We start from the raw sequence: 55,603 nt of genomic DNA on the forward strand, positions 1-55,603 counted from the left end.
GGTGGCCGCCTATCCGCCTTGGCGGCGGATCGGTTTTTCCCTGCCCTGCTCCGCAGGCGTTCCGTTTCCTCCCCTGCCTGAAGGCCGGGGTATCCACGGAAGGGATCCGATGACAAGCACGTCGGGGTCGTCGGCGATCTGAGACGCCGCCCGCAGCACGTGCTCCAACTGTTCGCGCCTCACGCAGCGTGCTCTTCCCGCCAGCGGGCGACGAAAGCAGCGAGCACGGCGCGGCGTTCCGTTTCAGGTAGTACGCCGGCGAATGGCGAGTTCTGCCGCAGCTCCACTGCATGGGGTACTCGCGAGGTCAGCGCGTCAAGGACCGCCTCCACCCCGTCATCGAGCGTGGCCTGCCATCGGTCCAGCCACATCGCAGCCATCCCGTCGCGGTGGACTTGGCGCAGCCGGTCGAGGTTGGCCCGGACCTTCGACAGCACGCCGTCGGGATCGGTCACCAGCCGGCCCGCCACCGCACGATGTAGCCACAACGCCTTGAGCTGGTCACGGGTCAGTTCGGGACGCAGCACCGCCTCGACATCCGCGCGTCGCAGCCGCCGATGGGTTCCCGCCTTCACATACGGCAACAATCCACGCTTGCACAGATCCACCACATGCTGGCGTGACGACCCGAGCAGCACCGCTGCCTCGCCGGTCGTCAGGAGCTCACCAGTACGTACTGTCACATCTCAAGCATGCGTTGCAAACGCCAAAAACGCAACAGACGGCGTCGCGATCATGTCGCCGACATACGGCAAGCACCGGTTCGCCTGGAAGATCAAAGTGGGGCGGGTGGACTCGAACCCACGACCGGAGGATTATGAGTCCCCCGACTCTGAACGCTGCGCGACGCCAGCCTGAGCGCTCACCAACCAGCAGCGCTGTGCGCCGAATCCTCTGCTCTCGCAGAACACCAGAGGTACGCGACGACCGTGAAATCACCGTTGAACTACGGCACGCCGACCTTACGGAAGCTCGCGGCAACGTCAGCCACGTCGAACTCGCCAGTGGCTGCCCTGATCACCATGTCGTAGGCCTCGTCGTCACCGAATCGCGGGTAGTGGCCGTTGAGGGCACAGAACAGGATGGCAGCGGCGAAGGCGAGCCGCTTGTTGCCATCGATAAGGGCGTGGTTTCGCACAATGGAGTGCAGCAACGCCGCAGCCTTGTCCGCCAGAGTCGGGTAGGCGTCCTCGCCGAAGACGGTGGTCTGCGGACGGGCCACAGCCGCACCCAGCAGACCGGGATCGCGGATCTTGACTTCCCCGTCGACCACGGCGTGGGCGAGCTCAGTGAGCTCTTCGAGGGTCAGGAAGATCATTCGCCGAGCCGCCGCAGCACCTCGGCGTAGTCGGTTTTGATCTTCTGTGTGTAGTGCGCAATGGCGTCGGCGCGCGAGTGCCGCTCGATGTACTCGGTGACGGCACGCAGAGCCACATCCTGCATCGAGGTGCCCTCGAACTCGGCCCGCTGGCGCAGCGCCTCGGTCTGCTCGTCGTCAAGCCTGAGTGTCATCGCCATGGGGCGATGATACCGCTTTTGATACCTTGCACCAGGGCCTCGGCGCACTCAATACGGCGGAGACCGAGCGCAGGGGCACTTGCTGCAATTGGCCAGACCGCCGTAGTGAGCAGCGCGGCGTCGACAGCAGGGAATGCCTCACGTTGGGCAGTTGTCACTTGGTGGGGCGGGTGGGACTCGAACCCACGACCGGTACGTCCCATGTAGCTGGAGCCGAGGAGCACCCGTCGGCACCATCAATGCGCGGATATCACCCTGATCTCGCAGCGCAGACCGCCGGCCTTAGCGAGCCTGCCGTCGCCGGTAACCAGCGGACATTCGAGGGCTTCCGCCGCGGCTACATAGCCGACGTCATATGCGGTGAGGTTGCCGCGTAGCTGCCAGATCCGATCAACCAGTTGAAAGATGTCCACCTGATCGATCACAAGTTCCGCAAGCGCGGCGACCGCCTCATTTGCGCGGTCAAGTCCAAGCTTGCCGCCGAGGACCTTGCCCCGGATCACCGAAACGACCTCGACGAGCAAATGGGCCGGCGCCGCCCAGTGAGGATCAACTGCGAGAGCGGCACGTGCCGCTGCGCCCATCGGCCCGTCGTCGAGGAGTGCATCCGCGAGCGCGGAGGCGTCCACAACGATCACGCGACGTTCCCCAGCCCACGCTGGGCACGCTGCTCGGCCAGATCTGCCGCCGTCTCACCCGGCAGAGACTGGCTTCCATCGGAGCGACCGGCAAACCGATCGAGCACAGCGGTGTTGCGCAGTCGACGAGCCTGCGTCTCGACCAACTCCAATAGATACGCCTGCAGCGACTGGCCCCGCGCCTTCGCCTGGATCACCAGCGCGTCACGAACGTCCTCTGGCACATCACGGATCTGGATAGCCACCATGCATGCATTATGCATGCACAGACATTTGAACGCTACCTTGCCAGCCAAAGACGGTTCACATGGCGGCAGAATGTGGGGCGGGTGGGACTCGAACCCACGACCGGAGGATTATGAGTCCTCTGCTCTAACCGGCTGAGCTACCGCCCCGGCGCGCTCAGCTTACCCAGCCCTGGCACCAGTTCGCGTACCCTCTGCGTTCGCCACGCGGCAACGCCCCCAGCAACGACAAACGCCCGCCTGTCCGGCGGGCGTCGATCTGATGGCTCCCCCGTTTGGACTCGAACCAAAAACCTGCCGGTTAACAGCCGGCTGCTCTGCCAATTGAGCTACGGGGGATCGCAGTCGACCTTGTCGGTGCGACGCGACAAGAGTACACAACAATTCGGCGCCGTGCGCCACTGGGTTAGCGAAACACGCCGACAGGATGCCAGGCGACCCCAAGAACTGACAAAACTTCCAATTGCCCCACGAGCGCGCCTCACGTGTAGACAGACGACGAGACGGGTACGGGAGGACACACGCAGGCAGGCGCGAGCGGTCCCAGCCGCGGACCCCGACATGTGCTTCGCGTAGAAGAAGGAGGTCGCTGATGCGCGGCAAGCTGATGTTTCTCGCTGGTCTCGGGGCCGGGTTCGTGCTCGGTAGCCGGGCAGGGCGGGAGAAGTACGAAGAGCTGGTCCAGACCGCCCGCAAGGTTCGGGAGAACCCCACGGTCCAGGAGGCCGCCGGGGTCGTCCAGGAGCAGGCAAACAAGATCGTTTCGGGCGGCAAGGAGAAGCTGAGCAACAGCAAGCTGGCCGACACCAAGGTCGGCGAGCGGTTGATCAACGCGATGGACACCGAGCCTGACACCGGCTCGGCGGAGCGCACGCAGCCGCTCGCCCCGACCGGCGGCAGGGCCGGGTCAACGGATCGGACGACGGGTCTGATCGACACCAGGGGCACGACGGGTGGTGGCCTCGGCACGACGGGCACCACCACTGGCACCACGACAACCGGTGGCGCCACCAGCACCTCAACCAGCCGCTGACGCTCGCCGACGTGCAACGGGCGGCCGCCGCACCCGCGGAAGGCCGCCCGTGAGCATGAGCGCCTCGCGGCCGAACCTAAGGGGGCAGCACATCGCTGCCCCCTTGCTGCGATCAGCTCACTTGTAGAGCAGGACACCCATCCGGCGGCCGGCGATCACCAGACCGACCGACGCCAGCGCGATCAGGTACGCGACATGACCGAGCAGCCCCCAGCCCAGGGCGCCGGTCGCGAGGCCGCGCAGCAACTGCACCCCGTGATAGAGCGGCGTCACCTCCACCACGATCCGCATGAACCACGCGTACGAGTCAACCGGCGCGAAGGTGCCGGAGAACAGGAACATCGCGAACTGCACCACCATGATGTAGTCGAAGTCCTGCCAGCTCCGGACGTACGTGGCGATGGCCATTCCCATGCCGCCGAAGGCGAAGCCGACGATCACCGTCGCCGGGAACGCCGCGATGGCCCACCCGGTCGACGTCAGGCCCATGCCGACCATGATCCCGAGGAAGGCGACCGAGTAGATCGAGCCGCGCACGAGGGCCCACATCAGCTCACCGAGCGCCACCTCGAACGGCTGGACGGGAGTGGCCAGCACCCCGTCGTACAGCCGCATGTACTTCATCTTCCCGAACATGTTCATCGTGGTCTCTGCCAGCGCGCCGTTCATGGCTGAGGCGGCGAGCATCGCGGGCGCCACGAACGCCGCATAGGAGACGGTGCGCCCGTCCGGCAGCGTGAAGCCCTTGATCAGCGCGCCGACGCCGAGGCCGATGGACAGCAGGTAGAGCACCGGCTCGAAGAAGCCGGAGACCAGGACCCACCAGTACCCGACGTGACGGGCAGCCGCGACGTTGCGCCCGGCGACGGCGGCGGCGCGTTGGAACCGCCGCTCGGCACGGGCGGCCAGGCGCGGTAGCACGAGAGTGACCATCGATGATCCTTCCTGGCGTCACTCCGCCAGCCGGCGGCCGAAGCGGTAGGTCGCGAGCAGGTAGCCGGCCACGCACCAGGCCACCAGGTAACCGACGTGCGCCCACGCTCCCCACGCGCTCGCGGTCCCGAGCGTCGCCGCCCGGGTCAACTCGACGCCGTGCCACAGCGGCGACACGTAGGCGAGCGCGCGAGCCGCCAGCGGCAGCGAGTCGACCGGAAAAAACACGCCGGCGAAGAGGGTCATCGGGACGACGGCGAACCGGAACAGCACCGCGAACATGCCCTCCGTCTTGACCAACGCGCTGAAGGCGAAGATCGGCGCGGCGGTGGCGAGGCCGACCAGGAGCGACACCGGCAGCGCGAGGGGCGCCCACCAGGAGTGCAGCGTGCCGAAGAGCGCCATGACGATCAGGAAGCCCAGGGCCGACAGCGCGACGCGCAGCAGCACGTACGCGATGTGCCCGCGCACCATGTCGGCGACGCGGACCGGGGTCGCCCGCATCGAGTGGTACATCCGGTGCCAGTGGAAGCCGGAGTACACCGGCCAGGTCGACTCACTGGCCGCGACCTGCAGGGCGGTCGAGGCCAGCAGCCCGGGCGCGATGAAGTCCAGGTACCGCACGCCGAGCCCGCCCGTACGGTCGACGTATCCACCGACACTGAGGCCCATCGCGAGCAGGAACAGCACCGGCAACAGGAACGAGCTGAGCACGCTGCCGCGCCAGACCCGCCGGTAACTGACGAGCTGATGTTCGAAGACCGCGTACGCCGGATGGGCCATCGTCAGTCCACCAGCGTCCGGCCGGTCAGGTGCAGGAACACGTCTTCAAGGGTGCTGCGCCGCACGAGGACGCTGGACGGCCGGAGGTCGCGGTTGCCGACGGCGGCGACCGCGGCGTCACCGTCGTCGGCGTAGAGCAGGATCCGGTCGGGCAGCAGTTCGAGCCGCTCGCCGATGCTCTCCAGCTTGCCGACGTACGAGTCGAGCGTGGCCTCGGAGAAGCGCAGCTCGACGACCTCTCGGGTGGAGTAACGGTCGATCAGCTGGCGCGGCGAGCCCTCAGCCACGATCTTGCCGCCGTCCATCACGACGAGCCGATCGCACAACTGCTCCGCCTCGTCCATGTAGTGGGTGGTGAGCACGAGCGTCACGCCGCGCTGCTTGAGCTGGAACAGCCGCTCCCACACCAGGTGCCGGGCCTGCGGGTCGAGGCCGGTCGTGGGCTCGTCGAGCAGGACGATGGCCGGGTCGTTGACCAGCGCCCGGGCGATCGTCAGGCGCCGCTTCATGCCGCCCGACAGCGGCTCCACCGTGTCGCCCGCCCGCTCGGTGAGCTGGACGAACTCGATCAACTCGTCGGCGCGCTGCCGGGCCACCTTCCGCGAGATGCCGAAGTACCGGGCGTACACGGTCAGGTTTTCCCGGACCGTCAGCTCGGGGTCGAGCGAGTCCTGCTGCGGACAGACGCCCAGCCGGGCGCGGATGGCCGACCCGTCGCGCACCGGATCCATCCCGAGGATCCGCAGCGTGCCCCCACTGGGCGCGGACACGCATCCAATCATGCGCATGGTCGAGGACTTGCCGGCGCCGTTGGGGCCGAGGAACCCGAACGCCTCGCCGGCGTGGACGTCGACATCGATTCCCGCGACAGCGGTGAAGTCGCCGAAGCGCTTCACCAGGTCGCGTGCGGTGATGAGTGGCTCAGCGGCAGACACCTTCGGACCCTAACCCGCGCGTACGACACGTCCGCCACCGATTTACGCAAGCCGGTTAAGGAACGATGCCCTCGATGCCGGACCTGCCGTGCTCGACCAGTTCGGCGGTTGCCGCCGCGACCTCGGCCGAACTCGCGTCGACGCCCTCGTCGTACCGGACGGTCCAGCGCAGCCCGTTCACTCCCGGCACCCGCCGGGCCACCACCCGCGCTCCCCCGCCGCCCGCGAGGGCGTGATGGCTGGTGTACGCGATCGACTTCGTCACCCGGGTGCGCACCTGCACCGGAACGTTCTCCGGGTCGAGCAGCGTGTACACCACCGCCGGCCGGTCGGCGACGACGACGTATCCGTCCCGCGCGTCCACCTCCTGCGAGGCGATGAGCGCAAGTTGACGCCCCGACCAGGTGGCCTTGTGGATCTCATGCCAGCCCAGCCGCGCATCGGCGCCGGGCAGCCAGATCCCGCGGTTGGTCAGCACGACGTACTCGTCGTCACCAACGCCCGCCCACGCGACGATCCGCTCGTCGGCTTCGAGCGTGGGGCGCCGGCCAGCCGGCAACTTGCGGCGTCGGAACAGCGCCACCTACAGACCTCCCGCCGCCTGGTTACGCAGTGCGCGCGCGTGCTGCTCCAGCGAAACCAGTTCGCCGAACAACCGCAGATGTTCGTCCACATTGGTCACCGGATTGAGCCGCTGCAGCTTTGACTTGAGGTCGGCGATCCGGCGGTTCACCGAGGGCAGCTGCAGCCGGGCGAGCGTCACCGTCACGTACCCCGGGTCCGGCTCCCCGCCCAGATGCAGCGGCTCGACGGCGAGCTCGGCGACGAGGGCCTTGGCGGCAAGGTCGTCGCAGCAGTCCCGAACCCGGTCGACCCAGCTCACGCCGTCGGTCGCGGCAGCCGCGCCACCGGCCTCCGCGATCGCCGCGCGTAGCGCCGCGTGCACCGGATGGAGGTACGCGCCGCTGTCGACCGAGTCGAACATCGGCCCGGCCAGCACCGGGTGCTGCAGCGCCAACTTCAGCCCCTCCCGCTCGACGGTCCGTTGCGGGCTGTCGATGTCCGGATCGGCCGCGACCCGCCTCGACGCCGCGAGGGGGGTCGCCCCCGCACCGCGCGCGGCCTGGGCGACGAACCGCTGTACGGTGTCGATCTCCATACCGAGGTCACCGGCGAGCTTGCGGGTGTACTCGGGCTGCAGCGCCCTGTCCTTGATCTTCGCGACCAGGGGCGCGGTCGCACGCAGCGCCGCGACGCGACCCTCCGCGGTATCCAGGTCATAGCGCGACATCACCGACCGCAGCGCGAACGCGAGCAGCGGCTGCCGGCGCGCCACCAGATCGCGTACCGCGACGTCGCCCTTTGCCAGGCGCAGCTCGCACGGGTCCATGTTGTCCGGGCTGACCGCGATGAACGTCTGCGCCACGAAGCGCTGCTCGTCCTCGAACGCCCGGAGCGCCGCCTTCTGACCGGCCGCGTCGCCGTCGAAGGTGAAGATGATCTCCCCGCGGTACGCGTCGGTATCCATCAGCAGGCGGCGAAGTACGCCGATGTGGTCACCGCCGAAGGCGGTGCCGCAGGTGGCGACGGCGGTGGGCACACCCGCGAGGTGGCACGCCATCACGTCGGTGTACCCCTCGACGATCACCGCGCGGCCCTGCTTGGCGATCTCCCGCTTGGCCATGTCGACGCCGTACAGCACGTGGGACTTCTTGTAGATCGGAGTCTCGGGGGTGTTGAGGTACTTCGGGCCGTCATCGTCGTCGAACAGCTTGCGCGCACCGAACCCGATGACGTCGCCGGACAGTTCCTTGATCGGCCACAACAGGCGGCGGCGGAACCGGTCGATCAGGCTGCCCGAACGGGCTTCCCGGGCGAGCCCGGCCGTCACCAGCTCCTCGCTGGTGAAGCCTTTCTGCCGCAGGTGCTTGGTCAACAGGTCCCAGGCGTCCGGCGCGAACCCGCAGCCGTAGCGCTCCGCCGCGGCGCGGTCGAACCCGCGCTGGGCCAGAAACTCGCGGGCCGGCCGGGCGCCGCGGGTGCCCAACTGTTCGGCGTAGAAGCGGGCCGCCTCGGCGTGGGCGGCGACCAACCGCTGCCGCTGGCCGGTCTGGCGGGTCGGCGCCGGGCCCGCCTCCTCGTACCGCAACTGCACGCCGGCCCGGCCGGCAAGCCGCTCGATCGCCTCGGCGAACGTCAGGTGGTCGATCTCCATGACGAAGTTGATCGCGTCGCCGCCGGCGCCGCAGCCGAAGCAGTGGTAAAAGCCCCGGGTCGGGGTGACGTTGAACGACGGGGACTTCTCGTCGTGGAACGGGCACAGACCCTTGAGATTGCCACCTCCAGCGGGCTTGAGCGTCACCTGCTCGGAGATCACATCAACGATCGAGGTGCGCTCGCGCACCAGCGCGATGTCCTCGTCCCGAATTCGCCCTGCCACCGTGCGCGTCACTCCCTCGTCCGGATACATCCTGCCTGACGCCCGGGCGGTGACCGTCGACGCCCACCGGATGCGCCGCGCAATTGTCGCCGCCCGCGGGGCGCGCGGGGCAATTAGAGTCAGCGCTGATGAGACGGTGGAGGCCGACGGGGCGGCTGGTCAGGTGGCTGGCAGTAACCGGACTGATTATCGCGCTCGCGCTGCTCGCGCCGACCGCATGGCTGGGCGTCACGGCCGCCGGTCACGTCTACGACCCGGACGGGTCCCCGCGGGCTCCCGTGGTCATCGTGTTCGGCGCCCAACTGGCGCCCGGCGGCACCGAGCCGAAGCCGTTCCTGCGCGGCCGGCTCGACACCGCGGCGGAGCTCGTCCGAGCCGGGCGAGCCAAAGCGGTTCTGGTCTCCGGCGACGCCCACGGCAGCTCCGGCAACGAGGTGAGCGTGATGAGCCGGTACCTGGCCGCGCACGGGGTGCCCTCGCGGCGGATCGTGGCCGACGGGTACGGGCGGGACAGCTTCGACACCTGCCGGCGGGCCCATGACGTGTACGGCGTCCGCCGGGCGCTGCTGGTCAGTCAGGGCTTCCACCTGCCGCGCGCGGTTGCGCTCTGCCGTGGGCTGGGCATCGACGCCGACGGGGTGGCGGCGCGATGCGACGGCTGCCAGTCGTGGACGCTGGGCTTCAACACGGCCCGCGAAGTCCCGGCGGGGTGGAAGGCCGTGTACGACCGGGCCAGCGACCGGCCGCCGGCTGTTTCGTCGCCCGCAAACCTTGAGGTCGCCGCCGCTCTTCGCGACTAGGACCGCTCCAGGAGCGGGGCGCCACATCCGGCGCCCCGCTCGCCAACGTCAGTTTTCGCGCAGCGGGCGTCCCTGGGCGTCGGTGCCGCCCTTGACGAGGATCATGATCCCGTCGACCAGCGGCCAGATCGCACCGATACCGCAGGTCAGCCAGGTCGCTGCGATCTGCCCGATCGCCAAACCGGTGTGGCCGGTGTAGAACCGCCCGGCGCCGAACCCACCCAGCACGATCTGCAGGATGCCAGCGACGATCTTCGACTTGTCGGATATGCCGTTCGCGGGGGTGTATTCCCCGGACATGGGATTAGTCATGGCGGGGATACTAGGTTTTCAGCGCCGTGGACATTGGCATATTTTTGTCATCTTTTCGGGCAATTTTGCATTTGTGGCGTTTGATGCGCTTCGCCGCCGGGTAGCCCGCACCTCTTCCCGCGGTCAGCCCACGAATTCCCAGCGGTCAGCCCACGAACCGGCGGTGCCAGTCGACGGCGGCCGGATCGGTCAGGCTGGCCACCTGATCGATGACGACCCGCAGCCGCGCGGCGTCATCGGCCGCTGCCCGCCACCGCGGAGCGAAGACCGGGTCGAGCGCGTCGGGCGCGCGTACGGTCAGCGCGGCCACCAGTTCCCGCAGGATCTCCTGCTGGCGATCCCGCCAGGCCGCGACCGGACCGCGACGCATCACGTACCGGAACGCAAGGCCTTTGAGCAGCGCGCACTGGGCGCGGATCCGCCGGGGCACCACGAGGTCGCCGGCATAGCGGCCCAGCGGGCCGCCACCGTACCGCTCCCGGGTGGCTGACACGGCTCCGGCGATGAACCGCCCGGTGAGCACGCTGGTGACCCGCTTGAGCCCGACCTGGGCGGTGTGGCTGCCGTCGTAGTGACTCAAGGGGTCGAACAGCGGATCGGCGATAAGCTCCTCGAGGACGGCGGCGAGGTCTGCCGTCGACTCCGTGGAGTAGGTCGCCGCGACGTCGGCGCAGAGAGCCGCCCGCTCGTCCGGATCCTTGCGCAGCCGCGCGAACGGAACGTACCCGCCGTAGACGCCGTCCTCGACGTCGTGCACGGAGTAGGCCACGTCGTCGGCCCAGTCCATGACCTGCGCCTCCAGGCAGCGGCGATGGTCCGGCGTGCCGTCTCGCAGCCAGTCGAACACCGCCGCGTCCTCGGCGTAGGCGCCGAACTTGCGCTTGCCGGGCTCGCGGAACCAGGGGTACTTGGCAACGGCGTCCAGGCTCGCCCGGGTGAGGTTGAGGCCGGCGGACTCGCCCCGGTCGTCGACGATCTTCGCTTCCAGGCTGGTGAGGACCCGCAGCGTCTGCGCGTTGCCCTCGAACCCGCCACACGCCTGGGCGACCGCGTCGAGCACCTCCTCGCCGGTGTGGCCGAACGGCGGGTGCCCGAGATCGTGGGCGAGGCCGGCGGTGTCGACGATGTCGGGATCGCAGCCGAGCCGCTCGCCCATTTCCCGGGCGATCTGGGCGACCTCCAGCGAGTGGGTTAGCCGGGTGCGGAGAAACTCGTCGCCGCCGGCCGTGTGCACCTGGGTCTTGGTCGCCAACCGCCGGAAGGCCGCCGAGTGCAGCACCCGCGCCCGGTCGCGCTGGAACGGGCTGCGCCAACCGGCGTCGACCGGGCGTAGCGGATCCTTGGCCGTCTCCCGCACGTACCGCTCGGCGTCGTGGTCATTCACCCGCTGAGACTAACCGCGGCGTATGACGCCGGGTTTGATCAACTCGCCGCCGGGGCCCTGGACCGGGCCTCGGCCGGCGGGGGCGGCTCGTGCATGCTGGCGATCGTGGGCGTGATGACGACCTTCACGGCCGCCGCGATCGGGATCGACATCAGCGCGCCGACGACCCCGAGGACGCTGCCACCGATCAGCGCGACCAGCAGCACCGCCACCGATGACAGGTCGACACTGTTGCGCAGGACGCGCGGCGCGATCAGGTAGTTCTCCACCTGCTGGTACACGATGAAGAACACCAGCACGACCACGCCCGCCGGCCAGAGGTCGACGGTGAAGAACGTGACCAGGACACACAGCGCCGCGCCCAGCGTCGCCCCGACGAGCGGGATCAGGTCGGCGATCGCCACGGCGATCGCGAGCGGCAGCGCGAACGGCACCTTCAGCAGCGCGAGACACAGGAACGACGAGACGCCGGCGAACAGCGAGATGATCAGGTTTCCGATCATGTACGCGCCGACCTTGTCGACGACCACGTTCACGATCTCGGCGACCTGAGGGCGCCGCCGGTGCGGGAACAGGCGCACCAGCCCGCGCCGCATCCGCGGCATGTCCGCCATGAAGTAGATCGTCAGCACCAGCACGGTGACCGTCGACAGCACCGCGCCGAAGAACTGCTGCACGAAGCCGACGGCGCTGCTCGCGACCCGCGTAGGCAGGTCAGCGGCGAGCGCGCTGAGCCGGTTGGTCAGGTTGTACCGGTCGCTCAGCTCCTGGAACGTCCTCGACTGCTCCGGCAGCTTGCGCAGGTAGCCGGGCAGGTTTCCGACCAGCTTGCCGCCCTGCTCGATCAGCGGCGGCACGATCGACCAGATGAAGACTCCGAATAAGCCGAGCATCAACAGGATGACCAGGGTGACCGCGGCCGGCCGGGCCAGACCCTTGCGGACCAGCCACCGCACCGCCGGGTCGAGGCTGACCGCGACGAACAGCGCGATCAGCACGAGGACGAGAATGCCGCGCACGGTGTAGAGCGCGTACCCGCTGAGGAGAACCAGGAGTACGCCGAGCGTGGCCGCGGCCGCCCACCGGAGCACCAGGCCCGGCGGTACCCGATCGGCGATCGAGCGGGATTCGGCGGTCTCGTCGATCCCGGCGGAGCCGACTGGCTCGCCCCGCCCACCCTGCGGTTTCTCCTCCACGGCCGTCATAACCACACGATGCCAGCCGGAAACACCGAAGTCCAAGCGTCACGGAGCGACGTCGAGCACTCCGTTGTCGTCGCGCCGCCACCGGCGACCGAGAATGTCCGCGAAGCGGATCTCCACCCGCATCTCCGCCGAGGGTACGAGCTTGACCGAGCCGTCCTTGTTGATGCGCTCGGGAAGGGGCGTGCCGGTGCTGAACTCCTCGTCGAAGCCGGCAATGATCTGCGGCTCGTCGGAGGGCGGCACGATGTGCAGCCGCCGGACGGCGCCCCACGCCGCGCCCTCGTCCCGGAAGATGATTTCCACGTTGTAGATCGGCATCGGCGACGAGTTGCGGACGGCCGCACCGACGACGCCGCGCTCGATCGCCTTCTGGAAGGTCTCACGCTCGCTGATCGGCCAGGCCGCGACGTACGTGGCCTGCTGGCGTTCACGGGCCTCCGCGCGAGCCGCGTCGGCCCGCTCCGCGGCGGTGAACGAAACTGCGAACGCGCTGTACGACCACCGCGCCGCGAGCGCCGCGAGCGCGAGCGCGCCTAGCGACACCACTACCAAAGCCCATGAGGGCACATCACCCCAGTTCACGTGGGTGAAAATAGCAAAATGTCCTAATCGGTGAGGCGCTTTCGCACTTCAAGGACAACGAAACCGCCAACGCGTTGTAGCCCCACCGCGCCGAGAGCCTGCGCCACGCCGGACACCGCACTTGCTCGATGCCCACCCGGCATCACAGCTATCGTCTTCGGTGCCTCCCCCCGCCACCACGCCAGGCGGTCCAGGCCATGGTCGCACCGTGGGGTACGACATCATCATCACCTCCGCGGCACGGCACAAGACCGGCGCCGACAAGGAGGCGGTGGCCAGGGACTTCGCCGCCGCGTGGCAGCCGGCGGCCGCCCGAGGCACCAAGATCATCGTGGTCGCCGACAACCCCGGCGTCTCCGGGTCCGCCCTCCAGTGCGTCACCCGCCTCGGGTTCTCCGTGAAGAAGGACAACTGCGCAACCCCGGTGCGGGAGGCATTCGCCGTGGTGGATCCCCTGCTCAAGGCATCCACCCTGGTCAAAGGTGCGTCGCTGGTCGACCTTCGGTCGTTCTACTGCGACGCCTCCAGTTGCCCCATGGTCATCGGGAACGTCATCGCGTACCAGGACACCGTCGGCCACATCACCGGGACGTTCAGCCAGACCCTCGGCCCGTACCTCGCCGACGCCATCAAGCGGGCGGCCAGGCTGCGATGACGCAGGCCCGGTCATCACCCTACGCCGTGGAATCGACCGGGGTCACCGGCTGCGGTCACCGGCTGTCGGAGCCGCCCGACGCCACCGCGGCCCGGCCCGCCTCGAGCCGGGCCACGGGGACCCGGAACGGCGAGCAGGAGACGTAGTCGAGGCCGGCCTCGTGGAAGAAGTGCACCGAGTCGGGGTCGCCACCGTGCTCGCCACAGACGCCCAACTGAAGGTCGGGACGGGCGGCCCGGCCCTCCTTGACCGCGATCTGCACAAGCCGCCCAACCCCGTCGCGGTCGATCGACTCGAACGGCGAGACCCCAAAGATGCCCAACTCCAGGTACCGGGAGAAGAATGCGGCCTCGACGTCGTCGCGGGAGAAGCCCCACGTCATCTGGGTCAGGTCGTTGGTGCCGAACGAGAAGAACTCGGCTGCCTGGGCGATCTGGCCGGCATTCAGGGCTGCGCGCGGCAACTCGATCATGGTGCCGATCATCACGGGCACCTCGACCCCGGCCTTGTCGAAGACGTCGCGCAGGACCTTCTCGGCCTCCGCGCGTACGGTCTCCAACTCCTGCACGGCCCCGACCAGCGGCACCATGATCTCGGGGCGCGGGTCGCAGCCCTCCTGGCGGCACTGCGCGGCGGCTTCCGCGATCGCGCGAATCTGCATCGCGAACAGGCCGGGGATGACCAGACCGAGCCGTACGCCGCGCAGGCCCAGCATCGGGTTCTGCTCGTGCATCCGGCGGACGGCGACCAGCATCACCCCGTCCTTGCCCGGGTCCTTGTGGAGCGCCTCGGCCACCGCAACCTTGGCGGCCAGGTCCTCCAGGCCGGGCAGGAACTCGTGCAGCGGCGGGTCGATCAGGCGCACGACCACGGGCTGCCCCTTCATCGCCCGGAAGATCTCCAGGAAGTCGGCGCGCTGCAGCGGCAGCAGCGCGTCCAGCGCCGCCTGCCGGTCGGCCTCGGTCTCGGCGAGGATCAGCCGCTCGACCAGTTCCCGCCGGTCCCCCAGGAACATGTGCTCGGTGCGACACAGGCCGATGCCCTGGGCGCCGAAGCGGCGAGCCCGCGCGGCGTCCTCGCCGGTGTCGGCGTTGGTCCAGACACCGAGGCGGCGCACCGAGTCGGCGTGGGTGATGATCCGGTGCACGGCCGATACGAGAGGGTCGGACTCCGGCCCGGTCTCGCCTTCGAAGTACCTCACGACCGGCGAGTCCTGCACCGGTACCTCACCGAGGTAGATCTTGCCGCTCGTGCCGTCGATCGAGATGACGTCCCCTTCGGAGATCGTCTGGCCATTCACCGTGAACTTCCGGCCCTCGAGGTCCACCTCCAGCGCCTCAGCCCCGCACACGCAGGTCTTGCCCATGCCGCGGGCCACCACGGCGGCGTGCGAGGTCTTGCCACCCCGGCTGGTCAGGACACCCTGCGCGGCGATCATGCCGGGCAGGTCGTCCGGGTTGGTCTCCCGGCGTACCAGGATGACCTTCTCGCCCTGCTCCCCGAGCTCAGCGGCGTAGTGCGAGTCGAAGACGGCCTTGCCGACCGCGGCGCCCGGCGAGGCGGCGACGCCCCTGGCGACCGGCTTGTGGTCGCCGTCCGTGGCGAACGTCGGGAACATCAACTGAGCGAGCTGGGCGCCGTTGACCCGGTTGAGGGCCTCGTCGAGGTCGATGACACCCTCGTCGACCAGCTGGGTGGCGATGACAAACGCGGCGGCCGCCGTCCGCTTGCCGACCCGGGTCTGCAGCATCCACAGCTTGCCGCGCTCGATGGTGAACTCGATGTCGCACAGGTCCTGGTAATGACCTTCGAGCGTGGCCATGATCTGTATGAGCTGCTCGAAGCTGGCCTTGTCGATCCGTTCGAGCTCCTGCAGCGGGACCGTGTTGCGGATGCCGGCGACGACGTCCTCGCCCTGCGCGTTGGCCAGGTAGTCGCCGTACACGCCCTGCTCGCCCGTTGCGGGGTCGCGGGTGAAGGCGACGCCGGTGCCGGAGTCGGCGCCGAGGTTGCCGAAGACCATCGCGACCACGTTGACCGCGGTGCCGAGGTCGGCGGGGATGCGCTCCTGGCGGCGGTAGAGCACGGCCCGGTCGGCGTTCCACGAGTCGAAGACCGCATGGACGGCCAGGTCGAGCTGCTCGCGCGGGTCCTGCGGGAAGTCGCGCCCGGTGTGCTGAGAGAAGATCTTCTTGTACTCGTCGACCAGCGCCCGCAGGTCGTTGCCGTCCAGGTCGAGGTCGTTGTGGGTGTTCTTGGCGCGCTTGGCCGCCTCCAGGGCGCTTTCGAACGCCTCGCCCGGCACCTCGCACACGGTCTTGCCGAACATCTGGATCAGGCGGCGGTAGGAGTCCCAGGCGAAGCGCTCATTGCCTCCGGCCTGGTTGGCGAGGCCGTGCACGCTGGCGTCGGTGAGCCCGACGTTCAGGACGGTCTCCATCATGCCGGGCATCGAGAACTTGGCGCCCGAGCGGACCGAGACCAGCAGGGGGTCCTCGCTGTCGCCCAGGCGCTTGCCCATCTTGGCCTCGAGTGCCCGCAGGTGCTCGCCGACCTCGTCGGCCAGGCCGTCCGGCTCGGTGCCATCGGCCAGGTAGGCGCGGCACGCCTCGGTGGTGATGGTGAAGCCCGGGGGCACCGGCAGCCCGAGGTTGGTCATCTCGGCGAGGTTCGCACCCTTGCCGCCGAGCAGATCCTTGAGGTCCTTGTTGCCTTCTTCGAAGTCGTACACGTACTTCGCCGTCTGCTGCTGTGCCACGACTACCTCCAAGGACCCACCGACGTCAGGGCAATGCGCAAGCTGCGTACTACCCAGTAGGGCGTCAGGCTAAATCGGCTGTGACGATCTTGGTTAGGCCAAGTGACCCTTCACATATCCGTTGTTTTCCAAGCGTGCGAACACGCTCTCGGAAGCGCTCCCACACGCACGAATACGCACGAAATCAGCGAGGAACTTCAGGATCGCCGCCACCGTGCCGATTCCGGCATACGTGGGCAATAGGCAGACCGTACGGCTGCGGCGGCGGTGGCGCTCGGGCGTCTGGTGCGCCGGTCTCATCACCGTCCTCGGCGTGTCCGCCTCCCTGATCGGTGCCGCCGCCCTCGCCGAGGCCGACCGGGACGCCAACCGCCAGGCGGCGCAGCGCCGCGTCGCGCTCGCCCAGCGCGCGTTCACCGACGAGATGCAGCGCTACATGGACACGATCGGCCTCGTCGCCGCAGCGGTCGGTACCCAGCCCCACCTCACCCGGGACGACTACCAGACGCTGACCCAGCCACTGATAAACGCCAAGCTCGTCGGCTCGACCGGAGTCGCGTTCGCGGTCGCGGCAACCGACGACCAGGTCCCCGCCGTGCAGGAACGGTGGCGCGGCCGAGGCGCGCCCGCCCTGGAGTTGCGCCCGGAGGGCAGCGGCCGGGAGCACTTCTTCACCATCTTCAACCGGTCGCTCGACGGCACCCTTCCACCGCCGGCCGGGGTCGACATGTCGCAGGCGGCCGAGCCCGCCGCAGCCCTGGCCGAGGCGCGGCGCAGCGGGGTCACCACCCTGTCCCGGCCGTACCTGCTGCTGCGCGACCGCAACCTACCCGCGGAAAAGCGGCAGTGGTCGTTCGTCCTGGCCGCTCCGGTGCTCGGCCCGCCCGACGCCACCGGCAACCGGCCGTTCATCGGCTGGATCGTCACCGGCCTGCGCGGTCAGAACTTCACCGCCGCCATCCTGCGCGACTACACCGACGGACTGCGCGAGGCGACGCTCTACGCCCCCACCACCGACGGCAGCAAGCTCCGCGTCGCCGGGCTTCGCCGCGGCTCGGTCTCCAGTTCCGACCTCCACGAAGAGGTCGTCATCCCGGTCGCGCAGCAGACCTGGACCCTGCACGCCACCGCCCCCTCCCGCGGCAGCAGCCACCTCCCGCTGTGGGTCGCCGCCGGCGGCAGCCTGGTCACCCTGGCCCTGGCCGTACTCATCCTGGTCCTGATGACCGCCCGGGACCGGGCGCGCCTCCAGGTGATCCGCGCGACCCGGCGCCTCGAATCCGACCTCGCCAGCCGGAAGATCATGGAGGCGCAGCTACGGCACGCCCGCGACGCTCTCGAAGCATCGCAGTCGTACCTGACCGGGCTGCTGGACTCGATCGACGTCGCCGTGATCGCCTGCGACAACTCCGGCCGGGTGACGTTGCGAAACGCGTACGCGCGCCGCCACGGCCCCTCCGTGTCACTCACGAAGCTGGACGGCAGCCCACTGGCCGAGGACGAAATGCCGTTGGACCGCACCCTGCGGGAGGGCTCGATCGACGAGCTGGAACTGCGCTGGCACGGCTCCGGACGCCGGCCGCCGATCATGCTCACCCACGGCCATACGCTGCACGCCCCTGACGGCAGCCGCATCGGCGCCGTCATCACCGGGTACGACATCACCGAACTGCGCGACCACGAGCGGGAACTCGCCGGCTTCGCCGCCGTCGCCGCGCACGACCTCAGGGCGCCGCTCGCCGTCATCGCCTCCTACGCCGAGTTGCTGGCCGCCGACAGCACCGGCGAAGCCGCCGAAGTGCTCAGCCGCATCACGGCCGGCGTCGAGCGGATGCGCGCCCTCATCAACGACCTGCTCGCCTACGCGAGCGCCCGCAACGCCACCGTCGACTCGGTCAACGTGGACCTCTGCGAGATGGTGTCCGACGTCGTCACCGCCCGGACCGAGCACCTGAAGCTGACCGCCGGCGATCAGCTCCCGGACGTCTACGTCGGGCCGCTGCCGGCGGTCCACGCGGACGCGGCGATGGTGCGCCAGCTCGTCGACAACCTGGTGGGGAACGCGTTGAAGTACGTCCGCCCCGGCCAGGCCGCCCGCGTGGACATCACCGCCAGCGAAGACGACGGATGGGTACGGGTGGAGCTCGCCGACCGGGGTATCGGCATCCCGGCCGCAGAGCGGGACACGATCTTCGCCCCGTTCCACCGGGCACACCCCGAGCACCGCTACCGCGGAACCGGCCTGGGCCTGGCGATCTGCCGGCGAATCGTGGACCGGCACGGTGGGCAGATCGGCGTGACCGCCAACGCGGGCGGCGGCAGTCGCTTCTTCTTCACGCTGCCGGCCGCCGTCACCCGCCCCGACACCCCGACCGCAGCCCCGGCTCCGGCTGCGGATCCACTGACGTCAGCCGCCTGAGTCGGCCAGCTCGGCGCCGTCGGGGACGCCGTCGGCGTCCGGGTCGGCCAGCCACCCGTCCGGCAGCGCAACCTTGCCCGGCGAGTTGGTACGCCCGCGCGGCTGCCCCAGCGTCTCGACCGGGTACGGCGTCGCCGGGTCGAGCTTGCCCAGCAGGTCGTCCAGCTCGACGAGGCTGCTGATCATCGCTAACCGCCGGCGCAGTTCGCTGCCGACCGGGAAGCCCTTCAGGTACCACGCGACGTGCTTGCGGAAGTCGGCGCAGCCGTGCGGCTCGTCCCCTAACCACTCCACGAGCAGTTCGGCGTGGCGGCGCATGGTCGCGGCGACTTCGCCGAGGTTGGGCAGCACCCGTTCGGTCCGCCCGGCGAACGCGGCGGCGAGGTCGGCGAACAGCCACGGCCGGCCCAGACACCCACGCCCGACCACCACGCCGTCCGCGCCGGTCTGCTCGACCATCCGCAGCGCGTCGTCGGCCTCCCAGATGTCGCCGTTGCCGAGCACCGGGATGTCCAGGTGGGCCTTGAGATCGGCGATCGCCTCCCAGTCGGCCTGTCCGGAGTACCGCTGCGCCGCCGTCCGCCCGTGCAGGGCCACCCAGGCCACCCCGGCGTCCTGCGCGATCTCGCCCGCGCGCCGGTACGTCAGATGGTCGTCGTCGATGCCCTTGCGCATCTTGACCGTCACCGGCACGTGCTCTGCCGCCTCGACCGCGCGTCTCACGATCCGCTCGAACAGGCGGTGCCGCCACGGCAGCGCCGAGCCGCCGCCCTTGCGGGTCACCTTAGGCACGGGACACCCGAAGTTGAGGTCGATATGGTCGGCTAAGTCCTCTTCGACGACCATCCGCACCGCCTGGCCGACGATCTCCGGGTCGATGCCGTACAGCTGTAAGCTGCGAGGACGCTCATCCTCGGAGAACGCGAGCATCCGCATCGTCTTGGGGTTGCGCTCGACCAGCGCCCGGGTGGTCACCATCTCGCAGACGTACAGGCCGGCCCCGTGCTCGCGGCACAGCTTGCGGAAGGCGATGTTGGTAATGCCGGCCATCGGGGCCAACACGACGGGCGGCTCCACCTCATAGGGGCCCAGGCGCAGGGATTTCACGTCGTCAAGCTTGCCATGATCATCACAGTTCCCGGCGCGGCGCGGTGAGCTCCCCACCGGCATCGCCCGTGTTGATCACCTCGCGGGGCTCGAAGAGCAGGATCTCCGTCTCCACCGCGGCGTACGGCTGGTGCTCGACCCCGGCGGGGACGACGTAGACCTCCCCTTTCCTGAGCACCACGTCGCCGGCGTCCATCCGGATCGTGAGCTCTCCGTCCAGTACGAGAAAGAACTCATCGGTGTCGGCGTGCTGGTGGCGGACGAACTCGCCGAGCACCTTGACCAGACGCACGTCGTAGTCGTTGACCGTGGCGACCGTGCGCGGCGACCAGTGCTCGCCGATCAGGGCGAGCTTCGCAGCGAGATTGATCTCCTTGGACATGCCCTTACGCTAGCCGTATGTCGACCGCGCTGCCCGACCCCGCATGCGAGATGGCCCATGGCGCCCCGCCTCCTTTCGCGGAGACACGCACCCTGGTGGCGGTCTTCGCCTCACCGGTCGCGTCCTACCTGCTGCACTTCGCCCGCGACCTCGGGTACGCGACGGTACTGGTCGACCCGGCCGACGCTCAGGCTGTTCCCGCCCTCGACCCGTCGTTCGTCGACCCGACGACCGACATCGTCGTCACCGACCACGACCGTCCCGAACTGGGTTCGGTGCTGCATTTGGCGCTCCGCCTGCCGGCGCGCTGGATCGGCGTGATGGGCAGCCCCCGGCACCCCGCTCCCCACGTCGCGGCGCTGCGTGACCTCGGCGTCGCCGACACCGACATCGCCCGGATCCACCGGCCGATCGGGCTCAACATCGGCTCACGCACCCCGCCCGAGATCGCCGTGGCGACCCTCGCCGGCCTGATCGCCGACCGAAACGCCCGCCCCGGCGGGTTCACCTGGTAGCCGGAGCCCGCCCACTCCACCCACTCCGCCCACTCCACACCCCGCTCCGCCCACTCCACACCCCGCTGCCAAAAGGGGCACCTTCTTGCCGCCCCCGCGCCAGAAAGGTGCCCCTCTTAGCGCCTGGCCGCTAAGAGGGTTCCCCTCCCGACCAACGGGGTGCCATACCAGATCAACCGCATGCAGGAGCGCTTTTCCACATCCACCCTTGCTACCCACAGCTCGCGGGATAGGGATGGCGACGAACGGGCGACTGCCGGAATTCTGTCGGCCATGACGATTGCTGTGCCGGGAGCGGCCGCCCCGAAAGTGGATCTCGACCAACTGGTGACAAGACAGCGCGGGATAGTAAGCCGACCGCAAGCGCTCGCGGCGGGGCTTGACGACGGGGTGATCCGGCGGGAGCTACGAAACGGCCATTGGCAGCGCCTGCTTCCCGGCATTTATGCGACATTCAGCGGAGCGGTAACTCTTGAACAGAGGCGCTTGGCCGCCACCTTGTACGCGGGACCGAACGCCCAAATCACCGGATTGGCAGCTCTCGTGTGGCACGGTTTTCGACATCTGCCCGACGATAAGTGCCTGCATCTGCTCGTTCCGCACTCCACCCGACGCATGTCCCGCGGCTTCGTTCGAGTTCACCGCACGCACCGACTCGACCCGTACGCACGGGAAAGTAATGGGTACAGCGTCTGTTCAGTCGCCCGGTCGGTCGCCGACGCATGCCGGTACCTGGATGAACTCCGTAGTGTGCAAGCGATCGTGGCCGAGGCAGTTCAGCGGCGGCTCGTAACGACAGAAGCGCTGCGCCGCGAACTGGAGCTAGCTGGAAAAAGTCGCACCCGACTATTACGCCAGGCGCTGAGCGACATTTCCGTTGGGGTCCGGTCGGTACCCGAAATTGAGTTCAAGAACGTCCTCGGCCGGAGCCCGCTACTAAAGAGCATCTTGTGGAACGCACGGATCGTTACGGACGCCGGAACACCCCTACCCACACCCGACGGCTGGATCGACGAGGCGGGCATTGCGTTGGAGGTGGATTCCCGCGAGTACCACCTCAGCCCTGAGCAGTGGCAGAAAACGATGCGCCGGCACAACATACTCACGTCGCACGGTGTCCTCGTCCTACACTTCACGCCCTCAGAGATTCGTAGCCGCCCTACCCATGTCCGACAGGTGGTCGAGCAGGCGTATCGCGAGCGCATCGCGCAAGGAGCGAGAGGCAGCGCACGGCTCGCCTCCCCTCTTGGTCAAGAGGGTGCCCCTGTTCCCGCATAGGCGGCTACAGGGGCACCCTTTTGGCGAAAGGCGCGCAGTAGGGGCACCCTTTTGGCGAAAGGCGCGCAGCAGGGGCACCCTTTTGGCGAAAGGCGCAGCCGGGGCACCCTCCTGGCGAATAGCGCGAATAGGGCGCCCTCCACCAACAAGCTCAGCAGCCGGGCAGGCGCTCCAGCAGGTAACGCTCGACGTTGTCCAGGGAGACCCGCTCCTGCGTCATCGTGTCCCGGTCGCGCACCGTGACGGCGTTGTCCTCGAGCGTCTCGAAGTCGACGGTCACACAGAACGGGGTGCCGATCTCGTCCTGGCGCCGGTAGCGGCGGCCGATCGCCTGCGAGTCGTCGAACTCCACGACCCAGCGCTTGCGCAGGTCAGCGGCGAGCCCGCGCGCCTTCGGCGAGAGGTCGGGGTTGCGCGACAGCGGCAGCACGGCCACCTTGATCGGCGCGAGCCGCGGGTCGAAGCGCATCACCGTGCGCTTGTCGATGCCGCCCTTGGTGTTGGGCGCGGTGTCCTCGTCGTACGCCTCGAGCAAGAACGCGAGCACCGCCCGGGTCAGACCGGCGGCCGGCTCGATCACGTACGGGAACCAGCGCTCGCCCTTCTCCTGGTCGAAGTAGGACAGGTCGACCCCGGAGTTCTTGGAGTGCGTCCGCAGGTCGAAGTCGGTGCGGTTGGCCACACCCTCCAACTCGGAATACTCGCTGCCACCGAAGCGGAACCGGTACTCGATGTCGACCGTGCGCTTCGAGTAGTGCGAGAGCTTCTCCTTGGGGTGCTCGAAGAGGCGCATGTTCTCCTCGGACAGGCCGAGGTCGCGGTACCAGTTCCAGCGCTCGGTCAGCCAGTACTCGTGCCACTTCTCGTCAGTGCCGGGCTCGACGAAGAACTCCATCTCCATCTGCTCGAACTCACGCGTACGGAAGATGAAGTTGCCCGGGGTGATCTCGTTACGGAAGCTCTTGCCCACCTGGGCGATGCCGAACGGCGGCTTCTTGCGCGCCGAGGTCTCGACGTTCTTGTAGTTGACGAAGATGCCCTGAGCGGTCTCGGGCCGCAGGTAGTGCAGGCCCTCCTCGCTCTCCACCGGGCCGAGGAAGGTCTTCATCAAGCCGTTGAACATCCGCGGCGGGGTGAAGGTGCCCTTGTTGCCGCAGTTGGGGCAGTTGATCTCACTGAGGTCCGCCGGCGGCCGGCCATGCTTGGAGGCGAACGCCTCCTCCAGGTGGTCGGCCCGGAAGCGCTTGTGGCAGGACTGGCACTCGGTCAGCGGGTCGACGAACTCGTCGACGTGGCCGGACGCGACCCAGACCTGGCGGGACAGGATGACGGCCGAGTCGAGGCCGACGATGTCGTCGCGCTGCTGGACCATGGTCTTCCACCACTGGCGGCGGACGTTGTCCTTGAGCTCGACGCCGAGCGGTCCGTAGTCCCAGGCAGAGCGGGTGCCGCCGTAGATCTCGCTGGACGGGTAGACGAAACCGCGGCGCTTGGCGAGGCTGACAACGGATTCGATGCGATCGGCGGCCATGGAAAGAATTCCTCCTACGAACGTCGGGTGCGACGTGCGGCTTGTGCCGGTCGACCCGAGGCTCGCCGGCTGGCTGTCGGCGGTTGTTCCGGGCCACCAGGCGAAGCCCCGCGGACCGGAATGACCGAAGACCAGACTGAGCGACAGAGCAAAAGTGACACCCTGAACCCAGCCAGTCAGTCACGGTCTGCTGCTGAGCAGACCAGGAGACCGGTCAAGCGTACGGCTACCACCGCCGGCCAGCACAAAGATTAACGCGCGCGCAATGATCGGCTCTCGCTGCCCCCGGCGGATCAGATGCCCTTGCAGATACGTAGCTCCTGGTCCCCGGACTCCTGGCTCAGTTCGAAGGAGCGCCGTATCGTCGCGCCGTTGGAGTACGTGATGTCCGCCGGTACGACGATCGCGTTGCCGATCTGCGGCTGATCGACCACGTAACTCGTGATCCCGGGTCGCGCCTCCTGCTGCGCCGCGAACTCGGTCGAGGTGATCTTCCGCTTCAGGCTGGAGCACACGTACCCGTAGGCGGTCTCGTAGTCGCCGGTCTCCACCGCGTCGAGGTAGTCGTGTACGACCTGGGTGGCCTGCGTCTCGACCTGCTTGTTGGCGCCGACCACGAGAATCCCGAAGCCGGCGAGTCCACCGATACAGCAGAGGACGAGGGCGAGCGCGCCGACGCCGAGACCGATCCACAGCCCGCGCCGGTTCCGGTCGGTGGGCGGTGCCGTGAAGGGCGGCGTGACACCGGGCCCCGGCGGCGGCGCCGGCACGCCGGGCGACCCCGCGTCAACCGGGGACGGGGTGCCGGACTCGCCGGGTGTGTTCATGGTCATGATCGTAGTGCGGGGCCGTCGGCGCGGTCGCTACCGCCGACCACCACCTGGCCACCGGGCTCGGCCGCGGCGAGCACCTCGTACGCCGACGGCTCGTCGAGCGCCTCGGCGAGCAGTGGCGTGGCGTGCAGTTTCACCTCGTACGACGACAGCGCCCGCCGGTACGCCCCGACGGATTCCCACCCGGTGACCATGGACCATGTCTCAGGCTCGTCGATGGCCCGGCCGAGTTGACCGCTCACATACCCCGGGCGGGCCGCGAGAGCGGCGAGCGCAGTATGGGCGCGTTCCCGGAACGAATCGGGGTCGGTCACTACGAACCTGGTCACCACCAGCACTGCCGCCTCCATGCGGGAAAGTAAGGTACGACATCGAGGATACGGAGGTGCGATCGTGGCATCGCGTGGCACACAGGTGTTACTGGCGCGCCTCAGCCAGCTGAATCCAACGACGGTGTTCCTCGCCACTGCGGCGCTGGTCCTCGCCGGCCTGCTGGCGCCCCGCCCGTTCGGCGGGATCCTGCTGCTGGCGCTCGCCGCGACACTGGCCGCCGTCCTGTCGGTCACCTGGAGCCTGCGCCCGCCGCACATCCGCGCGAGCCGCGTGGCGATCCTCGCTCTGCTGGTGATCCTCGGGGTCTCCCGCCTGATCTGAGGGCACGAGCATGAAGCACCGAGCTGGACAGATGCGTTTTTGACAATGATTGTCGTTAGCCGTCACAGTGGTGTCATGATTCGCTCTCGCCCGGCCTCTCTCGCCGCAACGGCCGCGATGGCCACCCTGACCTGCCTCCTCACTGCCTGCGGCACCGGATCCTCAGCGGGTGCCAGCGGCAGCGGATCCGACGGCAAGAAGCAGGTGACCGTCGCCTTCTACCCGCTGCAGTTCGTCACGGAACAGGTCGGTGGCGACCGGGTCCAGGTAACAAACCTGGTTAAGCCGGGCGCAGAGCCGCACGACCTGGAGCTTCAGCCCAAGCAGGTGGCCGACCTCGGCAAGGCCGATCTCGTGGTCTACCTGCGTGGCTTCCAGCCCGCGGTCGACGACGCCGTGGATCAGCGGGCCAAGCAGAACTCGTTCGACGCGGCCGCCGTGCAGTCCCTGCAGGACGCGCCTGCGGGTGGCGAGGATCACGGCAAGGACGCGCACATCTGGCTGGACCCGACCCGTCTCGCCGCCGTCGCGGACAAGGTCGCCGACCGGCTGGCGATGATCGACTCGGCGCACGCCGCCGACTACCGCTCCCGCGCCTCCACCCTGCGCACGAAGCTGGAAGCGCTCGACAAGGAGTACACAACGGGCCTCGCTCAGTGCCAGCGACGCGAGATCGTGACGAGCCACGCCGCGTTCGGTTACCTCGCGTCGCGCTACAAGCTCACCCAGATCCCGATCACCGGACTCAACCCGGAGGAGGAGCCGAAGCCGCAGCACCTGACGGCGGTGGCCAACCAGGCGCGGCATTACAAGGCCACCACGATCTTCTTCGAGACGCTGGTCAGCCCCAAGGTCGCCGAGACCGTCGCCAAAGAGGTAGGCGCGAAGACGGAGGTGCTCGACCCGATAGAGGGCATCGAGGAGGGTTCCTCGGAGGACTATGTTTCAGTAATGCGTTCCAACCTGACCAAACTGCGTCCAGCCCTAGGCTGCTCGTGACCCTGCCCCATCCCGTCGTCGCCGTCGACGACCTCGTGGTCGTCTACGGCGGCCGCCCGGTACTGCGTAGCGTCACGCTCCACGTGGCGGCCGGCGACGTCGTCGCGATCCTCGGCGCCAACGGCTCCGGCAAGTCCACCCTGATCAGAGCCGTCCTGGGCCTGCTCCCCCCGCGGCAGGGTGAGGTGCGGCTGTTCGGCACGCCGCTGCGCCGGTTCCGGGACTGGCGCCGCGTCGGATACGTCCCGCAGCGCCTCGACGCGAGCGGCGGCGTGCCCGCGACCGTCCACGAGGTCGTCGCGTCGGGCCGGCTGGCCCGGCGCGGCTTCCTGCGCCCGAACCGGCAGGCCGACCGCGACGCGGTCGCCGCCGCGCTGGCCGACGTGGGCCTCACCGACCGGGCAGGCGATGCGGTGGGCACCCTGTCGGGTGGGCAGCAGCAGCGGGTACTGATCGCGCGGGCCCTGGCCGGCGCGCCGGACCTGCTCATCCTCGACGAGCCGACCGCCGGTGTCGACGCCGCCAGCCAGGAGTCGTTCGCGGTGACGCTCCGGCGGTTCGTGGGCCGCGGCGGCACGGTGCTGCTGGTCGCGCACGAACTCGGTCCGCTCGCGCCCCTCATCGGTCGCGCCGTGGTCGTACACCACGGCGAGATCGTCCACGACGGCGCCGTGCCCGAACCGGCCGGCCACCACGCCGACCCCGACCACGAGCACGTCCATCCACACGCGCCGTACGACCTGCCGGGACTGTGGGGCACCCCGTGAACCTCTTCGCCTACGACTACATGGTCCGCGCCCTCATCGGGGCGACGATCATCGGCCTGGCCGCGCCGGCCATCGGCATCTACCTCGTGCAGCGCCGGCTGTCGCTGATCGGCGACGGCCTCGGCCACGTGGCGCTCACCGGCGTCGGCCTGGGCCTGCTCACCCAGCATTCCCCCGTTTGGACCGCCGTTGTCGTCGCCGTTCTCGGCGCGGTCGCCGTCGAACTGGTACGCGAGCGCGGCAAGGCCTCCGGCGACGTCGCCCTCGCGATCCTGTTCTACGGCGGCATCTCCGGCGGTGTGGTGCTCACCAACCTGTCAGCGTCCAAGAGCAGCCGCAGCCTCGTGTCGTACCTGTTCGGCACGCCCCTGACCACCTCGGCCCAGGACCTGGTCGTGGTCGGCATCCTCGGTGCGGTCGCCCTCACGGTCGCGCTGCTGCTTCGCCCCTGGCTGTTCGCCGTCTCCCACGACGAGGAGTTCGCGCGGGTGACCGGACTGCCCATCCGGCTGCTCAACCTCACGCTCGCGGTCACCACGGCGGTGACCGTGACGGCCGCGATGCGTACGGTCGGGCTGCTGCTGGTGAGCGCCCTGATGGTCGTACCGGTGGCGACCGCGCAGCAGATCACCCGCGGTTTCCGGGCGACCATGTACCTCGCGATGGCTCTCGGCGTCAGCGCCTCGGTGGCCGGCATCGGGGTGTCCTGGCAGGCCGACAGCGCCACCGGGGCGACGATCGTGCTCCTGTCCATCGTGGCCTTCGTCGTGGTGACCGTCGGGGCCGGCGCGGCCCGCCGGGTCCGCGCGGGCAGACCGTCCTCGGCGCGCCGGCCGCAGGATGGCGCCACGCCCGACGACGCGGCCGCCGAACCGCACGAGGTTGTACTGGGCCGCTGATACCGTGGCGCACGTGACAACGGACGGGTACGAGGCCGCGGGCGAACTGCTCCGCGCCCTCGCCGCGCCGCTACGCATCGGGATCGTGACCGAGTTGGCCGCGGGCCCTCGCTGCGTCCATGAACTGGTCGACACCCTCGGAGCGGCGCAGCCCCTGGTCTCCCAGCACCTGCGCGTGCTGCGCGGCGCCGGGATCGTGCGGGGCCTGCGCCGGGGCCGCGAGATCACCTACTCGTTGACCGACGAGCACGTGGCACACATCGTCGCCGACGCCATCAGCCACAGCCGGGAGACCCGCGACGAGGCCGACCGGGAGGCGTATGAGGCCCAACGGGAGGCGCTATGACTCCAGGAGCGCGTAACACCCGGCAGCGGGGCGCGGTGAGCGCGCTGCTCGCCGAGGTCGAGGGGTTCCACAGCGCCCAGGAACTGCACGCCATGCTGCGTTCCCGGGGCGACACGGTCGGCCTGACGACCGTGTACCGGACGCTGGTGGCCCTCGCGGACGCCGGCGAGATCGACGTGATGCAGACCCCGAGCGGCGAGAGCCTGTACCGGCGCTGCAGCGACGGGCACCATCACCACCTGGTCTGCCGCTCCTGCGGGCGGACCGTCGAGGTCCTCGGCCCGGCGGTGGAGAGCTGGGCGGAGAAGGTCGCCGCGCAGCACGGGTACGCCGACGTGAGCCACACCCTGGAGATCTTCGGTACGTGCCCGGCCTGTAAGTCCTGAGATCTTGGGGAGTTTGACGTCGCCGGCGAGGTCAAACTCCCCAAGATTCATGACTGAGAAAACCGGCGGCGCACGTCGGATACCTCGGACGGTCCGGCTTGCCAGCGCGACACCCAGGGACCGCTGTCCGGGGCCGCCACGATGCCCGCCTCGAGTCCCGCGTACCGGCCGGCGACGACCCGCTGGGCGGCCACCACGTCCACGTCGTCGGTGTTGTCCCAGAGCTCGGCGAACAGCCGCTCGACCCGGCCGTGGGCCTGCTGGCAGAACAGGTCGGCCAACTCCAGCCCCTCCGGCCGCTCGGCCGCTTCGCTGTGGGCCTTCACGCAGGCGGCCGACATCGCGTACAGCTCGGCGCCGATATCGACGACGCGCCCGAGGAAGGCCTGCTTGCGCTCCATCTTGCCCTGCCAGCGCGCCATGCCGTAGAACGTCTCGCGCGCCAGCTTGCGCGATGCCCGTTCCACCGCTCGGAGGTGCCGGGCGAGGTGCCCGAACTCCGCGAACGCCGAGGGCGCCTGGCCCTTGCCGACGACGAGGGTGGGCAGCCAACGGGCGTAGAAGCCACCGGCTCGGGCCGCCGCGCGAGCCTTGCGGCCGAGCTTCGCCTCCGGGTCGATGATGTCGCCCGCGACCGACAGGTGGGCGTCCACCGCTTCGCGGGCGATGAACAGGTGCATGATCTCGGTTGAGCCCTCGAAGATCCGGTTGATCCGCAGGTCCCGGAGGAGTTGCTCGGCCGGGATGCCCCGCTCGCCACGAGCGGCGAGGGAGTCCGCCGTCTCGTATCCGCGGCCGCCCCGGATCTGGATCAGCTCGTCGGCGACCTGCCAGGCCAGCTCGCTGGCGTACAGCTTGGCCAGCGCGGCCTCGATGCGGATGTCGTTGCGGTCGTCGTCGGCCAGCCGGCACGACAACTCCAGCATCGCCTCCATGCCGTACGCGGAAGCGGCGATGAAAGCGATCTTCTTCGCCACCGCCTCGTGCTTGGCGACCGGCAGGCCCCACTGCACCCGTTCGGCGGCCCACTCGCGGGCCACGCCAAGGCACCACTTGGCCGAACCGACGCACATGGCAGGCAGCGACAGCCGCCCGGTGTTCAGCGTGGTCAGTGCGATCTTGAGGCCCTGGCCTTCGCGACCGATGACGTTCTCTTTCGGCACCCGCACATCGTGGAACCGGGTGACGCTGTTCTCCAGGCCGCGCAGGCCCATGAAGGAGTTGCGGCGCTCGACGGTGATGCCGGGCGAGTCGCCCTCGACCACGAATGCGGTGATCCCGCCCCGGTGCCCCTCGGACGGCAACACCTGCGCCATCACGACGAGCAGCGTCGCGAGGGTGCCGTTGGTGGCCCACAGCTTCACGCCGCTGATCAGGTAGTCGCCCTCCGGCGTGAGGGTGGCGGTGGTGGACAGCCGCGCCGGGTCGGAGCCGACGTCGGGCTCGGTGAGCAGGAACGCCGACACCTCACCGGCCGCCAGGCGCGGCAGGAACTTCTGCTTCTGCTCGTCGGTGCCGAACAGCTTCAGCGGCTGCGGCACGCCGATCGACTGGTGGGCCGACAGTAGCGCCCCGATCGCCGGGCTGACCGAGCCGACCAGCATCAGCGCGCGGCAGTAGTCCCAGTGGGACAGGCCGAGCCCGCCGTACTTCTTGTCGATCTTCATGCCGAACGCGCCGAGGTCGGCCAGGCCGGCCAGCACGTCGTCGGGGATGAGGGCGTCGCGCTCGATCTGCGCGCCGTCGACCTTTCCCGTCAGGAACTCGCCGAGCCGTTCGAGATACTCGTCCGCCGCCGCGGACCGCTCGGCGTCGGGCTGTGATGGTGGATTGATCAGATCGAGCATGAACCGGCCGAGGAACAGTTCCTTGCCGAAGCTCGGCCGGCGCCACTCCTTCTCGCGGGCGGCCTCGGCGACCTGCCTGGCCTGCCGCTCGGAAACCTGGGTCGGGCCGCCGTCGGGCGCATTCGCCGCTGACCGGCTGCGGGTCGTCGTCATGGCCACCCCTTTGTGAGTACGGGAGCCTTGCGCGTCTGGGTCTCAGGCTACCCGGCGGTGTTACCCACCGGTAGACGCGCTATTCATGATCTCGTAACCGCTCGGTCGATCACTGCCTCGGCGACGGCGCCCGGGACCTGGTCGGCCATCCAGTGACTGACCCCGGGCAGCTCCACGAAGCGGTACTCCCCCGTGACCTCGCGGGCACAGTTGCGCGCGGCCACGCGGCCGACCGCGACGTCGCCGGAGCTCCAGACGTACGTCGTGGGCACCCCGACCTTGCCGGTCCCACCGCGCCCCAGAAACCGCATCGCCCGGTACCAGTTGAGCGCGGCGGTCAGCGCCCCCGGCGCCCGCAGCGGCGCGACGTACCGGTCGACGCCGGCCGCGTCGAGCCCCGAGCCGGCGAACACCTCCCGCAACCGCCGCGCGTCGTCGGCGAGCAGCAGGTCCTCTGCCCTGCCGGCGCTGCGGAACAGCAGGATGTACCGCGAGCGGCGCAGTTGATCGAAACTGGTGAGCAGGGCGCGGGTGTACGCGCGCGGGTGCGGCACCGACAGTGCGGTCAGCGTGCGTACCCGCTCCGGAAACCGCGCGGCCAGCCCCCAGCCGACGACGGCGCCCCAGTCGTGGCCGACGACGTGAGCGCGGTCGACGTCGAGGGCGTCGAGGATCGCCACCGCGTCGGCGACGCACTCGGACTGGGCGTACCCGGATACCTCCGGCGGCCGGGCACCGGGTGAGTAGCCGCGCTGGTCAGGCGCGATCGTGCGGAGGCCCACGGCGTGCAGCGCCGGCGACACGGCGTCCCACATCCCTGAGTTCTGCGGGAACCCATGCAGCAGCAGGACCGGCGCGCCGTCTTCTGCGCCGCCCAGGGTCACGTCGAAGCGCAGCCCGCGCGCGTCGATCGCGCCCATCAGGATTCGTACTGCTCGTTGGGTGCCGCAACCCGCTGGAGATCGACGACCTCGAGGTACGGGATCGTCTCGCCGTTGATCTCGTCCTTGACCTTCTTCTCGGTGTACCGGCCGGTCACCTCCAGCCAGGTGTCGGGCTTGAGGTCGGCCGGGACCTGGCCGGCGAGCCCGACCTTGATCGGCCGGGCGTCGGCGGCGCAGCAGGTCAGGATCATGCGAGCGAGGTACGGCGCGCCGTCCGCGCCCTTCACCACGAAGCCCCGCAGCTGCACCTTCCGGTCGCCGAGCGACCGCCCCTCGTCGAACACCGCCCGGCTGGCGTAGTCGAGCACGCTGATTTGCACCGGGTCGCCCTGGGGCAGCGGCGGGAAGTCCGAAACCTGCTGCAGGGCGGTGCCGGCACGGCTGGCCGCGTACGAGCCGAGCGCCGGCGGCGAGACCAGCAACAGCGCGAACACCGGCAGGATCAGCAGCCAGGCGACCCGGGGCTCGTGCGAGTGCCCGTGACCGTGGTCGTCGTCGGTTTTACTGCCGCGGAACTCGTACCACAGCGTCATGAGGGCGGCGATGACCAGCAGCGCGCCGGCCGCGATCAGGAACGGGCGCAGCCCCTGCTTGACGTAGCGCAGGTACATGTCGGTGAGACTGCTGCGCAGCACCGCGCCACCAACGAGCAGCAGCACGACAGCCTGGGCCTGGCGGTTCACAGCAGCACCACCCCCACGAGGACCGACACGACGATGGCCATGACGAACGTGGCCGGGGCGAACCTGGTGGCGAACCGGCGGCCGAAGATGCCCGACTGCATCGCGAACAGCTTGAGGTCGATCATCGGACCGACCACCAGGAACGCCAGCTTCGCCGTCATCGAGAACTCCCGTAGCGACGCGGCGACGAAGGCGTCCGCCTCCGAACAGATCGACAGGACCACGGCGAGTACGGCAAGGGTGAGCACCCCGAGCACCGGGTTCTCACCGAGCGAGCGCATCCACTGCTGCGGTACCAGTACATTGATCGTCGCCGCTGCCATGGCGCCGAGGACGAGATAGCCACCGGCGTGCATCACGTCGTGCCGGGCGGCCGCCCAGAACGCCGCCGGCTTGCTCATCCCGGCCAGCTCCGGCCGGTGCGGCAGCTTGATCCACTCGGTCTTACCCAGCTTCAGCCACAGCCAGCCCATCGCGCACGCGGTCAACATGCTGGCCAGCGCACGGGCCACCACCATCTTCGGCTGCCCGGGAAACGCCACCGCCGTCGACGCCAACACGATCGGATTGATCGCCGGCGAGGCCAACAGGAACGCCAGCGCCGCCGCCGGCGTCACGCCACGCCGTACCAGCGCGCCGGCGATCGGCACCGATCCACATTCACAGCCCGGCAGCACCACGCCGGCCGCGCTGGCCACCGGCACGGCGAGGGCCGGATGCCTCGGCAGCGCCCGCGCGAAGAACGACGCCGGCACGAACACCGCGATGACCGCCGACAGCACCACCCCGAACACGAGGAACGGCACCGCCTGCGTCATCACCGACACGAAGACGGTGGTCCAGGTCTGCAGCCCGGGCGCGGACAGCGCCCGGCTGAGCGGGGCCCGGAACACCACGACGAGCACGAGGACGGCGGCGAGGATCTCGACCGAGCCGACCCGGCCGCGCAGCCCGCGCGGGGACGGGCGGGACGGCGCGTCGACCGCAGGCGACGGTGGATCGGCGACGGGCAACTCTCGCTGTTCGATGCGATCGGGAGCTGCCACGCGTTCGATCCTTAAACCTCGAAGCCGGGCGGACGCCGACAGCGTACCCTTCATCCGCACTGGAGTGGGCGAGCCTGATACATCCCAGGTCAGGCCTACTGTTACCGTCGATTCGACAACTTCACATCCGACAGGGGAGCGCACAGCGCTGAGAGTGCGGCACGCCGCAGACCCTCGAACCTGATCTGGGTAATGCCAGCGCAGGAAGTTCGGTCAGACTCCGCGTAGCGCCATGTCCCGCCGCGACAGTGGCGAGGCATGGCGTGCGTCTTCTCCTGGTTCGCTCCACTGAGAACTGGGAGGCATCACATGAACTACCGATGGCGCACCGTCGACATCGTCGTCGCATCGGTCCTCGGCGTCGCGTTCGGCGTCGTCTTCTGGGCCTGGTACCTGTTCTACTCCGGACCCGCCGACGCGTTCCCGCTACCCGGCAAGGCGATCCTGTACGGCGTCTGGCTGGTGCCCGCCGTGCTCGGCGCGCTCATCATCCGCAAGCCGGGTGCGGCCGTCTACACCGAACTGATCGCCGCGATCGTCTCGGCGCTATTGGGCAACTCGTGGGGCTGGACGGTGATCCCGCAGGGACTGTTGGAAGGCCTCGGCGCCGAACTCGTTTTCCTGGCATTGATGTACCGCTCGTTCAACCTGGTCACCGCGGCTCTGGCGGGCGCTGCGGCCGGCGCTGCGGCCACCATCTTCGACGCGATCGTCTGGTACCCGGGCTACTCCTGGGCGAGCTTCCGGATCCCGTACATCGCGCTCGCGGCGCTCGGCTCGGCCATCGTGGCCGGCATCGGTGGCTGGGCACTCACCCGCGCGCTCGCGCAGACCGGCGCGCTCGACCGCTTCCCCTCCGGACGGGAACGGACGCTGATCTGAGCACGGTAGAACTGCGCGGCTTCGGCTGGCGCCACGCGGGCCGTAAAGCCTGGGCGGTACGCGGCGTCGATCTGCGCATCGAGCACGGCGAGCGGGTGCTCCTCCTCGGCCCCTCGGGGGCGGGGAAGAGCACCCTGCTCGCCGCACTCGCCGGTCTGCTGCCGGACGACTCCGGCGAGCAGGAGGGCCACGTCACGATCGACGGTCACGAGCCGAGGCAGGCGCGCGACCGGGTCGGCATCCTATTCCAGGACCCGCAGACCCAGCTCGTCATGGCGCGCGCCGGCGACGACGTCGCGTTCGGCCTCGAGAACCGCGGCGTGCCGACGACCGAGATCTGGCCGCGGGTCGACGCCGCCCTGGGGCGCGTCGGTTTCCCGTACCCGAGGGACCGCCGCACCGACGCGCTGTCCGGCGGCGAACAGCAGCGGCTGGCCTTGGCCGGCGTGCTCGCGCTCAGGCCCTGGCTACTCCTGCTCGACGAGCCGACCGCGAACCTCGACCCGGCCGGCGCGGCCCAGATCCGGGACGCGCTCGGCGCCGTCGACATGACCGTGGTCCTCGTCGAACACCGCGTCGCCGAGGTCGTACCGCTCGTGGACCGGGTCGTCGTACTGTCACCGGGCGGCGGAGTGGCTGCTGACGGCGTACCGGAGAAGGTCTTCGCCGAGCACGGCGCCGCGCTCGCCGCACAGGGGGTGTGGGTCCCCGGCGTCGCGCTGCCGCAGCGCCGCGCCGGCCGCGCCCCCGGGAAGGCGCTGCTCACCGCCGCCGGACTGACCCTGCGCCACCCCGGCGCCGCACGCCCCGCCCTGTCCGGAGTGGATATGGAGGTACGCGAAGGCGAGACGCTGACCGTGCTCGGCGCGAACGGCGCGGGCAAGTCGACCCTCGCCCTGCTGCTCGGCGGGCTGTTGCGGCCGAGCGCCGGACGGGTGACCGTGCACGCCGACCCGGCCGTGCCGCCGCACCGCTGGCGCGCCGCGACTCTCGCAAAGCGGATCGGCTCGGTGTTCCAGAACCCGGAGCACCAGTTCGTCACGAACCGGGTACGCGATGAGCTGGCCCTCGGGCCGCGGCGCGTCGGTCGGGATCCCGCTCCGGTCGTGGACGAACTACTCTCCCGGCTGCGCCTGGACCGGTTGGCGGCCGCGAACCCGTACACGCTCTCCGGCGGCGAGCAGCGGCGGCTGAGCGTCGCGACGGCCCTCGCCTGCGCGCCCGACCTACTGATCCTCGACGAGCCGACGTTCGGACAGGACCTGCGTACGTGGCGGGAACTGGTCGACCTGCTGGCGGATCTGCGCGATTCCGGTTGTGGCGTCGTGACCGTCACCCACGACGCCGACCTGGTCGAGGCGCTGGGCGACCGCCAGGTCGTACTCTCTCGGGGGGTGCGGTGAGACTCCTCGAACCGCTCGCCGACGCCAGTGCTCCGCTGGCCCGGCGCAACGCGACGGCCAAGCTCGCCGCGAGCGCGCTGCTGACGTTCCTACTGCTGGTGTCGATCGACCCGGTCACCCCGACGATCGCGATCGCGCTCGAACTCGCGCTGGTGCCGCTGTTCGGCATCCGGTACCGGGCGCTGGCCCGCCGATCCTGGCCGATTCTCGTCAGCGCGGCGATCCTCTTCGCCTTCACGCTCGTCTTCACCACGCAGCGCAGCGGCACCTCACTGGCGCACCTCGGGTCGTTCGCGGTCACCACCGGCAGCCTGGAAGCGGCCCTCGGACTGTCGCTGCGCATCCTGGCCGTGGCGCTGCCGGGCGTCGTGGTCTTCGCCACCACCGACCCGACCGACCTGGCCGACTCGCTCGTCCAGCACGTACGCGTGCCGCCGCGCTTCGCGATCGGCGCCCTCGCCGCGTTCCGCCTGGTACCACTGCTCGCCGACGAGTGGGAGCTACTGACGCTGGCCCGCCGCGCGCGGGGAGTGGACGCCGGGCGCAACCCGATCACCCGGCTACGGCTGTTCGCGTCCACCACGTTCGCCCTGCTCGTCGGGGCGATCCGGCGCGGTACCCGGCTCGCGACCGCAATGGACGCCCGCGGGTTCGACTCGCACCTGCCCCGGTCGGTGGCCCGCCCGCAGAAATTCGGGGTGGCCGATGCGGCTCTCATCGCGGGCGCAGTCGGGGTCGCCGCCATCGCGATCGGTGCCAGCGTCGTGGCCGGAACGTTCCGGTCCTTTGTGTGATGCACAGGTGCGCATACGTCCACGGGTGTTCACGTTGATCCCGTGGCGACGCCACCTTCCGTTCGCCCGCCTCCGCGAGATTTCGGCCGTGAGTTGCGCGTGATCACCGCGCTACCAGCCGAAACGGAGCAGTGATGGGACACAGCCACCCGCACCCCCACGACCACGATGTACCGGAGTCGCTTCCGCCCGTACTCGACGCATCCATTCCCGACAGTGAGCTGTCGCCGGCAGAGGTGTCGCGGCGCGGCTTCCTGCGCCGAGCCGGCATCCTCGGCGCGGGCGCGGCGGCCGCCGGAGCGTTGGGCGGCGGCGTGGCGCAGGCGCTCGGTCGCCCGCAGGCGGCACACGCCGACAGGGGCGGGAACGGGGAGCTGGTCTGGCTGGCCGGCGACCATCACATCCACACCCAGTACAGCCCGGACGGCATGTACCGGGTCTCCGACCACGTGCACCACGCCAGCGCCAATGGCCTGGACTGGATGGTCATCACCGACCACGGCACCGACCAGCACGCCAAGATCGGCGTCGAGAAGGTGAACCCGGACATCCAGCGCGCCCGCGAGCTGCACAAGGACATGCTCGTCTTCCAGGGCCTGGAGTGGAACATCCCGTCCGCCGAGCACGGCACGGTCTTCGTGCACCCGGGCAAGGACGAGGTCGCGGTCCTGAAGGAGTTCGAGAACTCCTTCGACGGCTCCGTCAAGAAGGCGTCCGGCTCCAGCCCGGCCAACGAGGCGCTCGCGATCGCCGGCATCAACTTCCTCGCCGACGCGGTCAACCGCAAGAAGGTGCGGGACGCGCTGTTCCTGGCCAACCACCCGGCGCGCAAGGGCATCGACTCGCCGCACGAGATCCGGGGCTGGCGCGACGCCCAGCCGCGCATCGCCGTCGGCATGGAGGGCGCGCCCGGTCACCAGGCCGCCGGCATCAAGAAGCCGAACGGCCCGGGCTCGGGCCGCGGCTACTACGACAGCACCCCCGGCAAGGATTCGTTCCCCGGGTACCCGCTGGAGAGCTACATCACCTACGGCGGCTTCGACTGGATGACCGCCACCGTCGGAGGCCTCTGGGACAGCCTGCTCGCCGAGGGCAAGGCCTGGTGGATCACGGCCAACTCCGACTCGCACTCGGTGTACGGCGACACGGCCACCCGCGGCCCGGGCAGCGACTTCACCAACAACGGGTTCTACAACGACCCGGTGTACTCGGGCGGCGTCAACCTGGGCAACGGCGACTTCTGGCCCGGCTGGTACAGCCGTACCCACGTCGGCGCGTCGAGCCGCTCGTACGCCGCCGTGATGGACGGCATCCGCGCCGGCAGGATCTGGGTCGACCACGGCCGCCTGCTGGACAGCCTGGACGTGTCGGTGCGCGCCGGCGGGTCCCGCGGCACGCTGGGCAGCATGCTGCAGGCCAAGCGCGGCTCCGACGTGGAGGTGCGGATCCGGATCGGGCTGCCGCAGGAGGCGAACTGGGGCACCTTCGTCCCGCAGCTCAAGCGCATCGACGTCATCGTCGGTGACGTGACCGGCCCGGTCGGCAACCGGGACACGTTCACCACGCCGAACACTCGCGTCGTGCAGTCGTTCGAGGTGACCGCGAAGGACAACGGGCGCGAGTTCGTGTTCCGCCTGCCGAAGATCGACGGGCCGAAGTACTTCCGCATCCGTGGTACCGACGGCAACCGCAGCGCGCCCGGCCTGATGGGCGCGTCGGTCGACCCGAACGGCCCAGCCGCGGACGTCTTCGGTGACGCCGACCCGTGGCAGGACCTGTGGTTCTACACCAACCCGATGTGGGTCCTCGCTCACTGATGACCAGCACCAACACCGCTGGCGTGGCCCGCACCGGTAACCCCGGTGCGGGCCGCGTCATCGGCCTCGACTCCGACCACGACAGCATCCCGGCGGCCGAGCACTGGCTGCACGAGCTCGTGCACCGGCTCGGCCACCCCGCCGACCTGATCGCGTGTACGCACCTGGTGTACGAGCCGCACCCACATGTGGCGGTGTCGCTCTCTTCGCTTCCCGATGGAGTGGCCCTGCCGCCTGAGGCTCAGCAGCACACCGAGGGCGCCCGCACCGCGGCTGCGGAGCACGGGGCCCGCGGCGCCGGCCGGGCCGTCCACTACCCCGGCATCGACCTGCTCACCGGCAGCCTTACCGTCGCCGAGGCGATCGAGCGCAGCGCCATCGAGCGGATCGTGATGATCGGCGGCGCCGACGCGCCACTCGACACCGTTCTGCACACGCTCGACTACGTCCGTCCGATGTGGAAGGATGGGAAGCTCGCGCTGGTGACCCGGCCGGGGCCGGAGGGCTCGCTGGTGCCGTTCGAGCTACAGAACCCCACCCCGTGCTGCGCTGACCATTAGCCGTCCAGCGCGCCCTGGATCTTGGGGATTCTGACACCGGATCCGGTGTCAGAATTTCCAAGATCCAAAAAGCTACAGCTCGGGCGACACCGGGTTGGGAATGGCCCCGCCGTACCGCCGGTCGCGCTTGGCATACAGCTCGCAGGCGTACCACAGGTGGCGGCGGTCGAAGTCCGGCCACAGCGTGTCGAGCGAGATGAACTCCGCGTACGCCGCCTGCCAGATCATGAAGTTCGACAGCCGCTGCTCGCCCGAGGATCGCAGCACGAGATCGACGTCGGGCAGGTCTGGCTCGTCGAGGTAGCGCGCGAAGACCTTCTCATTGATCTTGTCGGGCTTGATGCGCCCGGCCGCCACGTCCGCGGCCAGCTTCGCCGCCGCATCGGCGATCTCGGCCCGACCGCCGTAGTTGACGCACATCGTGAACGTCAGCTCGGTGTTGTGCCGGGTCAGCTGCTCGGCGTACTCCAGCTCGTTGATGACGCTGCGCCACAGCTTCGGCCGCCGCCCGGCCCAGCGCACGCGGATGCCCATCTCGTGGAACTCGTCGCGCCGGCGGTGGATGACGTCCCGGTTGAAGTTCATCAGGAAGCGCACCTCGTCCGGGGAACGCTTCCAGTTCTCCGTCGAGAACGCGTACGCGCTGACGTACTTGATCCCCAGCTCCAGCGCGCCCTCGATGACATCGAACAGCGCCGCCTCACCGGCCGTGTGGCCGGCGGTGCGGGGCAGGCCCCGCTCCTTGGCCCACCGGCCGTTGCCGTCCATGATGATCGCCACATGCTGCGGAACGACCTCGGCCGGCAGCGCCGGTGGGCGCGCTCCCGAGGGATGCGGCGACGGGGGCCGGTAGCTGGTGCGGCGGTTCAACGGGGGTCCTTTCAGCGATCAACCAACGGCAGCGAGCGTAGCCCGCGCTCCAAATGCCACTGCAGATGCGCCGCGATCAGGCCGCTGGCCTCCTTCCGCGGGCCAGGTTCGCTGGCGTCCGCGACGGCCCAGTCGCCCTCGCCGAGCGCGGTCATCAGCTCAAGCGTGGCCGGCGCGGGACGGGAGGCGCCGGGCGGGCGGCAGTCGGAACAGACACAACCCCCTGCGGGTACGGAGAACGCCCGGTGGACGCCCGCAGTGCCGCAGACGGCACACTCCCGCAGCGCCGGGGCCCAGCCGGCGATCGCGACTGCCCGCAGCAGGTACGCGTCGAGCACCAGCGACACCGTGTGCTCCCGGTTCGCCAGCGTCCGCAGGGCGCCGATGGTGAGGAGAAACATCCGCAGCGACGGCTCGTGCTCGACCGGGGTGAGCCGCTCCGCGGCCTCCGCGATCGCGCTGGCCGCCGTGTAGCGGGAGTAGTCGTCGACCAACCGCTTGCCGTACAGGTCGACGCCCTCGACCTGGCCGATCACGTGCAGGTTTCGGCCCTCGATCCACTGCACGTCGATGTGGCCGAACGGCTCGAGGCGGGCCCCGAACCGGGAGGACGTACGCCGTACCCCCTTGCCGACCGCCCGGATCCGGCCGTGGCGGCGCGTCAGCAGGGTGACGATCCGGTCCGACTCCCCCAGCTTCTGCACGCGTAGCACCACCGCGTCGTCGCGGGTGAGTTTTCCTCGGAAACCGGTCACCGGCTCATCGTATTAGTAATCCTCAGAAGCCCAGCTTGCGCAGCTGTTTCGGGTCGCGCTGCCAGTCCTTGGCCACCCGTACGTGCAGATCCAGGTAGACCTTCGTGCCCAGCAGCTCCTCGATATCCTGCCTGGCCCGCCGGCCGACCTCCTTGAGCCGGCTACCACCCTGCCCGATCACGATGCCCTTCTGACTCGGGCGCTCCACGTAGATGTCGGCGTACACCTTGGTGACCCGGTCCTCCGGAAGCACCTCCTCGACGAGCACCGCGATGGAGTGCGGCAACTCCTCACGTACGCCCTCGAGGGCCGCCTCCCGGATCATCTCGGCCATGAGCACGTGCTCGGGCTCGTCGGTGATCATGTGATCGGGGTAGAGCTGCGGCGAGGGCGGCAGGTAGCGCGTCATCACCTCGGTGAGCGTGTCGATCTGGTCACCCGCGACCGCGCTGACCGGCACAATCTCGGCGAAGTCGCCCAGCTCGCTGACCTCGACGAGGCGCTTGGCCAGGGTGGCCTTGTCGACCAGGTCGCTCTTGGTGACCACGGCGATCACGGTCGCCTTCAGCGAAGCGAGCTCCCCGGTGATGAACCGGTCGCCCCGTCCGACCGGCTCGTTGGCCGGCAGGCACAGGCCGATCACGTCGACCTCGCTCCACGTCTCGCGTACGAGGTCGTTGAGGCGCTCGCCGAGCAGCGTGCGCGGCCGGTGCAGGCCGGGCGTGTCCACCAGGACGAGCTGGGAGTCGGGGCGGTGCACGACGCCGCGCACGATGTGCCGGGTCGTCTGCGGCTTGTTCGACGTGATCGCGATCTTCTGGCCCACCAGCGCGTTGGTCAGCGTCGACTTACCGGCGTTCGGCCGCCCGACAAAACAGGCGAAGCCCGCCCGGTACTCGCTCACTCGTTCCTCCCCGCTGGCGTAAATCTCGCGTATACGAGGCTACGGTCCACGCGAGACGGCGTTGCGGGCGGGCAGCACTGTCAGTCCGTGACCACGCCCAGGACGGTCCCGTCCGGGCCGGCGAGGTAGACCGGTGCGTCCGCCGACAGGTCGCGTACGGTGGCGAGGCCCGCGCCATCCAGCGTGGACGCCTCGGTGACCACAGCCGCCGCCTCCAGCTTGACCGCGCCGGCCGACACCGCGCTCGCCACCGCGAGCTGCAGCGCCGTCAGCGTGAGCGACGGCAGGACGACACTGGCGGCCGCGTACGTGCGCCCGTCCCCGTCCCGCACCGCGGCGCCTTCGACGGCGCCCGTACGCGCCCGCGCCGAGCGGGCGAGCGTGACCAGTTTGGCGTCCTCAGGGGTGAGCTCATCAGGCATCGGCTGGTTGCCTCTCCTCGTGTCGGTCCGGCGCTTCCGGCTGCTCTTCGTCCTCGGTCCGGCGCACCAGTACCGTATCGATCCGGTTCCGGCGGCCGGTCGTGCCCTCGGCGATGAGCCGCAGCCCCGCCACGTCGACGGCGGCGCCCGGGATCGGCACGCGACCCAGCGCCTGCGCCAGCAGGCCGGCCACGGTCTCCACCTCTTCGGCCGGCAGTTCGGTCTCGAACAGCTCGCCCAGGTCCTCGATCGGCAGCCGGGCGGTGACCCGGACGGCTCCGTCGGGCAGCCGCTCCACCGGCGGGCGCTCAGCCACGTCGTACTCGTCGGTGATCTCCCCGACGATCTCCTCGAGGATGTCCTCGATCGTCACGAGGCCGGCGGTGCCGCCGTACTCGTCGACGACGACGGCGATGTGGTTGCGCGCGGCCTGCATCTCCCGCAGCAGGTCGTCGACCGGCTTGGACTCCGGCACGTACGCCGCCTCGCGCATGATCCGCGCCACCGGCAGCTCGGCCGCGCCCGGATCCCCGCTGGAGGTGCGCCGGACCAGGTCCTTGAGGTAGACGATGCCCAGGACGTCGTCGACGTTCTCCCCTATCACCGGCATGCGCGAGAAGCCGCTGCGCATTGCGAGCGCCAGGGCCTGGCGCAGGGTCTTGTGCGATTCGATCCACACCATCTCGGTACGCGGGACCATGACCTCACGCACGATCGTGTGGCCCAGCGCGAACACCGAGTGGATCATCTCGCGTTCGCCGTGCTCGACCACGCCGCGCTCCTCGGCGAGGTCGACCAGTTCGCGCAGCTCCACCGTGGTCGCGAAGGGCCCTTGACGGTACCCGCGACCGGGCGTGACGGCGTTGCCGATCATGATCAGCAGCGAGGCGAGCGGGCCGAGCGCCCGGCCCAGCCAGCGCACCAGCGGTGCCATGATCCGCCCCACCGTGTACGCGTGCTGCCGGCCGATCGTCCGCGGCCCGACGCCGACCACCACGTAGCTGACGATCGTCATGGAGCCGGCGGTGATCAGGGCCGCCCGCCAGTTCACCCCGAGCTGCTGTGCGGCCACCAGCGCGACGGTCGTCGTGGCGACCAGCTCGCAGGCCAGCCGCAGCAGGAGCAGCAGGTTGATGTAGCGCGGCGCGTCGGAGGCGACCAGTTGCAGCGTGCGCGCGCCCCGGACCCGCTCCCGGGCCATCTCGCCGGCCCGCGCCGGGGACACCGCCCCGAGCGCGGCGTCGGTCATCGCGAAGACCCCCGCCAGCACCACCAGCACCACGGCGGTGATGATCAGACTGACCGGATGCATCACTGCTTCCCGGCGTCGCGCCAGCTTTCGAGCAGGCGCCCCTGCAGTCCGAACATCTCGCGCTCCTCGTCGGGCTCGGCGTGGTCGTACCCGAGCAGGTGGAGCACGCCGTGGACGGTGAGCAGCGCGAGTTCGTCGCCGGTGCCGTGACCGGCCTCCGAAGCCTGCCGGGCCGCCACCTCCGGAGCGAGCACGATGTCGCCGAGCAGCGCCGGCTCGTTGCCGGACTCGCCCGGCCCGTGGTCGATGCTTCCCTCGTCCATCGGGAAGGCGAGCACGTCGGTCGGCCCTTCGCCGTCCATCCACCGGTGATTGAGCTCAGTCATGTACTCCACGTCGACGAGCAGGATGGACAGCTCGGCGAGCGGGTTGACACCCATCTCGTCGAGGGCGTGGCGAGCCACGGCGAGGATGGCGTCGGAGTCGACGTCGACCCCGGACTCATTGGCGATCTCGATGGACATGCGACCTCAGAGGTTTCAGCGCCGGCGGCCGGAACGGCCCTGGGCGGCGCGGTTGGGCACGGCGTGGACGTTGCCGTCGGATTGCTGGGCGGCGTCGAACCGCGCATAGGCGTCGACGATGTCGCTCACCAGCCGGTGCCGCACCACGTCGGCGCTGCCCAGCTGGGCGAAGTGGACGTCTTCGAGGCCCTCGAGGATGTCGCGGACCACCCGCAGGCCACTCGTGGTGCCGCCGGGCAGGTCGACCTGGGTGACGTCACCCGTGACCACAATCTTGGAGCCGAAGCCGAGCCGCGTCAGGAACATCTTCATCTGCTCGGGCGTGGTGTTCTGCGCCTCGTCCAGGATGATGAAGGCGTCATTGAGGGTGCGGCCCCGCATGTACGCCAAGGGCGCCACCTCGATCGTGCCGGCCTGCATCAGTCGCGGGATCGACTCGGGGTCGATCATGTCATGCAGGGCGTCGTAGAGGGGTCGCAGGTACGGGTCGATCTTCTCGTTCAGGGTTCCCGGAAGGAAGCCCAGCCGCTCGCCCGCCTCGACGGCGGGCCGGGTCAGGATGATCCGGTTAACCTGCTTGGACTGTAGCGCCTGCACAGCCTTGGCCATCGCCAGGTAGGTCTTGCCGGTGCCGGCCGGGCCGATACCGAAGATGATCGTGTGCTGGTCGATCGCGTCGACGTAGCGCTTCTGCCCCAAGGTCTTGGGACGGATCGTGCGACCACGCCGGGACAGGATGTTGAGGGTGAGGACCTCGGCGGGCCGCTCGGTGGTGCCCTCTTCGAGCATGCCGACGGTCCGCCGAACGGCGTCAGCGGTCAGTGTCTCGCCTTTCTCGATCAGTTCGAGCAGCTCCGCGAAGATTCGCTCGGCCAGCGCGTTGTCAGCAGGGGCACCCGTGATGGTGATCTCGTTTCCCCGTACGTGAACGTCGCTTGCTACGGAGCGCTCAACCAGGCGGAGCAGTTCGTCACCGGCGCCGAGTAGCCGGACCATCGTGTGCGGATCCTCGACCGTGATCTTCGTCTGCGCCCGGAGGGGCTCGGCGTGCGCGCCGCTCACGGCGGAGGGTGGAATCTGCGTCATGGGTCGGCCCGCGGGCCTTACGACACCTGCTCTCGCGTTCTGTGCGGCGTCCATACGGCGCCTGCGCTCGTTGGCTATCTGGGTACTCCATGGTATCGGGCCATCCGCATCAGGGTTCACGCGATTTCGCCGCGAGGCGATTGTGCACGCCTGAGGAACAGCCACACGTGAAAGATCCTGCCCGATTCCTGCTCACCTACACACCATCGGGCCGAGCGGCCCACCGCCGACCACATGGGCGTGTACGTGGAAGACCTCCTGGCCCCCGTACCGGCCGGTGTTGAAGATCGTTCGGTAACCGTTGCTCATCAGCCCCGCGGCCTTGGCCACCTGGGCAGCCGAGACGAGTACCTCGCCGGCGAGCGCCGGGTCGGCCGCGCTGAGGGCCGCCACGTCCGGAAAGTGCGTCTTCGGGATGACCAGGACGTGCACGGGAGCCTTCGGCGCGATGTCGCGGAACGCGAGGGTCGCGTCGGTCTCGTACACGACGTCAGCCGGGATCTCCCCGGCGACGATCCGGCAGAACAGGCAGTCCGTCACACCTGCACAGTACTAACGCGGATCAGGGCCGGCACTATTCCGTCCGGTGCCCTGCCGGCAATGAGATCCGTACTGGTCACCGGCGGCTCACGCGGCATCGGCCGGGCAGTCGTCCGCGCCTTCGCTGTTACCAGCGACCGAGGCGCACCGACAGCGCGGCGAGCGCGGCCACCCCGGCCGTCGACGTACGCAGCACCTCGGGGCCTAGCCGCACCGACTGGGCCCCCGCCGCCGAAAGCGTGGTCAGCTCGTCGGGGGCGATGCCGCCCTCCGGCCCCACGACCAACGTGATCTCACCGGCGTCGGGCAGGTCGACCCGCGACAGCGGCACCGACGCCTCCTCGTGCAGCACCAGCAGCGGACCGGGCCGCCGGGCCAGCACCGAGGTCGTCACCGGCTCTGTCACCTCCGGCATCCGCGGCCGGCGGGCCTGCTTAGCCGCCTCCCGGACGGTGGACCGCCAGCGATTCAGTGGCCGGTCGTCCTTCCACTTCGCGACCGACCGGGCGGCCACCCACGGGATGATCTCGTCCACGCCGACCTCGGTCATCGCCTGCACGGCCAGTTCGCCCCGGTCGCCCTTTGCGATGCCCTGCACCACGACGAGCCGGGGCGCCGGCGGTGGCACGTACCCGCGGTCAGTGATCGTCACGTCGAGCGTGCCGCGGCCGACGGCCGTGACCACCGCGGTGGCCGTGCCGCCCCGGCCGTCGCCGAGCAGCAGCCCCTCCCCGACGCGTAGCCGTTGGACGGTCGCGGCGTGGTGGCCCTCCGGCCCATCCAGCCGGAACTCGTCACCCTCCGGCAGCGCGTCGACGAGGAAGAGCGGAAGGCTCATGCATGCCCGTTGAACGCGTCCCGCATCCGGGAGAAGAAGCCGCCCTGCTTGGACAGTTCGGCGACCTCCTCGCCCCGGCTGCGGGCGAAGTCGCGCAGGATCTTCTCCTGCTCCGGGTCGAGCTTGGTCGGCGTCCGCACGTCGAGGTGCACGAACAGGTCGCCCCGGCCGGCGCCGCGCAGGTGCGGCACACCCTTGCCCCGGATCCGCAGCGTGGCACCGGGCTGGGTGCCGGCCTTGACGTCGACAGGCTCCTCGCCGTCCAGCGTCTTGATGGTCAGCCGGGTGCCGAGCGCCGCGGCGGTCATCGGCACGGTTACCCGGCAGTGCAGGTCGTCGCCCTTGCGCGAGTACACGTCGTGCGGGCGCTCGTGGATCTCGACGTACAGGTCACCGGGTGGGCCGCCCCCCGGGCCGACCTCGCCCTGCTGGGCCAGCCGGATGCGCATGCCGTCCTCGACGCCGGCCGGGATCTTGACGGTCAGCGTGCGGCGGGTGCGGACCCGACCGTCGCCGCCACAGGTCTGGCACGGGTGCGGGATCGTCGTGCCGTAGCCCTGGCAGGCCGCGCACGGGCGGGCCGACACGACCTGGCCGAGGAAGGTGCGCTGCACCGACTGCACCTCGCCGCGACCACCGCAGACGTCGCAGGTGGTGGGGTGGGTGCCGGCAGCCGTCCCAGCGCCCGAGCAGGTCGTGCACAGCACGGCGGTGTCTACCGTGATCGGCGTCTCCACGCCGAACGCGGTCTCCTGTAGGTCAAGCTCCAGCCGCAGGATCGCGTCGGCGCCTGGCCGCACCCGTGGCCGCGGGCCACGAGCGGTCGCGTTGCCGAAGAACGCGTCCATGATGTCCTGGAACCCGACGAACGGGGAGCCCGCACCGGGTCCCGAAGCGCCACCACCTGGAGCCAGGGGATCCCCACCCAGGTCCACCATCTCCCGCTTGGCCGGGTCGGACAGCACCTCGTACGCGGCGTTGATGTCCTTGAACTTCTCCTGCGCCGCCGGGTCAGGGTTGACGTCAGGGTGGTACTCGCGCGCCAGCTTCCGGTAGGCGCGCTTTATCTCGTCGGCGGAGGCGTCCCGACGTACACCCAGGATCCCGTAGTAGTCCTTGTTGGCCACGTGCGTCCTTTTGCCCTCGCTCTATGCACCCTGTGAAACAGCTAGCTAATCAGCCCTGCGCAAGCAGATCGCCTACGTAGCGTGCCACCGCACGTACGGCTGCGATCGTGCCGGGGTAGTCCATGCGCGTCGGCCCGAGCACTCCCATGCCGCCAACCACAATGGTGCCCGGCCCGTATCCGGTACTCACCACGGAGGTGGCCCGGAGGTCTTCAATCTCGTTCTCATCCCCGATGAGCACCCGCATACTGCTCGGCTCGACCTCACCGAACAGCTTGAGTAGCACGACCTCCTCCTCGAGCGCCTCGAGGATGGGCCGCAGCGTGCCCTGGAAGTCCATCGGCCCGCGCGCCAGATTAGCGGTGCCGGCGAGCGCGATGCGCTCCTCCTTGCGCTCCACGAGCGTCTCCAGCAGCACGGTGGACAGGGCCGTCATCGCTGGCCGCAGCGTCGGCGTCACCTCGTCCAGCAACGCCTCAACCAGCGGCGGGGTGTCGGTGAGCCGGCACCCGGCGAGCTTCTCGTTGATCTGACGACGCAGGTCTGCGACGTCGTCGGCGGGAAGCGTATCGGGCAACTCGACGAGGCGCTGGTCGACCCGCCCGGTGTCGGCAATCATCACCAGCATGAGTCGGGTGGTCGACAGCGGCACCAGTTCGAGGTGGCGCACCCGCGAGCGCGACAGGCTCGGGTACTGAACGACCGCGACCTGGCGGGTGAGCTGGGCCAGCAGCCGAACAGTGCGATGCACCACGTCGTCGAGGTCGACCGCGCCGAGCATGAAGCGCTCAATGGCGCGGCGCTCGGCCTGCGACATCGGTTTGACCCGGCTGAGCCGGTCGACGAACAGGCGGTATCCCCGGTCGGTGGGGACCCGGCCGGCACTGGTGTGCGGTTGCCGGATGTAGCCCTCCTCCTCGAGGACGGCCATGTCGTTGCGGACCGTGGCCGGAGACACCCGCAGGTGGTGCCGTTCCACGAGAGCCTTGCTACCCACCGGCTCCTGCGTCGCGACGTAGTCCTCGACGATGGCGCGCAGGACATCCAACTTACGATCGTCGAGAGCCATGGCTGCACCTCCCGTCGGGCTCGTGGCCGTCCCCGACGGGCCGGCTGGCACTCCGCATGAGTGAGTGCCAGTCTAGCGCCGCGAATGACGCGGATGCGATGCTTCTTTTGTCCTATTACGCCACATATAGCGCGCTTCATCGTCGACCGACCGGCCGACGGCGGGGACCCGGACGTCCACCCGAACCCCCCGAAACCGTTGGCAAGGCATCTTCAGCGGTCCTAGCGTGGTGAAGATGACGGAACCACCCCGCCCACCCGGGGACGGTACCGCCGGCGGCTACCCACCCGGGGCGGCAACGCCGCCAACCGTCAGCGACGACGACCGTACCTGGGCGATGATCGCCCACTTCGGCGGCGCGATCGCCATGCTCGTCACCGGCGGCACTCTCGGCTGGGTTCCGCCACTGATCGCGTACCTGGTCAAGGGCCACCAGTCGCCGACCGTCCGCGCGCACTCCGTCAACGCGCTGAACTTTCAGTTGTTCTGGTCGACCATCAGCATCGCCGGCTACGTGCTCGGAATCTGCGGATCGTTTTTCATCGTCGGCTTGATTTTCTTCCTACTGCCCCTCGCCGCGACCCTCATCGGCTTCATCTGCGGGATCATTGCGGGCATCAAGGCCGCCGAGGGCGAGCTCTATCGGTATCCGGCCGCGCCCGAGATCCTAAGGTAGGAGGCGGCTATCTCCGTTTGATCGGAAATAGCCTGCCGCCAATAGCTGACCAGCGTCCGGCCCGGCCCGCTTTTCCCGATGAGTTCGTGGCGCGTCGATACCGCGGGTTGGCCGATGGCCCTACCGTGACGGGCATGACAGAACCGCCTCGCCCTCCCGGGGACAGTACCGGCGGCGCTCCGCCGCCGGACCCCACCACCCCGCAACCACCACCGTCGGGCGGCTACGCGCCACCGCCCCCGCCGCCGCCGGGCGGCTACGCGCCACCGCCACCGTCCGGGGCCTACCCGCCCGGTCCGGGATTCGCCCCACCGGGTTACGCCAGCAGCGACGACAAGACCTGGGCACTGATCGCACACTTCGGCGGCGCACTCGGCATGTTCATCAGCGGCGGAGTGCTGGGCTTTGTCGCTCCGCTGATCGCGTACCTGGTGAAGGGACAGCAGTCGCCGACCGCCCGGTCGCACCCGGTGGCCGCACTCAACTTCCAGCTCACCTGGTCGATCATCAGCGTCGTCGGCTACGTCCTCGGAGCCTGCGGATCACTCGTCATCGTCGGCGCGGTGTTCTTCCTCGTGCCGCTCGCCGCAACGGTCCTCGGCGTCGTCTTCGGGATCATTGCCGGCGTCAAGGCAAACGACGGCCAGCCGTACCGGTACCCGATGTCGATCAACATGATCAAGTAGCAAATCTTGGGGGGTTTGACACCGGATCCGGTGTCAAACCCCCCAGATCCAACTATGTCAACAAATCACGGACCACGGCGTCGGCGAGCAGCCGGCCCCGCAGGGTGAGCACCGCTCGGCCCTCCGCGTACGACCCCGCGTCCAGCAGGCCCTCGTCGACCGCCCGCCGCGCCGCCGACCGGCCCGCGTCGTGCAGCGTCGACAGCGGTAGCCCCGACGACAGCCGCAGGCGCAGCATGACGTCCTCGGTGTGGCGCTCATCCGGCGTCAGCAGTTCCCGCGCCAGAGCCGGGGACTCGCCCTTGCCGAGGCGCCCCGCGTACGCCGCCGGGTGCTTCACGTTCCACCAGCGCACCCCACCGACGTGGCTGTGCGCGCCGGGGCCGAGCCCCCACCAGTCGCCGCCGGTCCAGTACAGCAGGTTGTGCCGGCACCGCGCGGCCTCGTCCCGGGCCCAGTTCGACACCTCGTACCAGCCAAAACCAGCCGCAGTCAGCCTCGCCTCGGCGGCCAGGTACCGGTCAGCGGCGACGTCGTCGTCCGGGTACGGCAGTTCGCCGCGGCGCATCCGGGCGGCCATCCGGGTACCGTCCTCCACGATCAGGGCGTACGCGCTGACATGGTCGACCCCGGCGTCCACGACCGCGGCCAGCGACGCGTCGAAGTCGTCGGCCGACTCGCCCGGCGTGCCGTAGATCAGGTCCAGGTTGACGTGGTCGAAGCCGGCGGCGCGGGCCTCCGCCGCCGCGGCCACCGCGAGGCCGGGCGTGTGCCTGCGGTCGAGTACGCGCAGAACGTTCTCCGCCGCCGACTGCATCCCCAGCGAGATCCGGTTGTAGCCGGCCGCGCGAAGGGCCCGCAGGGACACCGGGTCGACCGACTCCGGGTTGGCCTCGGTCGTGACCTCCGCGTCGCTGGCCAGCCCCCACGTCTTGTCGATCGCCTCGAGGATGCGGCCGAGGTCACCCGGGTCCAGCAGGGTGGGGGTACCGCCGCCGACGAACACGGTGTCGACGGTCCGTGGCTCGCCCAGAACGCGTTCGGCGAGCGCCAACTCGGCGAGGACCGCGTCGACGTATCCGTCGCGGACCACGCCCTCACCCGGGGCGTACGTGTTGAAGTCGCAGTAGCCGCAGCGGCTGGCGCAGAACGGTACGTGCAGGTACACGCCGAAGCCGACGCTGCTGCGGGCGGCGAGTGCGGAGGCCGGCAACGAACCATCAACCGGCACCGGCTCGCCTTCTGGAAGTACACCGGGCATGCCGTCTAGTGTGCCCGCATGCCTGAGCTAGTCCGATCGCAGAAGGCCCACGGGATCGCCACGATCACCCTCGACAGCCCTGACAATCGCAATGCTCTCTCCTCCGCCCTGATCGAGCAGTTACTGGCGGCCCTGGGAGCCGCCGAGGACGACGCCGAGGTCCGCGCCATCGTGCTCAGCCACACCGGCCGGGTCTTCTGTTCCGGCGCCGACCTGAAGGAGACCGCCGCGGCGCTCGCCAATGGCGCCACTACTCCGCCGGCCGGACGGCTGGGCGAGGCGCTCGCCGCGATCTGGAACAGCGGCAAGCCGGTGGTGGCCCGGGTGGCCGGGCCGGCGCGGGCGGGGGGCCTGGGACTGATCGCGGCCGCCGACATCGCGCTCTGCGCCGCCGACGCCACCTTCGCGTTCTCCGAGGTTCGCATCGGCGTGATCCCGGCCGTGATCTCGGCGACCGTGCTCCCCCGCCTGGCCCCGCGGGCGGCCGCCGAGCTGTACCTGACCGGGGAGACGTTCGACGGCCCGCGGGCCGCCGAGATCGGCCTGGTCACCGCCGCAGTGCCGGCCGACGACCTGGACGCCGCCGTGACGCGGTACACCGACGCACTGGTACGCGGCGCGCCGGGGGCCCTCGCCGGCGCGAAGCAACTCCTGCGCCGAGGCTGCGACATCGGCGCCGAGATCGAGGCCCTCACCGCGTTGTCGATCCGCTACTTCGGGTCACCCGAAGGGCTGGAGGGGGTACGCGCATTCCGTGAGAAGCGCGATGCGAATTGGGTACCTCAGGGCTGACAGTAGCTTCTGAGCGCCAAACCGTTCATGGGCAGTTTGCGGCGCGTCGTACCCTGGTGTCGTCAATTCGGTGGGGGTAACCGTGCGTATTCGGACCGCTCTGGCCACCGTGATGGTGCTCGTGATTGCCGTCACGGTAGGTGCTGTGCTGGTCGTCGACCGGGTCGGTAAGCAACTGAGGCTCCGGCTACCCAGCGCCCGGGCGTGCGTCGTCGACGGAGGCAGTGGCGGCGAGATCCTGCTCGACGCCGATCAGATGGCGAACGCCGCGACCATCTCGGCGATCGGCCTGAGCATGCGCCTGCCGCAGCGCGGGATCACCGTCGCCCTCGCCACCGCGTGGCAGGAGTCGAAGCTGCGCAATCTCAGCGGCGGCGACCGCGACTCCATCGGCCTGTTCCAGCAACGGCCGAGCCAGGGCTGGGGCACCCCGGCGCAGATCAGCGACCCCCGGTACGCCACCCGCACGTTCTACAAGGCACTGGTCAAGGTCAAGGGCTGGGAGAACATGCGCGTGACGGACGCGGCCCAGACCGTCCAGCGCAGCGCCCACCCGGAGTTGTACGAGCAGTGGGCCGCCAAGGCCGAGTCGCTCGCCAAGGCGTTCACCGGGGAGGCGGTCGGCGCGGTGTCCTGCCGGTTGTCCGCCGAGCCCGCCACCCGCGGACCGGCGGCAGCCGACGAACTCGCCGCCGAGGTGCGGCTGGACTGGGGCGACCGGATCACCGCGGCGGTCACCCCGAGCGACCCGCCGAGCCTGGCGCTGCCGGTCAAGGACGTGCGCGCCGGTTGGCAGTACGCGCACTGGCTCGTCGCGTACGCCAAGGATCGCGGGATCAAGCGGGTGCGCTTCACCGACCGGGAGTGGACGGCGAAGGACGGCGCCTGGTCGAAGGTCACCGTGAACCCCGTCGACAGCGGCCAGGTGCTCGCCGAGGTGTACGGAGCGGCCTAGGGTCCGCGGTCACGACGAAGCCCCCGGTCGGCGACCGGGGGCTTCGTCGTGGCTGTACGGGGTGAAGCGTTAGACGGTGGTGCGGCGACGGCCACCGATACCCACGACCAGGGCCACGCCGGCAGCGGCGAGGGCCACCTGGATGAGTAGCTCGATCCAGTCGACGCCCCTGGTGGTGGCGACGCCGAGCGCCCGAGCGATCGCGGTACCGATGAGTGCGGCAACCACGCCGATGACCATGGTCAGCCAGACCGGAATGTTCTGACGACCGGGTACGACGAGCCGACCGAGTGCACCGATGATCAGGCCGACGATAATGGCGGTGATGATGCCGGTGATAGTCACGGTTTCCCTCCTTGACCGGGGGGTCTCGTTTCGCTGAGGCACTTGGAAAGCCCCGGCTCCCTGTTGCGCATGTAATGCCCCGGCGTCAGGAGGATCAAACTCCCGGAGAAAGAGAAATCGACGCCGCTCGCACCGCTTGGTCCATTGACTCGAATGCCAACCTCGGCGGGTCGCACAATGGCAACCATGTGTACTCGGACGACTCAAGCGGGTTGAGGCGGATCTTTTCGTCACGTAGCCGCGCGAGCCAGAAACAGTCGAGTACCGGCAAGATCTCGTTTTGGTACTCGTATCGAGTCAGGTACATGCCGAGGAAGGCTCCGAGCTCGACGTCGACGCCCAGCTCCTCCCTCGCCTCCCGCACCGCCGTGTCGGCCGGGTGCTCCCAGCCGTCGCAGAAGCCACCGGGCAGCTCCCACTCCCCGGCCTTCGGCTCGGACGCCCGGCGTAGCGCGAGGAACAGGTCGCCGGAGACCACGAGCACCCCGCCACTCGGCTTGGGGTTGACATACAGCTCATAGCCGCACCCGCCGCACCTGGTCGGTGGCGCGGCGGGCAGCGGGCCGGCGCAGCGCGGGCAGAAGCGGGTGGCTATTTCTTGGCTCCCTTGTCCGCCGGGGCGTCCGAGGTCGACAGCGCCGCGATGAAGGCCTCCTGCGGCACCTCGACCCGACCGACCATCTTCATGCGCCGCTTGCCTTCCTTCTGCTTCTCCAGCAGCTTGCGCTTACGGGTGATGTCACCGCCGTAGCACTTGGCGAGCACGTCCTTGCGGATCGCGCGGATCGTCTCGCGGGCGATGACCCGGCTGCCGATCGCGGCCTGGATCGGCACCTCGAACTGCTGCCGGGGGATCAGCTTCTGCAGCTTCGACGCGATGGTGACGCCGTAGTTGTACGCCTTGTCCTTGTGCACGATGGCGCTGAACGCGTCGACCGGCTCGCCGTGCAGCAGGATGTCCACCTTCACCAAGTCGGACTGCTGCTCGCCGCTGGGCTCGTAGTCGAGGCTCGCGTACCCCTTCGTCCGGCTCTTGAGCTGGTCGAAGAAGTCGTAGATGATCTCGGCCAGGGGCAGCGTGTAGCGCAGTTCGACGCGGTCGGCCGACAGGTAGTCCATCCCCTGCAACTGCCCCCGTCGGCCCTGGCACAGCTCCATCACGGCGCCGACGTAGTCGTTGGGGGTGAGCACGGTGGCGCGCACCACCGGCTCGAACACCTGGCCGATCTTGCCGGCGGGGTACTCGCTCGGGTTGGTCACGACATGCTCGGCGCCGTCCTCCATGATCACTCGGTAGATCACGTTGGGCGCCGTGGAGATGAGGTCCAGGCCGAACTCGCGCTCCAGCCGCTCCCCGATGATCTCCAGGTGCAGCAGACCGAGGAAGCCGCAGCGGAAGCCGAAGCCCAGCGCGGCCGAGGTCTCCGGCTCGTAGACCAGCGCGGCGTCGTTGAGCTTCAGCTTGTCGAGCGCGTCGCGCAGGAGCGGGTAGTCCGAACCGTCGATCGGGTAGAGGCCGGAGTACACCATCGGCTTGGGGTCGGAGTATCCGCCCAACGCCTCGTCGGCCGGCCGGGCGTTGATGGTGACGGTGTCACCGACCCGGGATTGCCGGACGTCCTTCACTCCGGTGATCAGGTAGCCCACCTCGCCGACCCCGAGCCCGGCGGATTTGATCGGCTCCGGCGAGATGACGCCGAGTTCGAGCAGCTCGTGGACGGCGCCGGTGGACATCATCCGGATCCGGTCGCGCGCCTCGATCCGGCCGTCGATCACCCTGATGTAGGTGATGACGCCCCGGTACACGTCGTAGACCGAGTCGAAGATCATCGCCCGGGCCGGAGCGTCCGCGTCGCCCTTCGGCGCCGGCAGTTGCCGGACGATCTCGTCGAGCAGATGCGCGACACCCTCGCCGGTCTTGCCGGAGACCCGCAGCACGTCGCTCGGCTCGCAGCCGATCAGGTGCGCAAGCTCCTCGGCGTACTTCTCGGGCTGCGCGGCCGGCAAGTCGATCTTGTTGAGCACCGGAATGACCTGTAGGTCGTTCTCAAGCGCGAGGTACAGGTTCGCCAGGGTCTGCGCCTCGATCCCCTGCGCCGCGTCGACGAGCAGCACCGCCCCTTCACAGGCCGCGAGGGACCGGGACACCTCGTACGTGAAGTCGACGTGGCCCGGAGTGTCGATCATGTTCAGCACGACGGTCTCGCCGGCCCGCTCGCCCGCACGCACCGTCCAGGGCATCCGCACGGCCTGGCTCTTGATCGTGATGCCGCGCTCCCGCTCGATGTCCATGCGGTCCAGGTACTGGGCGCGCATCTGGCGGGCGTCGACCACCTCGGTGAGCTGCAGCATCCGGTCGGCGAGCGTCGACTTGCCGTGGTCGATGTGGGCGATGATGCAGAAGTTGCGAATGCTGTCTGGGGGGGTCGCCCCGGGCAGGTTGGCACCGGTCGGTGGCACTGTCGTCCGTTCGTGGGTAGTCGGGCGCTTACATCGTCGACCGACTCCTCAAGCGCGAAAGGCGTCGGCCGTACTCCATCGTCCCACGCCACCGGCACCGGCCGGCATCACCGGCTCCTACAACAGGGCACCTTCGTCGTGCAACCAGTCAACGAAGCCGAGCGCCACCGCCGCGGCGCAGTCCACCAGCTCGACAAGGAGAGTGTCGTGCGCCCCGGAGCCGAGCGGCACCTGCATCTCGGCGTAGATCGGCAGCTGCCCCCGGTCGGTCGGGTCCCCGACGTAGGCCTTGCAGAACCGGCGGGTGTGATTCCACTCGTTGACCACTCGGTAGGACCGGTCGGCCCAGTCCGGCGGGACGGTCATGTGCGGCCGCGCCCGGATGACCAGGATCTCGTCGTCCGGCCCTTCGAGGGCAAACAGCACCGCGTGCCGCTCCCAGAGGGCGATGAGCGTTCCGCCACCGTCGGTGAGGTAACGAATATCCAGCTTGTCAAGTGCTGCAGCGACGCGCGCCAACGTCACCGTCGCCACGGTCGCGGCCCGGTCGGCCGTGGCCGTGTTGCCAGCGGTTC

General features: G+C 69.5%; 61 protein-coding genes, 2 tRNA genes and 1 riboswitch (1 of these 64 cut by a window edge). Of the genes, 21 read left to right on the forward strand and 42 right to left on the reverse strand.

Annotated features, from left to right (window positions below):
• Positions 1-179: 179 nt before the first annotated feature.
• The 7 genes from HC028_RS21860 to HC028_RS21890 form a co-directional block, all read right to left on the reverse strand.
• A complete protein-coding gene (locus HC028_RS21860) occupies positions 180-638 on the reverse strand; it encodes a helix-turn-helix domain-containing protein (RefSeq protein WP_239075658.1) in 459 nt (152 codons plus the stop codon).
• A gap of 308 nt (positions 639-946) precedes the next feature.
• Positions 947-1,318: a type II toxin-antitoxin system death-on-curing family toxin gene (locus HC028_RS21865; protein WP_168079268.1), complete on the reverse strand. Its 372-nt coding sequence runs from the start codon at positions 1,316-1,318 to the stop codon at positions 947-949.
• A complete protein-coding gene (locus HC028_RS21870) occupies positions 1,315-1,518 on the reverse strand; it encodes a DUF6290 family protein (protein WP_203981517.1) in 204 nt (67 codons plus the stop codon). Before HC028_RS21870 ends, HC028_RS21865 begins: the two co-directional genes overlap by 4 nt.
• Before the next feature lie 236 nt (positions 1,519-1,754).
• On the reverse strand, positions 1,755-2,156 hold the full coding sequence (locus HC028_RS21875) for a type II toxin-antitoxin system VapC family toxin (RefSeq protein ID WP_168079269.1): 402 nt from the start codon (positions 2,154-2,156) through the stop codon (positions 1,755-1,757).
• Entirely contained in the window at positions 2,153-2,404 is a 252-nt protein-coding gene (locus HC028_RS21880; RefSeq protein WP_168079270.1) for a FitA-like ribbon-helix-helix domain-containing protein, read from the reverse strand. The genes HC028_RS21875 and HC028_RS21880 overlap by 4 nt, the downstream gene beginning before the upstream one ends.
• Positions 2,405-2,477: 73 nt before the next feature.
• A tRNA-Ile gene (locus HC028_RS21885) sits at positions 2,478-2,551 on the reverse strand.
• A gap of 113 nt (positions 2,552-2,664) precedes the next feature.
• Positions 2,665-2,740: transfer RNA gene (locus HC028_RS21890), tRNA-Asn, on the reverse strand.
• Positions 2,741-2,993: 253 nt separating this feature from the next.
• On the opposite strand from HC028_RS21890, the gene HC028_RS21895 reads away from it, so the two are divergent.
• Complete coding sequence (locus HC028_RS21895) at positions 2,994-3,434, forward strand: hypothetical protein (protein ID WP_168079271.1); 441 nt, start codon at positions 2,994-2,996, stop codon at positions 3,432-3,434.
• Between the two features lie 117 nt (positions 3,435-3,551).
• Here the strand turns inward: HC028_RS21895 and HC028_RS21900 are convergent, their stop codons facing one another.
• From HC028_RS21900 to dnaG, 5 genes are read right to left on the reverse strand one after another with little or no spacing between them, the layout of a single operon-like run.
• Positions 3,552-4,367 carry an ABC transporter permease gene (locus HC028_RS21900; RefSeq protein ID WP_168079272.1) on the reverse strand — a complete coding sequence of 272 codons (816 nt, stop codon included), beginning with the start codon at positions 4,365-4,367 and terminating at the stop codon, positions 3,552-3,554.
• A gap of 18 nt (positions 4,368-4,385) precedes the next feature.
• The gene (locus HC028_RS21905; protein WP_168079273.1) at positions 4,386-5,150 is read right to left on the reverse strand and encodes an ABC transporter permease; all 765 of its coding nucleotides are present in this window, start codon (positions 5,148-5,150) and stop codon (positions 4,386-4,388) included.
• A 2-nt stretch (positions 5,151-5,152) separates the two neighbouring features.
• Positions 5,153-6,085: an ABC transporter ATP-binding protein gene (locus HC028_RS21910; protein ID WP_168079274.1), complete on the reverse strand. Its 933-nt coding sequence runs from the start codon at positions 6,083-6,085 to the stop codon at positions 5,153-5,155.
• Between the two features lie 55 nt (positions 6,086-6,140).
• A complete protein-coding gene (locus HC028_RS21915; protein WP_168079275.1) occupies positions 6,141-6,668 on the reverse strand; it encodes a hypothetical protein in 528 nt (175 codons plus the stop codon).
• Complete coding sequence (gene dnaG / locus HC028_RS21920; protein ID WP_168079276.1) at positions 6,669-8,555, reverse strand: DNA primase; 1,887 nt, start codon at positions 8,553-8,555, stop codon at positions 6,669-6,671.
• A gap of 98 nt (positions 8,556-8,653) precedes the next feature.
• Between dnaG and HC028_RS21925 the strand changes: the two genes are divergently transcribed.
• A complete protein-coding gene (locus tag HC028_RS21925; RefSeq protein WP_168079277.1) occupies positions 8,654-9,325 on the forward strand; it encodes a SanA/YdcF family protein in 672 nt (223 codons plus the stop codon).
• A gap of 48 nt (positions 9,326-9,373) precedes the next feature.
• On the opposite strand, the gene HC028_RS21930 is transcribed toward HC028_RS21925, so the two are convergent.
• The 4 genes from HC028_RS21930 to HC028_RS21945 form a co-directional block, all read right to left on the reverse strand.
• Positions 9,374-9,637 (reverse strand): TM2 domain-containing protein, encoded by a 264-nt coding sequence (locus HC028_RS21930; protein ID WP_203981516.1) that lies wholly within the window; start codon positions 9,635-9,637, stop codon positions 9,374-9,376.
• A gap of 145 nt (positions 9,638-9,782) precedes the next feature.
• Positions 9,783-11,021 (reverse strand): deoxyguanosinetriphosphate triphosphohydrolase, encoded by a 1,239-nt coding sequence (locus tag HC028_RS21935; RefSeq protein ID WP_168079278.1) that lies wholly within the window; start codon positions 11,019-11,021, stop codon positions 9,783-9,785.
• A 38-nt stretch (positions 11,022-11,059) separates the two neighbouring features.
• Positions 11,060-12,226: an AI-2E family transporter gene (locus HC028_RS21940; protein WP_168079279.1), complete on the reverse strand. Its 1,167-nt coding sequence runs from the start codon at positions 12,224-12,226 to the stop codon at positions 11,060-11,062.
• Positions 12,227-12,265: 39 nt separating this feature from the next.
• Positions 12,266-12,808 carry a hypothetical protein gene (locus tag HC028_RS21945; RefSeq protein WP_168079280.1) on the reverse strand — a complete coding sequence of 181 codons (543 nt, stop codon included), beginning with the start codon at positions 12,806-12,808 and terminating at the stop codon, positions 12,266-12,268.
• A 208-nt stretch (positions 12,809-13,016) separates the two neighbouring features.
• Between HC028_RS21945 and HC028_RS21950 the strand changes: the two genes are divergently transcribed.
• The gene (locus tag HC028_RS21950) at positions 13,017-13,463 is read left to right on the forward strand and encodes an SGNH hydrolase domain-containing protein (RefSeq protein ID WP_168079281.1); all 447 of its coding nucleotides are present in this window, start codon (positions 13,017-13,019) and stop codon (positions 13,461-13,463) included.
• Positions 13,464-13,518: 55 nt separating this feature from the next.
• On the opposite strand, the gene ppdK is transcribed toward HC028_RS21950, so the two are convergent.
• Positions 13,519-16,221, reverse strand: a complete 2,703-nt coding sequence (gene ppdK / locus HC028_RS21955; RefSeq protein ID WP_168079282.1) for a pyruvate, phosphate dikinase — start codon at positions 16,219-16,221, stop codon at positions 13,519-13,521.
• Positions 16,222-16,435: 214 nt separating this feature from the next.
• Here ppdK and HC028_RS21960 point away from each other — a divergent pair, with 214 nt between their 5' ends.
• Positions 16,436-18,640: an ATP-binding protein gene (locus HC028_RS21960; protein WP_168079283.1), complete on the forward strand. Its 2,205-nt coding sequence runs from the start codon at positions 16,436-16,438 to the stop codon at positions 18,638-18,640.
• On the opposite strand, the gene dusB is transcribed toward HC028_RS21960, so the two are convergent.
• Complete coding sequence (gene dusB / locus HC028_RS21965; RefSeq protein ID WP_275408274.1) at positions 18,629-19,747, reverse strand: tRNA dihydrouridine synthase DusB; 1,119 nt, start codon at positions 19,745-19,747, stop codon at positions 18,629-18,631. The genes HC028_RS21960 and dusB overlap by 12 nt on opposite strands.
• Before the next feature lie 22 nt (positions 19,748-19,769).
• Positions 19,770-20,129 carry a cupin domain-containing protein gene (locus tag HC028_RS21970; RefSeq protein ID WP_168079285.1) on the reverse strand — a complete coding sequence of 120 codons (360 nt, stop codon included), beginning with the start codon at positions 20,127-20,129 and terminating at the stop codon, positions 19,770-19,772.
• A gap of 17 nt (positions 20,130-20,146) precedes the next feature.
• Here HC028_RS21970 and HC028_RS21975 point away from each other — a divergent pair, with 17 nt between their 5' ends.
• Positions 20,147-20,644: an XdhC family protein gene (locus HC028_RS21975; RefSeq protein ID WP_203981515.1), complete on the forward strand. Its 498-nt coding sequence runs from the start codon at positions 20,147-20,149 to the stop codon at positions 20,642-20,644.
• Positions 20,645-20,803: 159 nt separating this feature from the next.
• Positions 20,804-21,922, forward strand: a complete 1,119-nt coding sequence (locus tag HC028_RS21980; protein ID WP_203981514.1) for a type IV toxin-antitoxin system AbiEi family antitoxin domain-containing protein — start codon at positions 20,804-20,806, stop codon at positions 21,920-21,922.
• A gap of 151 nt (positions 21,923-22,073) precedes the next feature.
• Here the strand turns inward: HC028_RS21980 and HC028_RS21985 are convergent, their stop codons facing one another.
• The 3 genes from HC028_RS21985 to HC028_RS21995 all read right to left on the reverse strand — a co-directional run bounded on the left by HC028_RS21985 (position 22,074) and on the right by HC028_RS21995 (position 24,624).
• Positions 22,074-23,453 (reverse strand): glycine--tRNA ligase, encoded by a 1,380-nt coding sequence (locus HC028_RS21985; protein WP_168079286.1) that lies wholly within the window; start codon positions 23,451-23,453, stop codon positions 22,074-22,076.
• A 293-nt stretch (positions 23,454-23,746) separates the two neighbouring features.
• A complete protein-coding gene (locus tag HC028_RS27160) occupies positions 23,747-24,280 on the reverse strand; it encodes an Rv0361 family membrane protein (RefSeq protein WP_203981513.1) in 534 nt (177 codons plus the stop codon).
• 2 nt (positions 24,281-24,282) lie between these two features.
• Positions 24,283-24,624, reverse strand: a complete 342-nt coding sequence (locus HC028_RS21995) for an antibiotic biosynthesis monooxygenase family protein (RefSeq protein WP_168079352.1) — start codon at positions 24,622-24,624, stop codon at positions 24,283-24,285.
• Between the two features lie 55 nt (positions 24,625-24,679).
• Here HC028_RS21995 and HC028_RS22000 point away from each other — a divergent pair, with 55 nt between their 5' ends.
• The 6 genes from HC028_RS22000 (at position 24,680) to HC028_RS22025 (ending at position 28,337) form a co-directional block, all read left to right on the forward strand.
• Positions 24,680-24,940 (forward strand): DUF6703 family protein, encoded by a 261-nt coding sequence (locus tag HC028_RS22000; RefSeq protein ID WP_239075657.1) that lies wholly within the window; start codon positions 24,680-24,682, stop codon positions 24,938-24,940.
• 75 nt (positions 24,941-25,015) lie between these two features.
• Complete coding sequence (locus tag HC028_RS22005; RefSeq protein ID WP_239075656.1) at positions 25,016-25,939, forward strand: metal ABC transporter substrate-binding protein; 924 nt, start codon at positions 25,016-25,018, stop codon at positions 25,937-25,939.
• A 2-nt stretch (positions 25,940-25,941) separates the two neighbouring features.
• Positions 25,942-26,706 (forward strand): metal ABC transporter ATP-binding protein, encoded by a 765-nt coding sequence (locus HC028_RS22010; RefSeq protein ID WP_168079355.1) that lies wholly within the window; start codon positions 25,942-25,944, stop codon positions 26,704-26,706.
• The gene (locus HC028_RS22015) at positions 26,703-27,605 is read left to right on the forward strand and encodes a metal ABC transporter permease (RefSeq protein WP_168079287.1); all 903 of its coding nucleotides are present in this window, start codon (positions 26,703-26,705) and stop codon (positions 27,603-27,605) included. Before HC028_RS22010 ends, HC028_RS22015 begins: the two co-directional genes overlap by 4 nt.
• Before the next feature lie 13 nt (positions 27,606-27,618).
• Positions 27,619-27,951: an ArsR/SmtB family transcription factor gene (locus HC028_RS22020; RefSeq protein WP_239075655.1), complete on the forward strand. Its 333-nt coding sequence runs from the start codon at positions 27,619-27,621 to the stop codon at positions 27,949-27,951.
• Complete coding sequence (locus HC028_RS22025) at positions 27,948-28,337, forward strand: Fur family transcriptional regulator (RefSeq protein ID WP_168079289.1); 390 nt, start codon at positions 27,948-27,950, stop codon at positions 28,335-28,337. Before HC028_RS22020 ends, HC028_RS22025 begins: the two co-directional genes overlap by 4 nt.
• Before the next feature lie 47 nt (positions 28,338-28,384).
• Here the strand turns inward: HC028_RS22025 and HC028_RS22030 are convergent, their stop codons facing one another.
• From HC028_RS22030 to HC028_RS22045, 4 genes are all read right to left on the reverse strand, one after another.
• On the reverse strand, positions 28,385-30,337 hold the full coding sequence (locus HC028_RS22030; protein WP_168079290.1) for an acyl-CoA dehydrogenase family protein: 1,953 nt from the start codon (positions 30,335-30,337) through the stop codon (positions 28,385-28,387).
• A gap of 83 nt (positions 30,338-30,420) precedes the next feature.
• Entirely contained in the window at positions 30,421-31,257 is an 837-nt protein-coding gene (locus tag HC028_RS22035) for an alpha/beta fold hydrolase (RefSeq protein WP_168079291.1), read from the reverse strand.
• Positions 31,257-31,964 (reverse strand): TIGR03943 family putative permease subunit, encoded by a 708-nt coding sequence (locus HC028_RS22040; RefSeq protein ID WP_168079292.1) that lies wholly within the window; start codon positions 31,962-31,964, stop codon positions 31,257-31,259. The genes HC028_RS22035 and HC028_RS22040 overlap by 1 nt, the downstream gene beginning before the upstream one ends.
• Complete coding sequence (locus tag HC028_RS22045; RefSeq protein ID WP_373314000.1) at positions 31,961-33,010, reverse strand: permease; 1,050 nt, start codon at positions 33,008-33,010, stop codon at positions 31,961-31,963. The genes HC028_RS22040 and HC028_RS22045 overlap by 4 nt, the downstream gene beginning before the upstream one ends.
• Positions 33,011-33,132: 122 nt before the next feature.
• Positions 33,133-33,235, forward strand: a riboswitch (TPP riboswitch).
• Between the two features lie 84 nt (positions 33,236-33,319).
• Here HC028_RS22045 and HC028_RS22050 point away from each other — a divergent pair.
• The 5 genes from HC028_RS22050 (at position 33,320) to HC028_RS22070 (ending at position 38,466) form a co-directional block, all read left to right on the forward strand.
• Positions 33,320-33,892, forward strand: coding sequence for an ECF transporter S component (locus tag HC028_RS22050; protein ID WP_239075654.1), 573 nt, complete (start codon positions 33,320-33,322; stop codon positions 33,890-33,892).
• The gene (locus HC028_RS22055; protein ID WP_168079356.1) at positions 33,889-35,295 is read left to right on the forward strand and encodes an ABC transporter ATP-binding protein; all 1,407 of its coding nucleotides are present in this window, start codon (positions 33,889-33,891) and stop codon (positions 35,293-35,295) included. The genes HC028_RS22050 and HC028_RS22055 overlap by 4 nt, the downstream gene beginning before the upstream one ends.
• Entirely contained in the window at positions 35,292-36,089 is a 798-nt protein-coding gene (locus HC028_RS22060; RefSeq protein ID WP_168079295.1) for an energy-coupling factor transporter transmembrane component T family protein, read from the forward strand. Before HC028_RS22055 ends, HC028_RS22060 begins: the two co-directional genes overlap by 4 nt.
• A 134-nt stretch (positions 36,090-36,223) precedes the next feature.
• Positions 36,224-37,906: a PHP domain-containing protein gene (locus HC028_RS22065; RefSeq protein WP_168079296.1), complete on the forward strand. Its 1,683-nt coding sequence runs from the start codon at positions 36,224-36,226 to the stop codon at positions 37,904-37,906.
• Positions 37,906-38,466, forward strand: coding sequence for a hypothetical protein (locus tag HC028_RS22070; protein WP_203981512.1), 561 nt, complete (start codon positions 37,906-37,908; stop codon positions 38,464-38,466). The genes HC028_RS22065 and HC028_RS22070 overlap by 1 nt, the downstream gene beginning before the upstream one ends.
• A 72-nt stretch (positions 38,467-38,538) precedes the next feature.
• Here HC028_RS22070 and HC028_RS22075 read toward each other — a convergent pair whose 3' ends face one another.
• The 11 genes from HC028_RS22075 to hrcA form a co-directional block, all read right to left on the reverse strand.
• Positions 38,539-39,336 carry an isoprenyl transferase gene (locus HC028_RS22075; RefSeq protein ID WP_168079297.1) on the reverse strand — a complete coding sequence of 266 codons (798 nt, stop codon included), beginning with the start codon at positions 39,334-39,336 and terminating at the stop codon, positions 38,539-38,541.
• 11 nt (positions 39,337-39,347) lie between these two features.
• Entirely contained in the window at positions 39,348-40,091 is a 744-nt protein-coding gene (recO, locus tag HC028_RS22080) for a DNA repair protein RecO (protein WP_168079298.1), read from the reverse strand.
• 22 nt (positions 40,092-40,113) lie between these two features.
• Positions 40,114-40,995 carry a GTPase Era gene (era, locus tag HC028_RS22085; protein ID WP_168079299.1) on the reverse strand — a complete coding sequence of 294 codons (882 nt, stop codon included), beginning with the start codon at positions 40,993-40,995 and terminating at the stop codon, positions 40,114-40,116.
• 80 nt (positions 40,996-41,075) lie between these two features.
• Positions 41,076-41,417 (reverse strand): cytidine deaminase, encoded by a 342-nt coding sequence (locus HC028_RS22090; RefSeq protein WP_168079300.1) that lies wholly within the window; start codon positions 41,415-41,417, stop codon positions 41,076-41,078.
• Positions 41,410-42,729, reverse strand: coding sequence for a hemolysin family protein (locus HC028_RS22095; RefSeq protein WP_168079301.1), 1,320 nt, complete (start codon positions 42,727-42,729; stop codon positions 41,410-41,412). Before HC028_RS22095 ends, HC028_RS22090 begins: the two co-directional genes overlap by 8 nt.
• Complete coding sequence (gene ybeY, locus HC028_RS22100; RefSeq protein ID WP_168079302.1) at positions 42,729-43,193, reverse strand: rRNA maturation RNase YbeY; 465 nt, start codon at positions 43,191-43,193, stop codon at positions 42,729-42,731. The genes HC028_RS22095 and ybeY overlap by 1 nt, the downstream gene beginning before the upstream one ends.
• A gap of 15 nt (positions 43,194-43,208) precedes the next feature.
• The gene (locus HC028_RS22105; protein ID WP_203981511.1) at positions 43,209-44,279 is read right to left on the reverse strand and encodes a PhoH family protein; all 1,071 of its coding nucleotides are present in this window, start codon (positions 44,277-44,279) and stop codon (positions 43,209-43,211) included.
• A gap of 192 nt (positions 44,280-44,471) precedes the next feature.
• A complete protein-coding gene (locus HC028_RS22110; protein ID WP_168079303.1) occupies positions 44,472-44,819 on the reverse strand; it encodes a histidine triad nucleotide-binding protein in 348 nt (115 codons plus the stop codon).
• 127 nt (positions 44,820-44,946) lie between these two features.
• A complete protein-coding gene (locus tag HC028_RS22115; protein WP_168079304.1) occupies positions 44,947-45,657 on the reverse strand; it encodes a 16S rRNA (uracil(1498)-N(3))-methyltransferase in 711 nt (236 codons plus the stop codon).
• Positions 45,654-46,784, reverse strand: a complete 1,131-nt coding sequence (gene dnaJ, locus HC028_RS22120; RefSeq protein ID WP_168079305.1) for a molecular chaperone DnaJ — start codon at positions 46,782-46,784, stop codon at positions 45,654-45,656. The genes HC028_RS22115 and dnaJ overlap by 4 nt, the downstream gene beginning before the upstream one ends.
• Positions 46,785-46,833: 49 nt before the next feature.
• Positions 46,834-47,853: a heat-inducible transcriptional repressor HrcA gene (gene hrcA / locus HC028_RS22125; protein ID WP_168079306.1), complete on the reverse strand. Its 1,020-nt coding sequence runs from the start codon at positions 47,851-47,853 to the stop codon at positions 46,834-46,836.
• A gap of 235 nt (positions 47,854-48,088) precedes the next feature.
• Here hrcA and HC028_RS22130 point away from each other — a divergent pair, with 235 nt between their 5' ends.
• Together HC028_RS22130 and HC028_RS22135 are read left to right on the forward strand one after the other, a co-directional pair.
• A complete protein-coding gene (locus HC028_RS22130) occupies positions 48,089-48,529 on the forward strand; it encodes a DUF4870 domain-containing protein (protein ID WP_205861618.1) in 441 nt (146 codons plus the stop codon).
• Between the two features lie 134 nt (positions 48,530-48,663).
• Entirely contained in the window at positions 48,664-49,215 is a 552-nt protein-coding gene (locus tag HC028_RS22135) for a DUF4870 domain-containing protein (protein ID WP_168079308.1), read from the forward strand.
• Positions 49,216-49,267: 52 nt separating this feature from the next.
• Here HC028_RS22135 and hemW read toward each other — a convergent pair whose 3' ends face one another.
• Positions 49,268-50,476 (reverse strand): radical SAM family heme chaperone HemW, encoded by a 1,209-nt coding sequence (hemW, locus tag HC028_RS22140; protein ID WP_168079309.1) that lies wholly within the window; start codon positions 50,474-50,476, stop codon positions 49,268-49,270.
• 18 nt (positions 50,477-50,494) lie between these two features.
• On the opposite strand from hemW, the gene HC028_RS22145 reads away from it, so the two are divergent.
• Both HC028_RS22145 and HC028_RS22150 read left to right on the forward strand, forming a co-directional pair.
• A complete protein-coding gene (locus tag HC028_RS22145) occupies positions 50,495-51,268 on the forward strand; it encodes an enoyl-CoA hydratase-related protein (RefSeq protein ID WP_168079310.1) in 774 nt (257 codons plus the stop codon).
• A 112-nt stretch (positions 51,269-51,380) separates the two neighbouring features.
• A complete protein-coding gene (locus tag HC028_RS22150; RefSeq protein WP_168079359.1) occupies positions 51,381-52,223 on the forward strand; it encodes a hypothetical protein in 843 nt (280 codons plus the stop codon).
• Positions 52,224-52,292: 69 nt separating this feature from the next.
• Here HC028_RS22150 and HC028_RS22155 read toward each other — a convergent pair whose 3' ends face one another.
• From HC028_RS22155 to HC028_RS22170, 4 genes are all read right to left on the reverse strand, one after another.
• Entirely contained in the window at positions 52,293-52,568 is a 276-nt protein-coding gene (locus tag HC028_RS22155; RefSeq protein WP_168079311.1) for a GlsB/YeaQ/YmgE family stress response membrane protein, read from the reverse strand.
• 94 nt (positions 52,569-52,662) lie between these two features.
• Positions 52,663-53,046: an NUDIX domain-containing protein gene (locus HC028_RS22160; RefSeq protein ID WP_168079312.1), complete on the reverse strand. Its 384-nt coding sequence runs from the start codon at positions 53,044-53,046 to the stop codon at positions 52,663-52,665.
• A gap of 113 nt (positions 53,047-53,159) precedes the next feature.
• Positions 53,160-55,028: a translation elongation factor 4 gene (gene lepA, locus HC028_RS22165; protein ID WP_168079313.1), complete on the reverse strand. Its 1,869-nt coding sequence runs from the start codon at positions 55,026-55,028 to the stop codon at positions 53,160-53,162.
• A 117-nt stretch (positions 55,029-55,145) separates the two neighbouring features.
• On the reverse strand, positions 55,146-55,603 hold the 3' portion of the coding sequence (locus tag HC028_RS22170; protein WP_168079314.1) for a type III secretion system chaperone family protein. Its footprint extends 64 nt past the window's final position; the window shows 458 of its 522 coding nt (coding positions 65-522); its start codon lies off the right edge, out of view; the stop codon is at positions 55,146-55,148.

It is taken from the genome of Planosporangium flavigriseum (assembly GCF_011947225.1).
Classification (GTDB): Bacteria; Actinomycetota; Actinomycetes; order Mycobacteriales; family Micromonosporaceae; genus Planosporangium; species Planosporangium flavigriseum.

What these genes read in the sequence shown, in the direction of transcription:
- HC028_RS21925 (WP_168079277.1), top strand. Translation starts at nt 8,654, where the DNA reads ATGAGACGGTGGAGGCCGACGGGGCGGCTGGTCAGGTGGCTGGCAGTA.
- HC028_RS27160 (WP_203981513.1), bottom strand. Translation starts at nt 24,280, where the DNA reads ATGAACACACCCGGCGAGTCCGGCACCCCGTCCCCGGTTGACGCGGGG.
- HC028_RS21870 (WP_203981517.1), bottom strand. Translation starts at nt 1,518, where the DNA reads ATGGCGATGACACTCAGGCTTGACGACGAGCAGACCGAGGCGCTGCGC.
- HC028_RS21985 (WP_168079286.1), bottom strand. Translation starts at nt 23,453, where the DNA reads ATGGCCGCCGATCGCATCGAATCCGTTGTCAGCCTCGCCAAGCGCCGC.
- HC028_RS21895 (WP_168079271.1), top strand. Translation starts at nt 2,994, where the DNA reads ATGCGCGGCAAGCTGATGTTTCTCGCTGGTCTCGGGGCCGGGTTCGTG.
- HC028_RS22070 (WP_203981512.1), top strand. Translation starts at nt 37,906, where the DNA reads ATGACCAGCACCAACACCGCTGGCGTGGCCCGCACCGGTAACCCCGGT.
- HC028_RS21900 (WP_168079272.1), bottom strand. Translation starts at nt 4,367, where the DNA reads ATGGTCACTCTCGTGCTACCGCGCCTGGCCGCCCGTGCCGAGCGGCGG.
- HC028_RS22030 (WP_168079290.1), bottom strand. Translation starts at nt 30,337, where the DNA reads ATGACGACGACCCGCAGCCGGTCAGCGGCGAATGCGCCCGACGGCGGC.
- hemW (WP_168079309.1), bottom strand. Translation starts at nt 50,476, where the DNA reads ATGCCCGGTGTACTTCCAGAAGGCGAGCCGGTGCCGGTTGATGGTTCG.
- HC028_RS21930 (WP_203981516.1), bottom strand. Translation starts at nt 9,637, where the DNA reads ATGACTAATCCCATGTCCGGGGAATACACCCCCGCGAACGGCATATCC.
- ybeY (WP_168079302.1), bottom strand. Translation starts at nt 43,193, where the DNA reads ATGTCCATCGAGATCGCCAATGAGTCCGGGGTCGACGTCGACTCCGAC.
- HC028_RS21975 (WP_203981515.1), top strand. Translation starts at nt 20,147, where the DNA reads ATGTCGACCGCGCTGCCCGACCCCGCATGCGAGATGGCCCATGGCGCC.
- HC028_RS22025 (WP_168079289.1), top strand. Translation starts at nt 27,948, where the DNA reads ATGACTCCAGGAGCGCGTAACACCCGGCAGCGGGGCGCGGTGAGCGCG.
- HC028_RS22145 (WP_168079310.1), top strand. Translation starts at nt 50,495, where the DNA reads ATGCCTGAGCTAGTCCGATCGCAGAAGGCCCACGGGATCGCCACGATC.
- hrcA (WP_168079306.1), bottom strand. Translation starts at nt 47,853, where the DNA reads ATGGCTCTCGACGATCGTAAGTTGGATGTCCTGCGCGCCATCGTCGAG.
- HC028_RS21940 (WP_168079279.1), bottom strand. Translation starts at nt 12,226, where the DNA reads ATGACGGCCGTGGAGGAGAAACCGCAGGGTGGGCGGGGCGAGCCAGTC.
- HC028_RS22065 (WP_168079296.1), top strand. Translation starts at nt 36,224, where the DNA reads ATGGGACACAGCCACCCGCACCCCCACGACCACGATGTACCGGAGTCG.
- HC028_RS22105 (WP_203981511.1), bottom strand. Translation starts at nt 44,279, where the DNA reads ATGACGCAGATTCCACCCTCCGCCGTGAGCGGCGCGCACGCCGAGCCC.
- HC028_RS22005 (WP_239075656.1), top strand. Translation starts at nt 25,016, where the DNA reads ATGATTCGCTCTCGCCCGGCCTCTCTCGCCGCAACGGCCGCGATGGCC.
- HC028_RS21905 (WP_168079273.1), bottom strand. Translation starts at nt 5,150, where the DNA reads ATGGCCCATCCGGCGTACGCGGTCTTCGAACATCAGCTCGTCAGTTAC.
- HC028_RS22050 (WP_239075654.1), top strand. Translation starts at nt 33,320, where the DNA reads ATGAACTACCGATGGCGCACCGTCGACATCGTCGTCGCATCGGTCCTC.
- HC028_RS21865 (WP_168079268.1), bottom strand. Translation starts at nt 1,318, where the DNA reads ATGATCTTCCTGACCCTCGAAGAGCTCACTGAGCTCGCCCACGCCGTG.
- dnaG (WP_168079276.1), bottom strand. Translation starts at nt 8,555, where the DNA reads ATGTATCCGGACGAGGGAGTGACGCGCACGGTGGCAGGGCGAATTCGG.
- HC028_RS22115 (WP_168079304.1), bottom strand. Translation starts at nt 45,657, where the DNA reads ATGAGCCTTCCGCTCTTCCTCGTCGACGCGCTGCCGGAGGGTGACGAG.
- HC028_RS22095 (WP_168079301.1), bottom strand. Translation starts at nt 42,729, where the DNA reads ATGCATCCGGTCAGTCTGATCATCACCGCCGTGGTGCTGGTGGTGCTG.
- HC028_RS21970 (WP_168079285.1), bottom strand. Translation starts at nt 20,129, where the DNA reads ATGTCCAAGGAGATCAATCTCGCTGCGAAGCTCGCCCTGATCGGCGAG.
- HC028_RS22035 (WP_168079291.1), bottom strand. Translation starts at nt 31,257, where the DNA reads ATGGGCGCGATCGACGCGCGCGGGCTGCGCTTCGACGTGACCCTGGGC.
- HC028_RS22090 (WP_168079300.1), bottom strand. Translation starts at nt 41,417, where the DNA reads ATGCCTGATGAGCTCACCCCTGAGGACGCCAAACTGGTCACGCTCGCC.
- HC028_RS22130 (WP_205861618.1), top strand. Translation starts at nt 48,089, where the DNA reads ATGACGGAACCACCCCGCCCACCCGGGGACGGTACCGCCGGCGGCTAC.
- HC028_RS22135 (WP_168079308.1), top strand. Translation starts at nt 48,664, where the DNA reads ATGACAGAACCGCCTCGCCCTCCCGGGGACAGTACCGGCGGCGCTCCG.
- HC028_RS21880 (WP_168079270.1), bottom strand. Translation starts at nt 2,404, where the DNA reads ATGGTGGCTATCCAGATCCGTGATGTGCCAGAGGACGTTCGTGACGCG.
- HC028_RS22150 (WP_168079359.1), top strand. Translation starts at nt 51,381, where the DNA reads ATGGTGCTCGTGATTGCCGTCACGGTAGGTGCTGTGCTGGTCGTCGAC.